The organism is Streptomyces sp. NPDC086554 (assembly GCF_040686095.1).
Lineage (GTDB): Bacteria > Actinomycetota > Actinomycetes > Streptomycetales > Streptomycetaceae > Streptomyces.
Map to the genome: position 1 here is coordinate 441,468 of NZ_JBFBJK010000003.1, position 50,467 is coordinate 491,934.

Consider the following 50,467-nt stretch of genomic DNA (forward strand, 5'->3'; position numbering starts at 1 on the left):
AAGGCCTGCGAGCCGAAACGCTGCACCGGTACGCCCGTGCTGACCATGTGCGTGACGGCCGAGAAGGTCAGACCGGCGTCGCGGCACCCGTGGCCCAGGCCCTCCAGGACGTACATCGTGGTCGGCAGGTCAAGACCGGCCCCGCCCCATGCGGCGTCGAACGGCGCCCCGAAGAGGCCGATGTCACGCAGTCGCGCCCAGCCGTCCCACGCGAAGCGGCCTGGACCGTCACGCTCCAGATGATCGGCTCCCGCGGTGTCGCCGGCCTTCTCGGCCGCGGCCCGCAGCGCCTGCTGCTCCTCGCTCCACCGAATCACTCGAGGCTCCCTCAGTACTGCGAGAACGCGTCCTCGTCCAGGGCGTGCCGCTCATCGCCCTGGAGCGGCGGGTTGAAGACGCTGACCAGCTCGAGATCAACGTCCGGGGCCGCGATCAGGAAGTGCGCGTCGTGCTCGTCGAGCGCGTAGAGCACGCCCGGGATCAGTGCGTGCGCAGTGCCTCCGTCGACCGTGGAGACCCAGCCGCGCCCGGCGATGCAGTAGCAGGCCTCCAGGTGACGCCGGTACTCAAGCAGCGACTTGGTGCCGGCCCGGACCACGGTGTGACAGACGGTGAATCCCATCCGGTCGCCCTGCAGGAGGAAGCGGTAGCTGAGGCCGTTGCCCCAGTCGACGGTCTTCACCCCTTCTTTCCTTCTGACGATCATCCCCGTAATTCCCCGTCCACTCGCGCGTAGGGCTTCTGGGCGTTCTCCACGAACTCCCGTATCGCTGCCACGGAGCGGAACGTCCGCGGAGACAGCGTCAGGTCGTCGACCGGAATGGCATACCGGCTGCGCAGCCACTCGATGAGTTCGAGCAGTTGCAGACTGCTCACCACTCCTCTGTCGAACAGGTCCAGTGACGGCTCGAGTTCGTCGACGGGAGTGCCGGGAAGATAGGTCGACACGATGTGCTCGGTGATCTCGCGTTCCAGGCTCATGCAGGAGTCTCCAAGGAATCGAGCGGCATGCGTGCAGGCATGGTGCGGAACCGGACGGCATGCAGGTGACAGGGCGTCTGCCGCCGGCCCGCGGGAGGTCAGGCGAGCGCCGGGTCTGTCCGAAACGCGTCGCGAATGCGGGTCCGGTCGGGCTTTCCGGTCGGGCCGACGGGCAGCGGGTCCTGTGTGAGGCGCACGGTGGGCACAGCCGGTCGCGCGAGCCGGGCAGAACAATGCGCGAGGAGCTTCAGGCCGCTGAGTGCGACCTCGGGGCGGGTCCGTACGAGGGCGCACAGACGCGTTCCGGCGAGGGTGTCGGGTACGGCGACGACGACGGCGTCGAGTACCTGCTCGTGGCTGAGGATCACCCGCTCCACCTCTTCCACGTTCACGCGTACGCCGGCGGCCTTGACCTGGAAGTCGGTGCGACCGACCAGGGCCAGTTCGCCGTCGGGGGTACGCCGCACCAGGTCGCCGGTGCGGAACCAGTTGCGCGCGTCGGGCTCGGGGCCCTCCAGGAAGAAGCTCTCGTCCGCCGCCTCGGAGCCGAGGTAGCCGTGAGCCTGGAACGGTGTGGAGACGACCAGCTCGCCGATACCGGGCCCGGCCAGGACCGCGTCCGACTCTCGCAGGTACATGTGTACTCCCGGGAGCGGCTGCCCCAGAGGAAGCACCTCCCGTTCGGCTGCCTCCTCGGCCGTGCACGAGTGCACCAGGCTGTCGTTGGTCTCCGTGCATCCGTAGACGTTGTGGAACAGGGCGTTCGGGAACATCCGCGCGATCGTGCCGCGCAGCGGGCGGGGGGCGTGGTCGCCGGTCAGCAGTACGTGCCTGACATCGGCGATGCGCTTCGGGTCCTTCGACGCCTGGGTGAGCAGGCGGAAGAACATGGGTACCGCCTGGACGACCTCGGGCCGGGTGTCGTGCAGGAGCTTCGCCAGATAGCGCGGGTTGGCGGCCCGTTCCGGGTCGACGAGGATCACACAGCCGCCCCGGCGCAGTGTGGCCCAGATGTCGAGCAGGGCGAGGTCGAAGTTCAGCGGTGCGTGGCTGAGGACTCTCGTGCCCGGTCCGATTCCGAAGGATTCAGCGGCCCATGCGGTGAACCGGTCCACGGCCGCGGCGCCGAGCGGCACGAGTTTGGGCAGACCGGTCGATCCCGAGGTGGAGAGCAGAAGACTCGTGTCCGGCGGCACGGCGGCCGCAGGCGGTGGACCGTCCCTCGTCGTCAGCAGGTCCGTCGGACCGTCCCCCGTCGTCAGCAGGTCCGGACAACCGGCCCGCCGTGACAGCCGGTCCAGCACGTCGTGCCCGAGTTCCGGCGATGGCAGGAACACCGTCCGGCCCGCGGCGAGACAGGCGAGGATCATCGCGATCGAGTCCGGTGATTTCCTGACGCGTAGGCCGATCGGCGCATTTCTTTGGAGGGCCGATAAACCTATTCTGTCGGCGGCCTGTTGACTGAGTTCTGCCAAGTCTGCATAGGTGACAGCGGTGCCGTTCCATAGCAGCGCGGATGCTTCCGGCGTTCGCCCGGCATGGGCGAGAACATCGCCGGCCAACGATTTTGACACTTCTCTCCCCGTATCCCCCGTAACCACTCTCTGCTGTCATACCGCTGTCGCACCTTTAACGTTGAAACGTCAATAGATGCTCGGTCTGACAAGTGTGGGAGCCGAACGCGAGTCCGGGTCCCAACTTCAACCAACGTGGCGACGATACCCCACGGCCGTGAGAAATCACCTCGTTTTTTCATGATCCCCATTACTGTCCACGCGTTGGCTCTGACCAGGTATTTTTGCAACCAATTGACGTTTGGCCGCAGATCCTCCGCCCATATCCGGCCACTGATCGAATAACTTCCTGCCGGAATTGATCATTCCACTTGGGCGCTCCGGGGCAACGTCAATAGTTCCTTTTCGGACAGCGAGAATCTGATCTTCCGTTCCAAAATCCCTGCACGGCACGGTTGTACCCCACCGACAGGCGCGTCCTATTCCATCAGTCAACTGTTGACAGGCGTCAGAACTTGTGAGAGAAAAAATCCACATCCATTGGATCATCACTTTCACTGCAATCCGATCCGCCGCACAGCACGGAACAGCGCCTTCCGCCCATTCGTAGGTGGAGTTGAAATCACCGATTATCCGCGGACCAGGTAAACATCCACTTTCTGTTTGCTTTTGGTCGGCACACGGGATGATGTCGCGCCAGTACACGGGGGCCCACGTTCGCGATCCAGGGTGCCCGCCACTTCGGTTTCCAGGGGCGGGCCATGAGCCGTGCCCGGAAGCCGTTCCGGCCGCGCGCCACTCCCCGCAGGCAGCGGGTCAGGTTAGGGAGCATCTGCGTGTTCGAGACGTCACCCTTCGACAGGCCGAAAACCATGTCGGCCGACCTCGTGGTGGACGGGGGCCGGTCGCCCCACCCGGCGGCCGCCCTCTCCGTCACGGTGCCCGGCGACAAGTCGGTGAGCCACCGCGCCCTGCTGGCGGCCATGCTTCCCGGCGCTCCGTCCCGTCTCACCGTCCGCAACGCCAACCTGGGCGGCGCGGTACGCGCGCTGCTTCCGGCCATGCGCGCCCTGGGACACCGCACGACCGTGGACGCCGACGGCCTCACCGTCGAGCGCGGCGGCCCCGTCACCCCTCAGCCGCGGCGCCCCCATCCACACATCGCACGCTGGCCGGACGGCGTGCCGTACCTCGAAACAGGAGGATCGAGCGCCGCCGCACGGCTCCTCATCGGGGTGCTCGCCGGCCTCGGTCGCACGGCCGTGGTCGACGGCGACGAAACCCTGCGGCACCGGCCCATGTCCTGGCTCGTCGAGCCGTTGAACGAGCTCGGTGCGGACATCGTCCACCTGGGGGACGCCGGCCGGCTGCCCGTCCTTGTGCGTGGCACGGTCCACCGGCCCGGCACTGTCGAGCTGACCGTCGGGAGCGCCCAGGCGAGGTCCGGAGTGCTGCTCGCCGCGGTTGCAGCCGGTCTCCCGGTGACCGTGCGCCATCCCGTTCGCTCCCGGGACCACACCGAACGCATGCTCGCCGCCTTCGGCGCGGCCCTGACCGATTCTCCCGGCGAGGTCCGCTACGACGGCGGCCCCGTCACCGTGCCGCCGGTCATCGACGTACCCGCCGACCCTTCGCTCGCCGCGTACCCCGTCGTCGCGCAGCTCCTCGCGGGCGGCGGCAGAGAGCTGAGGGTGCCGGACGTCTGTCTGAACCCGACGCGGCTCGGGCTCTTCGACGTACTGCGCCGGGCGGGCGCGGCCATCCGCTATCGCGACACGCGCCTGGGTTCCAGCGGCGAACCGGTCGGCACGATCGTGGTCCGGGGCAGCACCGAGGGCGTCACCGGCGTCCGCGTGGACGACCCGTCCACCCTGCACTCGCTGATCGACGAGGTGCCCCTCCTCGCGGCCGTCGCCACCACGCTGCCCGGCCGGTCCTGGATCGGCTGCGCCGATGAGCTGCGCTTCAAGGAGACCGACCGGCTGGCCACCACGGCGGGCATGGGAGCCGCCTTCGGGGCGCGCATCGAAGTGGCCGACGACGGGCTGCTGGTGAACGGCGGCGCACCGCTGTCCGCCGGTCACGTGCCCAGTTACGAGGACCACCGCATCGCCATGGCCGCAGCCACCCTGGCAACCAGCCTGCCCGGCCGCACCACCGTGTCCGGCGGCGCCTGCCATCGCACGTCCTTTCCCGACTTCGCCGAGGTACAGCGTGCCGTCGGCGCGAGGATCACCGAGGTCGCCCAACGATGAACAGCAACCGCGAGAAGACTGTGGCAGAGGCGCGGTCCACCGGCACCACGATGGGGCCGGAGTTCCACAGCGGACAGGGCCCCTGGTTACACACCCACGACGGCACCGCCTGGTTCGACGCGACGTCGGGCAGTGGCGCGGCGACTCTCGGGCATCAGCACCCGGCCGTCGTCGCGGCGGCCACGGCCCAGCTCGGCAGGCTGGTGCACACCGGCTGCAAGCTCGGCTCGGACGCACGGGCCGACCTGATCCGCCGACTGGGCGGACTCTCCCCGTACCGGTCGCCCGCCGTACTGCCCACGGTGACCGGTTCCGAAGCGGTCGAGAGCGCACTGAAGATCGCCCGCGCGGCCACCGGGCATCGAGCCGTCGTCGGATTCACCCACGGATACCACGGCAAGACCACCGGCGCCCTGGGACTGACCTGGCGGGCGGAGTTCCGGCAGTACAGCGCGCTGGCGTCCGACGCGGTCGTCACCGCCTCCCTGCCCGAACTGCGCCACCCCGAAGCGGTGGGCCCCGATGACACCGCCGCGTTCCTGTCCGGCCTCGAAGCGGCGCTGGACCAGGCCGACCGGCTGGGCGGGACGGCTGCCGTCGTCCTTGAACCGGTACAGGTCACCGAGGGCGTCCTGATCGTTCCGCCCGCCCTGCTTGACGAGATCGCCCGGGCCGCGCACGCGCGGGGAGCCCTGCTCGTCCTCGACGAGATCTATACCGCGCTCGGGCGCGCGGGCCGGATGTTCACCGCCGAGCTCATGTCCGAGACACCCGACCTGACCCTCGTGGGCAAGACGCTCGGCAACGGGTTCCCGATCGGTGCTGTCGTCGGCGAGCGCGAGGTGCTGGACGCGCTGCCTGCCGGCGTGCAGACCTCCACGTTCTCCGGAAGCCCGATGAGTTGCGCGGCCGCCGCAGCGGTGCTCGAGACCGTCGAGGCGGAGGACCTGCCCGCCCGGGCGCGGGCGCTGGGGGCACTGCTTGCGGACGATCTCGCCCGCCTGGCGAAGGCCTTCCCGTGGGTGGGCCGGGTGCGCGCGGCCGGGGCGCTTGCCGCCTTCGACTGCGTCCTGGACGGGCGCCCTCACCCGGGTCTTGCCCGCACGGTCAGGGAGGCCGCGCTGCGCGGCCGACTGCTGCTGTTCGGCGGCGGTCCTGAGGACGCCACCATCAAGATCGTCCCGCCTGCGCTCCTTGCCGAGAGCGACTACCGCGCCCTGATCACGGGCTTGACCGCGGCGATCGGCGAGGCCGACCGCGACCTGCCCGCCACGGTTCGCGCGGCCGACGCAGGTGCGGGGATCCGGCGATGAGCTTCGCGCAGCTGGCCAAGGACGTGTTGGAGAACGACCTGTGCACGGTGTGCGGAGCCTGCCAGCTCGCCTGCCCGCCCGGCGTCATCGGCTTCGAGGGCCTCACCCCGGTGCTGACCGAGCCCGCCTGGACCGAGCCCGACTGCGGCACCTGCGGGGACTGCCTGGACGTCTGCCCCGGTGCCGACCCGCAGACCCCGCGCTCCGAGGAGCGGCTGTTCGGCCGCACCCGAACCCCGGAGGAACGGTGGACCGGCATCTTCGCCGAGGTTCTCGCCGGGCACTCCCTCACCCCCTCGGTCTACGAGTCATCGGCGAGCGGGGGCAGCCTCACCACGTTGCTCCAGACCGCCCTGCTGGGCCTGGACGTGGACGTCGTCCTGTCGATGGGCCGGGACCCGGACGAGCCGTGGCGGGCCGCCCCGGCGATCGTCCGGGACGCGGCGGAGCTGACCGAGACCGCCCAGTCCACCTATCAACTGGCCCCGTACCTGGGCGCGTTGCGGCAAGTGATGGACGAGGAGCCCGACGCCAGGGTGGCGCTGACGGGCGTGGCCTGCCACATCCAGGCCATGCGCAAACTCCAGGCGATGGACACCGAGGCAGGCCGGTGGGCCCGTGACCATGTGGTGCTCATGCTGGAGCCGGCCTGCTCCTCAAGCACCCGCCCGGAGGGGACCCGTTCGGTGATCGAGCAGCGCGCGCTGGTCCCGGCCGAGTCGGTGATACGGCTGCGCTACCGCGAGGGCGACTACCCCGGTGACATCGCCATCCGCACCGACGACGGGGAGGGCCACGTCGTCCCGTTCTGGCAGGCGGTGCGCGACTTCGCGGCCAACAAGACACACCGCTGCCTCTCATGCGGCGACTGGATGTCGGGCCTGGCCGACGTGAGCGTCAGCGACGGCGATCCGAACATCTTCGCCGCGAGCGTGAACCGCAGCGAACAGACCAAGCACGGGCGCGTGTTCGTCCGTACCGGAGTCGGCGCCGACGCGGTCTCCGCGGCCCGCGAGCACCGGCTGCTGTCCGTGCGTCCGGTCGAACTGCGTGGCCTCAACCTCGGCCTGGAGCGCAAACGCAACCGGCGGGCCTCCTACGAGCAGGCCGACAAGGTCATACCGGCCGGGCCCATCCCGGGCCACCGGGAGGAGCTGGACGTCGTCCCCGACGAGCGCTGGATCGCGGCTCCGGAGGGCACGGACACAGAACAGGCCGCCGCGCACGGGACGGCACGGCGAGAGGAGGACGAGTGACGTCGCCACCCGGCACCGCCCACCTGGCCTCGCGCAGACTCCTGGCAGGCGGGCATCCGCTGCCCCGTGTCGAGGAAGTGCGCACCGGCCCGCCAGGCCCCGGCGAACTGCGGATCCGGGCCGCGCACAGCCTGGTCAGCCCCGGCACCGAACTGCACTACCTGGACCGCTTCGTGGGCACGGCACAGGACTTCCCACTCGGCTACTGCTCGGCCGGCGTGGTGGAAGCGGTCGGCCCGGGCGCGCCCGGGTTCGCCGTCGGGGACCGGGTGACCGCGATGGGCTGGGGCGAGGCCGTGCACGGTGACGTGGTCGTCGTGCCGTACCGCCTGTGCCGTCCCGTCCCGGACGACATGGACCTGGCGGACGCGGTGGTGGCCAACCTCGCCGCGACGGCCGTGCACGCCGTGGACCGTGCGGGTCTGCGACCCGGTGACGAGACCGCGGTCGTCGGCGCCGGGATGGTCGGCCTGCTCGTCGCGCAGATCACCGCCGCCCGGGGACACCGGACCACCGTCCTCGACCTGCGTCCGGACCGGGCGCGCACCGCGGCGGCCCTGGGCCTGGAGTCCCACACCGGGCGCGATTTCCCCGAGGACGGGGCGGCTTCACCGGCCGAGGGCGGCCGCTGTGTCTTCCTGTGTGTCACCGGCGAGGCGGGCGACACGGTCGCCGCCGCGGCCCGCTGGGCGGCCCGCGCCCCCGGCCGGCCCCGTCTGGTCGGGGTGGGCCGGTTCACGGCGCGCGTCGACTTCAGCGTCGATCTTGGCAACTTGGACATCCGCTACGCGGCCCGCTGCGGTGCCGGATACCGCGACCCGTCGTACGCCCGCGGGCTCACGGAGGTCACCGCTCCCCAGGGCGAGGGGACCGTCACCGAGAACCTGCAGCGGGCGCTCGACCTGATCGGTGCCGGAGCCATCCGGCCGGACCTCCTGCGGCTCCCCAGGCTGCCGCTGGACCGGGCCACGGAGGCATACGCCGAACTGCGTGAACGTCCGGCGTACCCCGCCGTGATCTTCGACTACGGATCGAGGTGAGTCCTCTGAAGACGAGCGCCACCGGCACCGCTGTCCCGGACGCGGCCAGCGGTCACCACCCGTTCCCGGCTCCCGCCGAGGCCCGCACGCTGTCCCACCGGTTCCTGGCCATGGCCGCCGCCCACCCCGACCGGACGGCCGTCGTCACCCCGGAGACCCGCTGGACCTACGCGGTGACCCGCGAGAGGTCCGCCCACATCGCCCATGGGCTGAGCGCCGCGGGCCTGAACCCGGGGGAGCGGGTCGGGCTGCTGTTCTCGCACGGCGCGGAGATGATCGCGGCCCTGCTCGGCGTCCTGCGGGCCGGTCTTTCGTACGTCCCGCTCGACGCTTCCTACCCGCCGGAGCGGCTCGCCTTCATGGCGGCCGACTCGGGCATCCACGCCCTGGTCACCGGTGCCCCGCAGTCCGGCCTCGCGGCGCGTCTGGCATCCGAGGCGGAGCTACCGGTGCTGTCGTACGGAGACCTGACGCGGCACACCCACCCCGGTGACGAGGTCGTCGACCGCGCGCTGCCGGACGCCGAGGCCTATGTGCTGTACACCTCCGGGTCCACCGGCCGGCCCAAGGCCGTGTCCCAGCCGCACCGCAACGTACTGCACCACACCAGGGCCTGGGCCGACGGCCTGCGCATCGGCCCGCACGACCGGCTGTCGCTGCAGTCCGCCTACAGCTGGGACTCGGCGGTCCAGGACACCTTCTCCGCCCTCCTGACCGGGGCCGCGCTGTACCCCGTCGACCTCAAGGCGCTGGGGGTGACGGGCCTGGTGGAGTGGATGCACACCGAGCGGATCACCGTGTACCACTCGACGCTCCCCGTGTTCCGGGCGCTCGTGCGGGCGATGGAGAGCCGTGGCACCCGGTTGCCCGCGATGCGGATGCTGGCCCTCGGCGGGGACACCCTCCACCTCGCCGACCTGGAGGCGTGCCGACGGTGCTTCGAGACGTCGTGCCGCGTGGCGGGGGCGTACGGATCCACTGAGTGTTCCTGCGCCCTGCTGCGGGTCGCCGACCTCGGCTACCGACCGCCGACCGGCGTGTTCCCCCTGGGCTTCCCGGTGTCCGAGACCGAGGTGCGGCTCACCGATACCGACGGCCGCACGGTCCAGGGTCCCGGCGAGGGCGAGATCGTCGTCGTCAGCGACTACCTCGCACCCGGCGCCACTCCCGAGGCGCGGACCTACCGCACCGGCGACCTCGCGCGGCGCCTGGACGACGGGACGCTGCTGCTCGTCGGCCGCCGCGACTTCCAGGTGAAGATCTCCGGCATCCGGGTGGAGACCGGCGAGGTGGAGAGCTCGCTCAAACAGTTGCCGGAGATCCGCGAGGCGGTGGTCGCACCGTTCACGGACCGGTCGGGCGAACGCCAGCTCGCCGCGTACGTGGTGCCCGCCGACGGCGTCCCGCCAGAGGGGCCCGCCCTGCGCTCCGCGCTGCGCCGGGTCCTGCCCGACCACGCCGTGCCCACGGCGTACCTCGTCCTTGACGAGCTGCCGCTGACGGCGAACCACAAGATCGACCGGGCTGCACTGCCCGACCCCCTCACCGAGCAGGACCGGCAAGGCCTGTCCGCCGACCGCCCCGAGGCTCCCGGCACCCCCGTGGAGGAGGCCGTCCTCGCCGCCTGGCGCGAGGCGCTCGGAGTGCTCCGGCCGGGCCTCGACGACAATTTCTTCGACCTGGGCGGTACGTCGTTGCGCATGGCCGGCGTGCACGAGCGCCTCACCCGCACCATCGCCCCCGACCTGCGGATGACCGACCTGTACCGAGCGCCGACGGTGCGCTCCCTGGTCCGGTTGCTCTCGGCCTCCTCGGCGTCCCCCGCCGGATCCGGCGGCGGTGGCGCCGCCCGCGGACAGAACCGTGGCGAGCGTCGTCGCGCGGCGGCCCGCGCATCCCGCCGGCCGTCGGTCCGCACACCCCGCAGCCCGTACCCGAGCCCGCTGCCCGGCGAAGCTCATGACACCGCCTCAGGAGGCACACGTGACTGAACAACCGCACCAGGACTCACTGTCCGGGCACATTGCCGTGGTGGGCCTCGACTGCCGGCTCCCGGGCGCCCGTGACCACGCCGAGTTCTGGCGCAACCTCCTCGCGGGCACGAGCCACGTCACGGAACTCGACGAGGAGGCCCTGCGCGCCGCCGGAGTGCCCGAGGAGGCGTTGGCGCACCCCCGTTACGTGCGGCGGGCTGCCGTCGTGGAGGACGCCGACAAGTTCGACGCGTCGTTCTTCTTTCTCAGCTCCCGCGAAGCCGAACGCATGGATCCGCAGTTGCGGGTCTTCCTCCAGACGGCGTGGGCCGCCCTGGAGCACAGCGGCCACGACTCGGAGGTCTACGACGGCCGTATCGGAATCTTCGCCGGATCGCTGACCAGCACCTATCTGCTGAACAACGTGCTCACCGGGGAGCGCGGGTTCAACGGTTCGCTCCAGCGCATGCAGCAGGACATGGCCACGCTGATGGGCAACGACCCCAACTACCTGACCACCCGCGCCTCTTACCACCTGAAGGTCACAGGACCGAGCATCGCGGTACAGACCGCGTGCTCCACCTCCCTGGTCGCGGTGCACCTCGCGGCGCAGAGCCTGCTGGCCCAGGAGTGCGACGTCGCGCTGGCCGGCGGTGTGGCCCTGCGCTTCCCGCAGGAGGCCGGCTACGTCCATGAGCCCGACGGCATCACCTCGCGCACTGGCGTCGTCCGCCCGTTCGACGCGAACGCGGACGGCACCGTGTTCGGCAACGGCGTCGGAGTCGTCGTACTCAAGCGCCTCGAGGACGCACTGGCCGAGGGAGACACCGTCTGGGCGGTGCTGCGCGGCTCAGCGGTGGGCAACGACGGCAACGACCGCGCCGGCTACACCGCGCCCGGCGTCTCCGGGCAGGCCGCCGTGCTCGGCGAGGCCCTCGCGGTCGCCGACGTGGACCCGGCCACGGTCAGCTACCTGGAGGCACACGGCACCGGGACCCGGATGGGCGACCCGATCGAACTGTCCGCCGCCGCCCAGGCCTACGAGGTGTCGGACGCCGGCCCGCTCACCCTGGGCTCGGTCAAGGCCAACATCGGGCATCTGAGTACGGCGGCGGGGGTCGCCGGCCTGATCAAGTGCGTCCTGATGCTGCACCACCGCACCCTGGTGCCCACCCCGCACTTCACCGAGTGGAACCCGGAGTGCCCGGTCGACGGCACCCGCTTCCAGGTCGGCACGGAGGTGCGGCCGTGGCAGGACGCGGGCGGTCCGCTGCGCTGCGCCGTCACCTCCACCGGCATGGGCGGCACCACCGCGCACGTCGTCCTGGAGGAGGCGCCGAAGACCGCGGCCGCCCCCGCCGATGCGGCGACCGTGCCCCCCGTGGTCGTCATCCCGGTCTCCGCCAAGTCACCGGCGGCGCTCGAGAAGGCGCGCCACGCACTCGCCGACCATCTGGACGAGACCGCGCCGCAGGACGCCGCGGCCACGGACGCGCCCGGCGACACCTACCTGGACGACGTCGCCTACACCCAGGCCACCACCCGGCACACCTTCGACTACCGGGCCGTCGTCACGGCGCCGGACCGGGCGACCGCCGTACAGGCGTTGCGCACCGCCGATCCCCGGTTCGTGTTCCAGGACTCCGGCCACCCCGCCGACCGCCGGATCACCTTCCTGCTGCCCGGACAGGGTGCCCAGTACCCGGCCATGGGCCAGGGCTGGTACGAGCACCTCCCCGTCTTCCGCACCACGTTCGACGAGTGCGCCGAGCTGCTCGATCCCCACATCGGACTCGACCTCAGGGACGCCCTCTTCCCGGGACCGCGCGGCTATGAGGGCGAGCGGCTGAACCTCGACCGCACCGCGCTCACCCAACCCGCCCTGTTCGCCGTCGAGTACGCGCTGGCGCAGCAGTGGATGTCCTGGGGGATCCGCCCCTCCGCCCTGATCGGCCACAGCGTGGGGGAGTACGTCGCCGCCACTCTGGCCGGGGTGTTCACCCTGCCCGACGCCCTGCGGGTGATCGCCGAGCGCGGCCGCCTCGTCGACGCGCTGCCCGGCGGTGTGATGCGGGCCGTGATGGCCACGCCCGAGGAGGTGGCCCGCCACCTCGTCGACGGAGTCGACCTGGCGGCGGTGAACGAGCCCGGGGTGTGCACGGTCGCCGGCCCGAAGGAGGCGATGGACCAGGTGACCGCCGCCCTGACGGCGGCCGGCATCACCCACCGCAAGGTCTCCACCTCGCACGCCTTCCACTCCGCCCTGATGGATCAAGCTGTGGCCCCCCTCACCGAGGTGCTGCGCGGGGTCGAACTACGGCGTCCGCAGATCCCCTTCCTGTCAAACCGCACCGGCACCTGGATCCTCGACGAGGAGGCCACCGACCCTGCCTACTGGGGGGCGCATCTGCGGGAGACGGTCCGGTTCGCGGACGATGTGGCGACCGCACTGGGCGAGGGGGACCAGGTCTTCGTCGAGGTCGGTCCCGGTCACACGCTGGCCACCTTCGTCCGCCGCCATCCCGACCGGCAGACCGGGATACCGGTCATCACCTCCACGGCCCGCGGCAAGGACCCGGCCGCCGACCTCACCGCGCTGACCGCTTCCCTGGGCCGGCTGTGGGCCATGGGCCTGACCCCCGACTGGGCGGGGTACTACGCGGGCCGCAGCCGCCACAAGGCACCCCTGCCCACGTATCCCTTCGAAGGCAGCCGCTATTGGGTCGAGCCCGGCTCGGGCGTCCTGACCGGGGCGGGCGGCACGGCGACCCGCGCGCCGGGCAAGCTGCCCCTGGACGAGTGGTTCTCGGCACCGGTGTGGCGGCCCGCCGTGGGCACGCTCGACGCCGACACGGAGCCGCTGACGGAACCCGTGCTGCTGTTCGCCGACCCCCAGGGCACCGCCGCCCGCCTCGCCGGACACGCCTGCGCGGGCACGGTGCTCACGGTCGTCGCGGGCGACGCGTACGGCCGGGACGGTGACACCTTCACCGTCCGCGCCGACTCCGAGGAGGACCACAGCCGGCTGGTCGGCGAACTCCTCTCCGAGGACCGGCTGCCCGGCCGTGTCGTGCACGCCTGGTCCACCGCGCCGCTGCCGGCCGAGCGGGGCATCGAGCGGTTCGAACAGGCCCAGCGCAACGGGCTGTACAGCCTGATCGCCCTGGTGAAGGCGTTCAGCAAGCACGATGTCACAAGCCCGCTGCAACTGGACCTGATCAGCGCCGGAGCGTACGCCGTCACCGGCGCCGAACCGGAGCCCGCCGCCGAACTGGTGTCGCTGGCGGTCGCGGCGCGAGTCATCGGCCAGGAGCACGGCAACATCGGCGCACGCCACTTCGACCTGCCGCGCGGCGTGGACGAGCGCTCGCTGCGCACCCTCGCCGCCGAACTCACCGGGCAGCGACGGCCGGAGCTGGCCGTCACCCTGCGCGGCGAAAGGCGCTGGACCGCCGACCTGGCACCGGTGCAGGCCGACTGGTCCACCGCCGCCCGGTCCCGGCTCAGGGACGGCGGCGTCTACCTCATCACGGGCGGCCTCGGCGAGATCGGCTCGCTGATCGCCCAGTGGCTGCACCAGGAGTGCGGGGCCCGTCTTGCTCTGCTGACCCGGGAGCCGCTGCCCGACCGCGCGCAGTGGGACGACTGGCTCGCCGGCCACGACGCCGACGACGAGACGGCGCTGCGCATCATCCGGCTCCGCAAGCTGGAGGCCGCAGGCGCCGAGACCTTCCTGGTCCACACGGACGTGGCCGACGTCGACGGTCTGCGCGCTGCCGTGGAACGCGTCGAGGGGCACTTCGGGGCGCTGCACGGCGTCGTCCACGCGGCCGGACTGCCCAGCGAGCAGTGGGACCGGGCGATCACCGGCGCTAGCGTCGAGCAATGCCAGTGGCACTTCGTACCCAAGGCCCACGGCCAGATCGCCCTGGAGCAGGTCCTCACCGGCCGCCAGGTCGACTTCTGCCTGATGCTCTCCTCGCTGGCCGGAGTCCTCGGCGGACTGCGGCTGCTGGCCTACGGAGCGGCCAACCACTACATGGACGCCGCCGCGGAACGGGCCAACCGGGGCCTGGACCGCACGGTGTGGATCAGCGCGGCCTGGGACGTGTGGCAGCACCACCAGGACGAGAAGCGGGCGATCTCCGCCATCGGACGGAGCATGGACGACAAGGCGATCCAGCCCGAGGAGGGTCTTGAGGCCATCCGCCGGCTGCTGACCCTGCGTGACGTCTCCCATGTGGCGGTGTCCACCTGGGACATCGGGCACCGACTCGACCAGTGGGTACGCGACGAACGGATCGCACAGCCGACCGCGCGCACCACCGCGCCCGGCCCGCACACCCAGACGGATTCGGCCGGTGACCTCAGCGAGCAGGTGACGCGGCTGGTGCGGGACGCGCTCGGCGACGAGGAGATGCCACCGTCCGGCGACATCTTCGAGTTCGGCGGCGACTCCCTGCTCATCGTCAAACTCCTGTCGGACATCCGCGAGTTCTTCTCCGTGGAGGTACCGCTGGCCGACGTGCTCGCCGATCCCACACCGGCCGCCCTGGCCGGCCTCGTCCAGCAGCGGCTGGACACCCGCCAGGAGGCCGAGAGCGCCGTACCCGGGACGGCGGCCCTCACCGACGCCGACGAGATCGAGGCACTGGCGGCGGAACTGGCCGCGCTGGACCCGGACCTCACCGAGCAACTGCTGTCCGAGGCCACTGGCACGGGCGAGGCCCCGCGAGAAGCCACCGACGAAACCCAGCGAGAGGAACACTGACCGTGGACTTCAGCCTGATCTTCTTCTCCGGCGACGAGAAGAAGAAGTACCGCTTCGTCTTCGACGCCGCCCGGTACGCCGACGAGAACGGCTTCACCGCGATCTGGACGCCGGAACGCCACTTCCACCGCTTCGGCGGTCTCTACCCGAACCCGTCCGTGCTCGGTGCCGCGCTGGCCCAGGCCACCCAGCGGCTGCAGATCCGGGCCGGCAGCGTCATCCTGCCGCTGCACAGCCCGATCCGGGTGGCCGAGGACTGGGCGGTCGTCGACAACCTCTCCCAGGGGCGCGTGGGCATTGCCCTGGCCACCGGATTCAGCCCCGTCGACTTCTCCATCAACCCGGCCGGCTGGCCGGACCGGCGGCAGCGCACCTTCGACGCGGTGAGCACGATCCGCGAGCTGTGGGAGGGCGAGCCGGTCACCGTCCAGGACGGTCTGGGCAACCATGTCGAGGTGGAGCTCCATCCGCAGCCGGTCCAGCCCGAACTGCCGGTCTGGCTCGCCTGCACCAAGAGCCCGGAGACCTTCGAGGCGGCCGGACGACTCGGCTGCAACGTGCTGACGGCCCTCATCGACATGACCAATGAGGAGCTCGAGGAGAAACTCGACCTCTACTTCAAGGCGCTCGACGCGCACGGGCACGACCGGGACGACGTGACGGTCACCCTCATGCTGCACACCTTCATCGGCACCGACCTCGACGAGGTGCGCGAGACGGTCTGGCCGCCCTTCAGCGAGTACCTGCGGTCCTTCCTCACCGTCATCGACTCGCAGAAGAAGAACCTCGCGCCCGGCGCAGGCGTCCGCGACATGTCGGAGGGCGACACCGATCAACTGGTCCGGTTCGCCTTCGACAAGTACTTCGAGAAGGGCGCGCTGCTCGGCACACCCGACTCCTGCATGGCCGTGGTCGAGCGGTTCAAGGGCATGGGGGTCACCGAGATCGCCTGTCTGATCGACTTCGGCGTCGACGAGGACCTGGTCGTCCAGAGCCTCGGCCAGCTCAACGAACTGCGGAGGCGCTACGCATGACCTCGTCACCGTCGCCCGCCCTCGCCGCCCGGCTCGCGGCCCTGACTCCGCAGCAGCGCGCGCTGCTGCGCGCCAAGGTGCTCCGGGCCCGACCGCAGGAGCGGCTGACGCCGGGCCAGCGCAGACTGTGGGAAACCCACCACGCGACCGGCGGACAGCCGTCGGACGTGGTCTGCCAGGCCGTCCGGCTCACGGGAGCGACGGCCGACCTCGATCTGCTGGCCGAGCGCGTCGAGGGATTCGTCCGGGATCACGAAATGCTGCGCACCACGTTCGAGAAGACCGACGGCGAGGTCCGGCCGGTCGTCCACGAGACGCTGCCGCCCCGGCTGACCCGGTCGCACTGCGCGACGGACCAGGAGGCAGCGGCCCTCGCACGGGAACTGGCCCATGAGCCTTTCGACCTGGCGAGGGGTCCCCTGCTGCGCGTCGTCATGGCCACGGGACCGACCGACCGAGAAGCATGGCTGCTCGTCGTCGTACACAACCTGGTCTTCGACGCCTGGTCCTTCGAGATGCTGCTTGACGCGCTGGCCCGCGATGCCGACGCATCGGCGCCCGCCACGACTCCGTACGGCCGTTGGGCCTCGGAACAGGAGGCGTGGGTGGCCGGCGACGCCGGGCGTGCCGCGGCCGAGCACTGGACGGCCGCGGTCGGCACCCCGCCGCCGCCCCTGCCGACGGACCGGCCGCGATCCGGGACGACCGCCCGGAACGGAAGCCGGGTGGAGTTCGCGCTCCCGGCCGACATCGCCGAGGGGATCACCGCGCTGGCCAAGCGCGAGGCCGCCTCCGCCTACGCCGGCTGGCTCGCCGTGACCTGGGCAGCCCTGGAGAAGTTCGGCGGATCAACCGACGTCCTGCTGGGCACCTTCACCGCCGGCCGGGACCTGCCGGGTGCCGAGACGGTGGTGGGCTACCTGCTCAATGTGCTGCCGGTGCGGCTGCGCGATCCCGGTGACGGTTCCTGGGCCGCCCGCGTGCGGGCGGCCCGCACGGTCTCCCGAGCGGGGTTGCAACACGCCGCGTACCCCGGAGAACTCATCGACGTCCCGCGTCGGATTCCCGGTACGCACCCCCTCTTTGACGCGGTGTTCGTCTTCGACAACCTCGGTGAAGCCCCCCGCACCCTTCAGGGAGCCGTGGTGTCCACGACGGACGTCGACAAGGGCACCGCACGTTACGACCTGACCCTGGCGATCTACCCGAGTGCCGACGGCGCGACGGGCTGGCTCGAGTACGACACCGAGTTGTACGAGGAGGCCACCATGCGGCGACTGGCCGGGCTGTTCACCGCTGCCGCCGAGGAAGCATGCAAGGAGGTCGGCGGGTGATCACTCCACGTCTGTGCGCCCCCGCCTACGAACTGGGCGAGTACACCGAGCCGGTGGCCGAGCTGCCCGAGCTGTCGGTGGGATCACGGGCCGCCGCCGACCTCACCTCCCCCTCGGCGGGGTTCGTCGCCTACCACTGGTCCGAGGGGCCGATGGTCGAGTTGATGACCGCCTCCGTCAGCCGGACACTGGCGAATTCCGGGGTGCCGGGCAGTGAGATCGACACGGTGCTGCTGGCCACCGACTCGCTCCCGCCGGGCCGTACGGCTCACCGGGACGTCTCGGAACTCCTGTTGGAGACCGGAATGAGCGGTGCCACGGTGATGACGCTCGGTCTGATGGACTGCGCCACGGCCATGGCCGCGGTGGGAACCGCGGCGTCGCTCGTCAGGGACGGCACCGCCCGTCACGTGATGGTCGTGAGTGGTGATCTCGCCGACATCTCGACCGGAGGTCAGCGCGTCGTGGCGGGCGGCGTGGCGATCGCCAGCGACGGGGCGGCCTCGGCGCTCGTGTCGGCGGACGCGGCCGGTCTGCCGGTGCTGACCATGGCACACCATGCCGCCCCGGAGCAGGAGTCAGGTGGCGGATCCGCTCACCGGCAGCTCACCTCGCGGATGAACGCGTACCGCGAGGTGTTCGCCCGGCTGTCGGCGCGGCATCCCTTCCCTGCGGCGAGAACACTGGTTCTACCCAGCAACTTCGCGCGCCATGTGATGCGCATGTATCTCGCGGAGGCCGGTTTCAGTGCCGGCCGGATCGCGCTGGAGGGAGTGAGCCGTATCGCCCACTGCCAGGGCAGCGACCCGCTGATCAATCTCGCCGACCGGCTGGGCGACACGAAATCGGCCGCCCCGGAACAGCTGGCCGAGCCGGAGATGTACGTCCTGCTCGGCGCAGGCATAGCCCATCTCGGTGCCGTACTCCTGGGAACGCGTCCGCTCCCGGATTCGAAGGAGGGATCGTCCTGAGCGGCCGGATCACCCCCGCACCGGCGTCGGTGACACCGGAGGAGCTGCGCACGGTCGCCCGCCGGCTGCCCACCGGGGTCACCGTGATCACCAGCGGACGGGGAGACGACATGCACGGGATGACGGTGAACTCCTTCGCCACACTGTCGCTCTCACCGCCACTGGTGACCTTCTCCTTGCGGCACGGGGCCCGGATCACCACGCTCATCGAGAGAACGGGCGGCTTCGTGGTCAATGTCCTCGGGGCGGACCAGCATGTCTTGGCACGCCGGTTCGCCGATCCGAACCGGCCCACCGGAACCGACTGTTTCGCCGCGGTCGAGACAGCGGGCGCCCCCTCGTCAGGCGGAATGCGACTCGCGGGTACCGTCGGCCACTTCGACTGCCGAGCCGTCCACCTGGTCGAGGCCGGGGACCACACGATCGTCGTCGGCTCGGTGGAGGAATGCGGGACTTCAGGTACGGCCGACCCACTGCTCTTTGTGAATGGAGAGTTCCGATCCGTCCTTGGAGGACCATGAACGTGTGGAAACGGACATGAGCCTCGGCGGAAGCGATCCGACCGGAACCTTCGACGTGGCCCCGACGGCCCGTACGGCGGTCGCGTGGATCCCACCCCTGGGCCTGTGGCCTGCGATCCAGGAGATCCGGCAGGAGCACGATCCGCAGATCGGTCGTTGGCCCCCGCACGTCAATGTGCTCTTCGGGTTTGTACCGGAGCACGACTTCGAGTGGGCGCTCCCGCTGCTCGCAGCCGCGGCGGCCGAGACGCCGGTCTTCACGGCCCGGCTGCACGATGTGCGCACCTTCCGGCATCGGGCGTACTCGACCGTGTGGCTCGACCCGGCCGCGGCAGGACACAAGCCGTGGAGGGACTTGCACGAGTCGCTGGTCGAGCGTTTCCCCCGGTGCCGTGGGCGGCACAAGGGCTTCACCCCGCACCTGTCCCTGGGCCGGACCCGCGACCCGCACCGCGTCGCCGGCGAGTGCGCTGCCCGGCTCGGAGCCATGACGTCCACGGTCGAGGAGATCGTGCTGCTCTCGCGCCGGGCCGACGGGCCGATGCGGCCACGGGCTACGGTCGCCCTCGGAACCGGCGAGGTGCGCCTGCTGCATGAGGCGGGTGCGGGCATGCGGACCGCGGAGGATGTGGCACGGGAGGCCCAAGCCCGGCAGAACACCCGGCACAGCACCGCGGACGACAACTGAGCCGGCATGGTCAGGGCGTCGACCAGGTGGAGTGGTCCGCCATGCCTAGGGGCCCGCATCCAGGGGGCCAGCCGCCATCGGCGACGGGATTCCCTCTGCGGCGTCGTCGACGAGGAACAAGGTGCCGAGGCGGCCGCCCTTGCCGGAGCTGATCACTCCGCTGTCGAGGTCGGTGGTGCCTCGCAGGTACGCTCCGCCATAGCCCTGACCGGCCAGGAAGACGCCCCAGGTGAGCACTGCGGGTTCGGCCGGACCGCCGTCCGGGGCGGGGAAGTCCTCCGCCACGGGCCGCACCCGGCGCTGGAGGATGACCGGTCTTTCCACCGCCGCGTGGACCCGGGCGGCCCACTCGTCGGCCGACACTTCCCACCCCGCCAGCACGTCCAGGCCGCTGTGCGAGCTGCTGGCCTTGAGTACCAGGTCGTTCCGGTGTGCCTCCGCGTAGCGGAGGAGATCGACGCGTTCCCCGGCGACCTCGACCTGCTCGTCCCGGACCAGCCGGGTCCACGGCAGCAGGGCGTCTATTACCTCCAACTCGGCCTGGTCGAACAGGGATCGGTTGCGCTCGTCACTGAGGAGAGCGAGGGCGGCCTTGCTGCCGTACACCTCGTTCTCCAGCGGAGTGAACAGGTGGACGAGGCCTTGGTCCGCGGCCTGGGAGAGCGGCGCGAGCAAGGCAACGTCCTCGGCGGTGGCGACGTCGTTGATGACGAACCAGCGGTGTACGACGTCGATCCGGCGCCCGGCGACGTGGACCCCGTCCGCGCGGTACTCCACCTGTCCGAGGTGGCAGGGCACGGCGTCGATGCCGTGGGCGGCGAGCAGGCCGGCCATCCGGCGCAGGTGTGTCTCCATCGCGGGGTAGCTGTCGGGCCATTCGAGCAGGGCGACGACCGGGTTCGCCGAGAGGCCGAGGCCGGGAAAGGACTCCCGCCACAGGTCGAGGAGAACCTCGATCCCGTCGGTGAAGCCGAGGTGATGCTCCTGTGCGAAGGACGCCACGTAGGGATCTCGGAGCAGGGCTTGGTTGAGCAGCGCGATGTCCCAACCGCCCAGCGGGCTACCGCCGTTGAGCTCGAGGAGGCGAAAGCCGTCCTCCTCGCGGTACAGGTCGGCGCGGCCGCTGCGGGGGAGCTCGCGAGGTCTGCCGTCGGCCCGTACCGCGGCGTCGATCTGCTCCGGTGACCAGCCGAGGGCGGCGGTGAAGGGGCGCAGATCACCGTCGTACAGCCGATGGGGCAGCGTCAGCAGGAGGTCGTACAACCGACTGAGCCGGGCCCCCACCGCACGGCTCTCGCTGTGGCCGAAGAACACCGGGCGGGTCAGGAAGGCGCTCCCGTAGATGTCTCCGGCCAGGGCGGAGTCCGCGCAGGAGCGTTCCGGTGCGCACCCGGCCGGCAGTCCCCTCAGATAGTCCTGGGTGATCCGGGCGGCGGTGGACATCAGGCGACCTCGACGGTGACGTTTGCCGTCACCTCTGCCGCGGCCGCGTTCACCTCGGCGGCGGTGTCGGCGTGCAGGATCACGTAGCCGACCCGCGAGTCGTTGTCCCCGGGGGCGCGGACCTGGCCGCCGGGCTCGACCGTGAGCTCGCTCCGGGCCACCGCACCCGATGCACCGATCCCGCTGACCGAGCGGAGGACCCCACCTCGCGGAGGGGTCAGGAAGCGGATGCCCGCCGCCGTGTCGGCGGTGGGGGTGAGGGCCGGCTCCAGGCCGAGCGCGATCTGGACGTAGATCCGGGCCTCGTCGATCCCCCGGGCCTGCCGCATGAGGGCGACCACATGGTCACCGGGCAGTCGGGCGCCGAGCTCGATGATCCGGGTGGTGCCGTCCGCAAGCAGCTTGAGCTCGGTATGGGCGACGCCGTTGGTGACGCCGAGGGCCTGCGCGGCAGCCACCGCGGCCTGCTGCAGGGTGCGTACCGAAGCTTCGTCCAGCTCCGCGGGGACGGTGTGTCCGAACTCGGCCCGCTTGGCGCCGTCAGTGGTGAACTTGTCGTAAGGGAACAAGGGGGTCGCCACACCGCGGACCACCACCGTCTCGATGCTGAACTCGACGCCGCCGACGTACTCCTGAATGACCACATGGGCGTCCAGCGGGATGCCGTGCGGATCCTGGAACAGGTGGGACTGGGCCGCCGCGAAGGCCGTCGCCAGCTCCTCGTCACTGCGGACGACCGACACACCCCAGGAGCCGGACTGCTCGGAGGGCTTCACGACGACGGGGTAGGCCAGGCCCGCCGCCTTCACCAGGCCGTACGCCTCCTCGACGGTCCGCGCGGCGACGGTCCTGGGAGCCGGGATGCCGTGCTCGGTGAAGGCGCGCGCCATGATGCGCTTGTTGCGACAGCTCAGGGCCCGCGAGGGATCGTTGCCGGGCAGCCCGAGGTCGGCGGCGAGCCGTGCGACCAGCGGGGTCAGGAACTCCCAGCAGGCGACCACGCCGTTGACGCCCTCGACCTGCGCCAGCTCCTTGAGCTGGCGCAGTGCGCCTTCGCTGTCGGAGAAGTCGGTGAAGACGAGTTTCGCGTATTCCCCGATCTTTTCCTTGAGTTCGGGGGAGTACCAGTCCTCGTAGACGTCCTCGTGGGTGACGACGATGACCTCGACATTCAGGTCCCGGGCGGCGTCGAGGACGTATTCGCCGGTGTTTCCCATGGCTTCGAGCAGTAGCAGCTTGGGCATGGTGTTGTGGCCCTCCTGGTGATTTGACGGAATTACAGGGAGAACAGGGAGAACAGCGATTACAGGGAGAACAAGGGCGCGGCGTATTGGCGGGGGCGTTCTTGTATGAGGCGGGCGCGCAGGGACCGTGCCGCGGCGCCGGTGAGACCGAGACCTTCCGCCAGGCAGCGGAAGGTGACGTACCGGGCCTGGGAGTTGGCGGCCTGCAGTTGCTCCAGCCAGGAGTCGAGCTTGCGCAGGGCCACGTCCACCGAACCGTCGGGGGAGCCCGCCTCCTCCGGCCGAAGCGACCGGTCGCGCTCGCGCTGCAGCTCGGAGAAGCCGCAGATCTCCCAGCTGACCTTCTCGGCGTCATCGAGGGTGTCGACACCGCGGGTGTGCAGCGCGTGGGCCAGCCGGTTGCGGGCCAGGACGCGGTCGACGGGGATCCGGTAGACCCGGGCACTGGCGTCGCTCAGGACCACCGGCTTGCCGGTGTCGCGCACGACGCAGCCGCCGCGTCGGCCGCGGGCGGCCGCGGCAAGGAGCGCGCTGGCCTCCGAGGGATGCCAGTCGAAGGTGTGCCCGACAGTGCGGGTGTCGGCCTCGGTGAGGGTGAAGTGGTCCGTGCCCATGTCGGGCAGCAGGTCGTGCTCGGGGATCTCGCAGTCGAGACCGGGGCCCGCGAGGTAGAGATTGGCCGGCACACCCGCGGTGGCGCAGGCGGCGATCACCAGAGCGTCCGGCAGCGGGCTGAGCAGGGTCGGCTCGTCGCCGCGGGCGAAGATGTCCCCGCCGACATCGACCACCTTGACCTCGTCCGTGGCGTACTTCTCGGCCAGCTCCGCGATCTGACGGGCCAGGTGAGTGACGCCCCTGTAGGGACTGAGCAGTCCCAGTGTGATGGGGAGGTCGCCGGCCAGCCGCGGCAGCGTGGAGCCGGCCGGCGCGATGGTGGCCGAGGCCGCGGTGATCTGGGAGACCTGCGGAGTGAGCGGCCGAAGCCCGGTGAAGTCCGGCTCGGACCGCGGACCCGGGATCGGGTCGACGACCAGTCGCTCCCACGAATAGCTGAGCACTGCTGCCGGCTCATCGCCGTGGAGCGCGTGGTGCACCAACGTCGTGCCGATCACGTCGCCACCGCCGCCCGCAGCGATAAGAAGCTGAGTCATGACGCCCTCCTGAGTTGCCGGATGTGGTGTGCGGGCGGGATCACCAACTGGTGTGCAGGGGCATGCCTTCCGCATAGCCCGCGGCGCTCTGTACGCCGACGACGGCACGCTCGTGGAACTCCTCCAAGTCGGAGGCGCCGGCGTAGGTGCAGGCGCTGCGCACTCCGGCGATGATCTCGTCGATGATGTCCTCCACACCGGGTCGCGCCGGGTCCAGGTACATGCGCGAGGTGGAGATGCCCTCCTCGAACAGCGCCTTGCGGGCCCGGTCGAAGGCGGCGTCGCCCGCGGTGCGGTGTTTGACGGCACGCGCCGAAGCCATGCCGAAGTTCTCCTTGTACCGCCGGCCGTCGACCTCCGTGTGCAGGTCGCCGGGGGATTCGTGGGTGCCGGCGAACCAGGAGCCGATCATGACGTTCGAGGCTCCGGCGGCCAACGCCAGGGCGATGTCCCGGGGATGCCGTACGCCGCCGTCGGCCCAGACGTGCTTGCCGAGTTCACGCGCTCGGGCGGCACACTCCAGGACCGCGGAGAACTGGGGGCGCCCCACACCCGTCATCATCCGGGTGGTGCACATGGCCCCCGGGCCCACCCCGACCTTGATGATGTCCGCGCCGGCCTCCGCGAGGTCGCGTACCCCCGCCGCGGTGACGACGTTCCCGGCGACGACCGGAACCTGCGGATCGCATCCGCGCACTGCCTGCAGAGCCGCGATGGTCTTCTCCTGGTGGCCATGCGCCGTGTCGACGACCAGCACGTCGACCCCTGCCTTCAGGAGTTCCTTCGCCTTGGTGGCCACGTCGCCGTTGACGCCGACGGCGGCGCCGATCCGCAGTCGCCCGCTGTCGTCGACCGCGGGACGGTAGGCGGTGGCGCGCAGGGCCCCGGCCTGGGTGAGCACACCGGTCAGGCGACCGTCCGCGTCGACGACCGGCCCGAGCCAGTGACGCTCGCCCTCCAACACGCCGAACGCAGCCCGGGGTTCGATGTCGTCCGGCAACGTGAGCAGGTCGTGGGACATGACCGCGCTCAGCTGAGTGAAGCGGTCGACGCCCTGCAGATCGGCTTCGGTCACGATGCCCACCGGGCGGTCGGCCTCCACGACGATCACGGCGCCATGGGCCCGCTTGGGCAGCAGCGACAACGCATCGGCCACCGTGGCCCGAGGGGTGAGCGCGACGGGCGTGTCATGAATCAGGTGCCGGCTCTTGACCCAGAGCGCGACCTCGGCGACCACTTCGGTCGGGATGTCCTGCGGCAGGATGCACAGTCCGCCGCGGCGGGCCACGGTCTCCGCCATGCGCCGCCCCGCCACAGCCGTCATGTTGGCGACGACCAGGGGGATGGTCGTTCCCGTTCCATCGGAGGTCGCGAGGTCGACTGACGTACGGCTTTCGACGGCGGAGCGGCTCGGCACCATGAAGAGGTCGTTGTACGTCAATTCGTGGGGAACCGAAGCTCCGGAGATGAAACGCATAAGTAGTACCTGCCTTTCGTGCACCACGACACCCGGCACGGTCACCAATATCCGCTTGGTGACCGCACCGGGAGTTCTGTGTCGATGTAAGCGATCAGGCCTGTGCGGTCTTCAGGCCCGAAATGCTGATGGGTTCGCTGCCCATGTGCTTCTGCGCACGCTTATTGCTCTTGTGCAGGCCCGCGTAGTATTCGCGATCCAGATTGATGACGTTCTCGGAGAAGAGCATCCACGACAGGGTGTCGCGGTGCTTGAAGCCGGCCGGTGTGAGCTGAATGCGGTTGGTGGGCAGCCGGCGAATGAGGCCGACCTCCTCCGCTGCTTCGAGCACCGGCTCGAAGAGATGCGCCATCTCCTGGTACCCGAAACGGTTGAGTTCGCCCAGATCCAGGTCGAAGGAGTCGAGGACCAGGCGCTTCCGGACGATCTCCTCGTCGTTGAGGACGAAGCCCGTGAGCGGGGTCAGTTCGTGGTTCTTGGCCTTGGTGATGTAATCCGCGACCTCGGTGAGGCTGGGCTTCACATTGCCGACCATGTAGTCGACCGAGCTGGTGTAGCTGCGGGCGCCGGCGCCAAGGCCGAGAAGCGGAACGCCGTGGAAGGTCAGAACTTTCTGCTGGTAGCCGCCGCGTCCGAGCTTCTTGTAGCGGACGTTCGACTCCTGAACGTATCCCGCCTCACGGAACGTGGCGTTCGCGTAGTCGTACCGCTCGTACAGGTCCGGACTCATCATGTACTGGTACGCGCCGGTCTTCGAGAACCACGCGTCCGGCCTGACGGTCAGGAAGTAGGTGCTGATCGTCTCGGGCGCGAGAGCCGCCAGTTCGTCGACGGAGTGCCGCCAGCTCTCAGGAGTCTGTCCGGCGAAGCCCATGATCAAGTCGGTGCTGAGGTTGGGCAGTTCCTTCTCGCGGGTGATCTCGATGGCCTTGCGGATGACCTGCTCGTTGGCCTGGCCGCGGCCGGCTTCCCGGATCTCCGCGGGCACCAGCGACTGAATGCCGATGTTCGCCCGGGTCAGGCCCATGGCGATGAGGCCTCCCAGGGTGTCGGGCTCCTTGACGATGGAGTCCGGGGTGGCCTCGATGGCCACCTCCTCCACTGTGCTGCGCCAGTTGGGATACACCTCGTCCAAGGTGGCGAAGAGCTTCTCGAAGTGACGCAGACTCAGCAGGCTCGGGGTTCCGCCACCGATGTAGATGGTGCGCAGACGGCGGCTTTGGATGATCTCCGTGTGGTCGCGAATCTGGGTGCACAGCGCGTCCATATACGCGTCGTACACGTCCATGTCTTCGGAGATGACGGTGTACAGGTTGCAGAACCCGCACTTGTACCGACAGAACGGCACATGCAGGTAGAGGTTGAGTTCAGGAACGGGGTGGCGTTTCAGATCCTCTGCCCAGATGTCCCGGATGTTCCAGGTGCCATTCAGGGGGCGGTAGGCGGAGCGGGACGGGTACGCGTAGTTGAAGGGCGGAATGACGCCCTGCTCGATGTGCCTGGCGAGCTCGTCACGAATAGCGCTCAACGTGCCTGATCCTTCCATACGGAGGTACGGCTTCACATGCGGACGTGCGGCTTCGAACTGCCTGCCAACGGGGAGTGGTGCCGCTGATCGTGCGGCACGGAAAGAGGCGTGAAGTGAAATAAGAGGTGTGGACCGAAGCCGCGCACGGGTAATTGGTCGAGGCGGAGCTTCGTTTCCGCAGGCCTCCCCCCGGGGCTCTGCTCTGGGCTCAACTGCTCGGCGTGGCAGGCCTGTTGGCCGATGCGCACGGCAATGCCAGATGCCAGTAGATCGTGGCTGTGCGGCGCGCGGCAGGTACAGAAACGACGATGATCGACCCTCGCGGTCGGACGATGTTTGTCTCCTCCTCCAAATTTGTCCACAGTCTGAGATCGTTGCTCTCGGGGACGGCCCGCTTGATTTGGTCCGGCTAGGTTCGCTGGACCGAACGGACCGAAACGGGGGGCCAGTTGAATGATGCGAAGCCCTTAACTCGCAGAGGAAAGTGGAAGCTGTAGCCCGCACTTCCACTTGCCCGCTTTGCCCGGCCGGCGCGCCCGACGGGCTTGCCATGCAAGGAAAATGACGAGCCGTCACCTGACCTGGGGTGTATCGGCGATCCCGTCAGCATCTGCTGAGTAACGGCACTCTGCCGCCGCCACAGGCATCGCTGTGCGCGCAGTCCCGCCGCACCGGACAGCCGTGTCCCACCGCATCGGACATGCCGTGGACGCAGCCGCAGACCTCCGTCGCGCAGACCTCCGTCGAACACCTCGTTCAGCTTGCGCCCGGTGGCGCTCACGATCGAACTGGAGTAACCCATGACCGCGTCAGACATCAAGCGCATCGCGTACATCCGCTCGATCCCGATCTCGCGGGCCGGCCCCTACATACCGCAGCTGGCCCAAGCCGTGGCCGACACCGGCCGCGACGCCCGCATCTTCTACACCGACGGTGACTGCAGCGCCGAGGACTTCCCCGGCGGTACGTGGGAGAAGCTGCCCGAGGACGCCACCCCCGACCAGATCGTCGACCGCATCCGGGCCTGGGACGCCGACGGCGTCGTCTCGCTGTCCTTCCCGGACGAGGCCGGTCTGCGCGATGCCGTGGTGAAGGAGAAGCTGGCCCGGTACGGCATACCGATGGTCTCCAACGGCCTTGAGCCCTCCCGGCTGCTCGCCGACAAGTGGGAGACGAAGAAGATCCTGGTCGACCACGGCCTGGACACCCCGCAGGGCATGCTCATCGACGGCACGCTGCTGAAGAACGGCGCGGCCGGCGTGCCGGTCTACGCGGACATCATTCGCCTCAAGGCGGAAGAGATCGGCTATCCGCTGCTGACCAAGGCGGTGTGGGGCAGCTCGGGCAGCGGCATCCGCTTCATCCGCGACCGGGCGGACCTGGAGGCGTACCTGGCGAGCCCCGACGAGGGCAACTTCGTCCTGGAGCGGTGCATCACCGGCGAGCTGTGCACGGTCGAACTCGTGGGGGCCGACGGTGAGTACGCCGTTCAGCCGCTGTGCTTCACCGGGCCGACCGGCGGCGAGCCCACCTTCGCCTTCTGGGAACTGCGCTCGTCCGCTCCCCGGGCCGCGGACGACGCCGCCTTCGCGCCGGTGGCGGAGAAGCTGAAGAAGCTCTGCGCGACGCTGGGAATCAGCGGCGTGATCAACCTGGACATCATCTACAGCGGCGGCACTTACTACGTTCTGGAGATCAACCCCCGAGTCTCCGGCGCCACCGCCCTCGGCGTGGCCGCCTCGGGCTGCAACACCTACCTGACCATGACCGACATCCTGCTCGGCCAGTGGCAGGCCCCGGCCGAGCCGGTCCTTCCCCGGCGCCGCTGGTCCTTGGAATTCCCGGTCAACAACGTGACCGCCGCCTTCATCCAAGAAGCCGAACAGGCCCTGGACATCGTCCAGATCACCCCCACGCTCGTGGTCGACGGCCGCGAGTACGGCGGCCTGCTGATCGCCTCCTGCGAGTACGGCTCCGAGGCCGACTTCCTCCAGCAGATCACGGCCTTGGACGCCACCCATGACGTCGTCTCGCCGGACATGCTCGCGCAGCTGAAGGAGCTGTTCACCAGCCCTGCCGCGCAATCCGTCCGCTGACCGCACTCGCACCGCCCCGCACGAAAGGCTTCCTTGTTTCATGTCTGAGCCGTATGAGTCGTATGAGCCGTACGTCCACCTGCCTGCCGCCGAGATCCTCGAGTCCCTCGCCGAACACACCGAGACCGAGATCAAGCAGCTGCGCGGATCCTGGGACGGTCTGCAGGTCGATCGCTACATGAAGGACGGCGCCAGCTATCGCCAGCGCCGTTACAGCGAGTTCCACCTGACCGATGCCGGTCTGGTCCGCGCCCCGCACGGAACCTTCCGCCAGTCATTGGAGGTCAACCCCCTGCACGGCGGGGTGGCCCGGGAATTCGATCCCATCGAGCAGGAGGTCGCCGACTCCCCGCTCCTCGAGACTGTCGTCCGCACGCTGCTGGAGCGGCTTCCCGGCAGGTTCGACATCAGCACCGGCGCCGTCGGCATTCACCAGATACGCATCATCGCCTCCCACGACGCCGAGGGCCTGCCGGCACCGGAGGGCGTCCACGAAGACGGCCACCACTTCGTCGCCCAGGTGCTCATGCGCCGCGAGAACGTCGAGGGCGGCGTCTCCCGGCTGTACGACCGGGAGAGGGCCCCGCTGTTCCGCACGCTGCTCACCGAGCCGTTCGAGACGGTCATCATCGATGACCGTCGGGTGTTCCACGGAGTATCGGCGGTCGAGGTGGCCGGCGACATGCCGGTGGGGGTCCGGGACATGATGCTGGTCGACTTCTTCCCCCGCGGCGCCGGGTCGGCCGAGGCGCAGGCATGAGCGGCGGGGTCTGTTCGTGCGACCGCGACCGCGACCGCCCCGAGCCACGATGAGCGGACGACAACTCCTGGCGAAGTGGGGTCTTCCCAACCTCTCGGGGAACGGCCGCTTCGTCTCGGCGAACATCATGGACAGCCTCGGCAACGGGCTCGTCCTGGCCTTCACCGTCATCTACTTCACCACCACGACCTCCCTGTCACTCGGCTCCATCGGTGCCGCGCTCTCGGTCGGGCAGTTCCTCGCCCTGCCCGTTCCCGTCGTGGCCGGCTCACTGATCGACCGCTTCGGTCCCCGCAAGGTGGTCGTTGCCGCCAACCTCGTCTCGGCCGTGGGATTCGGCGCCTTCCTGGCCGCAGACGCGGTGTGGAAGATCATCGCGGTTCAGTTCGTCGTCCAGGCAGGGTCCAGCAGCTACTGGACTTCCAGCCGCGCGCTCGTCCTCCTTGCGGCCCGCAGTAACGACCAGGCTCGCTGGTTCGGCTTCATCAGCGCCCTGCGCAATATCGGCGGGGGCTTCGGAGTCGCCGTCGCCTCCATCGCAATCGCCTTGGACAGCGGTGGGGTTCGGGTGCTGGTTCTGGTCAACGCGCTGACGTTCGTGATCGCCGCAGGTCTGCTCGCCGGCTGGCGGCCCGTGACCGAGCAAGACGCACCTCATCTCTCCCGCACGGCTGAAGACGGGGGCTACGGCGCGGTGTTGCGCGACCTGCGCTACATGCGTCTTGTCGTGGCGAACGTGCCCTTCGTGCTGGCCGCGAGCGTGCTGCCGGTGCTGCTCGCCGTCTACATCACCGAGGTCCTTGACGCCGACACGTGGCTGGTGGGGGCGTGCATGGTCGGCAACATGGTCCTCGTCGCCCTGGTCCAGACGCTGGTCGCCCGCATGATCGAACGCCGCCGCCCGACCCGTGTCCTTGCCCTGGCCGGCGTGGTCAATGCCGTTTCCTTCGCGCTCTTCGGGCTGTTGCTCGCGCTGCCCGGCTGGGTCGTGGTCGTAGGCCTGCTGCTTGCGACGGCGGTCTTCACGCTGGCCGAGATGCTCAGCCTGCCGCCGAGCAGTGAACTCAGCGCCTCCCTGGCACCGGAGCGCATTCGTGGCCGCTATCTCGGCGTCTTCCAGCTCTCCTGGACACTCGGAAACGCCATCGCCCCCGCCCTGCTCACCACGCTCCTGGGCCACGGTCCTGCCTGGCCCTGGGTGGTCCTGATCGCGCTGAACCTGCTTGCGGTGCCGCTGGTCCTGAGCCTGGGGGACTCTGCACAGCAGGACCGCGCGGGCATGGAGCCCGAGGCCTCTGTGCTGCCCGCCGAGGAAAGGACGGCCTCGTGACCCAGGTACGCACCGCACTGTCCCACTACGGGCGCAGCTCAGCGCCACCCGGCTGATGGGACATGCCGGTCAGGCCGGTACGCGAGGACGCAGGCGGCATCGCACAACAGCATCCGAAATCAGAAATGAGCGCCATCGTGAGCAATCGTCTCTTCACCTCGGAGTCCGTGACCGAGGGCCACCCCGACAAGATCGCTGACCAGATCAGCGACACCATTCTCGATGCGTTGCTGCGTGAGGACCCGACTTCCCGGGTCGCCGTCGAGACGCTGATCACCACCGGCCTGGTGCATGTGGCCGGAGAGGTCACGACCAAGGCGTACGCGCCGATCCCGCAGCTGGTGCGCGAGAAGATCCTGGAGATCGGTTACGACTCCTCACAGAAGGGCTTCGACGGAGCCTCCTGTGGCGTCTCGATCTCGATCGGTGCGCAGTCCCCGGACATTGCACAGGGCGTCGACGCCGCCTACGAGAAGCGGATCGTGGGTGCCGACGCAGCCGAAGAGGGCGACGAGCTGGACAAGCAGGGTGCTGGCGACCAGGGCCTGATGTTCGGCTACGCCGCGGACGAGACGCCCGAGCTGATGCCACTCCCGATCCACTTGGCGCACAAGTTGTCCAAGCGGCTGTCCGAGGTGCGCAAGAACGGCACCATGGCCTACCTGCGTCCCGACGGCAAGACCCAGGTCACCATCGAATACGACGGCGACAAGGCGGTACGCCTGGACACCGTGGTCGTCTCCTCACAGCACGCCCCGGACATCGACCTGGACTCGCTGCTCACTTCGGACGTGCGTGAGTTCGTGGTGGAGCACGTCCTGAAGCAGCTCGCCGAGGACGGCATCAAGCTGGAGACCGAGGGCTACCGCCTGCTGGTGAACCCGACAGGACGCTTCGAGATCGGCGGCCCCATGGGCGACGCCGGCCTCACCGGCCGCAAGATCATCATCGACACCTACGGTGGCATGGCCCGCCACGGCGGCGGCGCATTCTCCGGCAAGGACCCGTCCAAGGTGGACCGTTCGGCGGCGTACGCGATGCGCTGGGTCGCCAAGAACGTGGTCGCCGCCGGCCTTGCCTCGCGCTGCGAGGTGCAGGTGGCGTACGCGATCGGCAAGGCCGAGCCGGTCGGCCTGTTCGTGGAGACCTTCGGCACCGCGAAGATCGACGTGGACCGGATCGAGCAGGCCATCTCCGAGGTCTTCGACCTCCGCCCGGCCGCGATCATCCGGGACCTCGACCTGCTCCGGCCGATCTACGCGCAGACCGCCGAGTACGGCCACTTCGGCCGGGAGGCGGCGGACTTCACCTGGGAGCGCACCGACCGCGTCGACGCCCTCCGCCGGGCCGCGGGCCTGTGACGCAGCACTAAGCGCTCCGCGGGAAGTGCCGCGAGGTGCCGTCGCTCGTCTGCGGCTGTGTCGTGGCTGGCTGCTCCCCCAAGTTCTCGGCTTCGCTCGAACAGGGGGGACCCCCTTCGCGGCGGAGCCGCACATGTCAGAGCCCCGCGCCCCTTCGGGGCGCACCCGAACCGCACCGGACTTCGCCAAAGCCGCTCAGCAAGCGCCCGCCGCCGCCCGGTGGCCGCCGCGGCCAGGCGTCGCATGTCCCCCTACGATTGGAATTGACCACGTGTCAGCATTCGCGGGTCTTCGACCAGTTACGCAGATCGCGGGTGCCGCACTTCCCGTGATCTCGTTTGCGGCGCGCCTGCCCGCCGCGATCTGCCCCATCGCCACCCTGTTGATGCTGACCGAGCTCAACAGCATCGGCGCTGCGGGAATCGCCGCCGGAATGCTGTGGACGGGGCAGGCCCTGGGGGGACCGTTCCTCGGGCGCTATGCCGACCGGCGCGGCCATCGTCCCGTCCTCCTGGCGGCCTCACTCGCAAATGCCGCGGCCATTGCCGTCTTCGTCGTTTCGGCACTCACCGAAATGCCGCTCGTGGTGCAGGCTGCGCTCGCGGCTGTCGTCGGCCTCACCGTGCCGCAGATCGGCCCGCTCTCACGCACGCGATGGGTTGTCCTGACCGATCCCGCGGACGACAAGAACCAAGCCGGCTCCCGGGAGTTGACCCGCCGCGCCCTCTCGTTCGACACGGCCATCGACGAAGTCAGCTTCATGGCCGGACCGGCACTCGCCGGCGTGACAGTGGTCCTGATCCACCCCGCGGCCGGGCTCATCCTGGCGGGACTGGTCATCGCGGTATTCGGCACTCTCTTCGCGCTCCATCCCACCGCGCCACGAGGGACACCTGCCCAGGCATCCTCCGGTGCGAGGCTGCTGCATCCCGCACTGGTCGTGCTCTTCGCCATGGCGCTCCTGCAGGGAATGATCTGGGGAAGCGCCAACGCCGGCACGAGCGCGCTCTCCGCGCACCTCGGCGATACCGGCCTGGCCGGCCTGGTCTGGGGGGCCATGGCCGTGACCAGCTCACTCACCGGCCTTGCCATCACGATGCGGCCCATCACCCTGGACCTGACGCTCCAGCTTCGCATCGCCATCGCCGCACAGGCAGTTCTGCTGCTTCCCCTCCTCCTCGTCGACGGCTTCGTCGGTGCGACCGCCGCCATCGCCGGCATCGGATTCGCCGTCGCCCCGCACCTCATCGCGGTGTTCAACCTCGCGGAACACGTCGCCCCGCTGGAGCGCATGGGGGAGGCCATGGCTCTCCTCGGCAGCGGCCTGATCGTCGGCCAGGGAATTGCCGCGCTGGCCGCTGGGCAACTGGCACAGCACTCCGGACACCACGGCGCCTTCCTGCTGACCTGTGCCTCCGGAGCCGGAGCGCTCTTCGTCGCTCTTGCGTGTGTGCGCCCCAAGTTCATCGACCCGTACCGCGCCGAGCGCCTGCCGAAGAGCGAACTCGACGAAGCCGTCGCCCACTGATGCTCATCAGAAGAGGAATCCGATGACGTACGTAATTGCAGACCCCTGTGTCGACCTGAAGGACAAGGCCTGCATCGAGGAATGCCCGGTCGACTGCATCTACGAGGGTCGGCGGTCCTTGTACATCCACCCGGACGAATGCGTCGACTGCGGTGCCTGTGAGCCGGTCTGCCCGGTCGAGGCGATCTTTTACGAGGACGATGTTCCGGAGGTGTGGAAGGACTACTACAAGGCGAACGTCGAGTTCTTCGACGAACTCGGCTCGCCCGGTGGCGCCTCGAAAACGGGCCCGATCGAGAAGGACCACCCCTATGTCGCGGCCCGATGACGACCGGCTCCATCGGCTTCATCAGCTTCATCGGCCCTGAAGGAATCTCTGCTCCGTGATCCGCACCCTCGTACCCGACATCCTGGACGTCCCCGCCGCCTCGTGGGACGCCCTGGCCGCGCCGGTGGGCCTCTATCTCTCCCACCAGTGGCTCGCCGCCCAGCAGCAAGATCCCACCGCCCTGGTCCGCTACGCCCTGGTTCACGACGACGGCCAACTGATCGCCGCCGCACCGCTGTACGTCGTCGACAACGAACCCAACGACCTCTACCGCGTACACGAGCTCGTCCCCGGCCGCGCACCGACCAGAACCTTGTTCGCGGGAGCCCGTCGCGGCTACCTCAACGCCCCTCTCCTCCACCCCCGCCTCACCCCCGACCGACGGAGTGAGGCGCTGAGCCGGCTCGTGGCGGCCGCAGGATCCCTCGCCGCCGACCAGAAGGCACAGCCCTGGTGGCTGTACGTCACCGACGCGGCGGCCGCCGAACTGGCCGACGCCTGCGGCACCAAGCCCGTACAGCTCAACCAGGACGCCCGTATCCCGCTGGCCGGCAGTACCTTTGACGACTATCTCGCCGGCCTGCCGTCCAAGCGGCGCGTCACCATCCGCCGCGAACGCCGGGCCTTCGCCGAGGCCGGATACGAGCTCCGTACCCTACGGCTCTCCGAGTGCGCCGACGCCGCCGGAGCACTGGCCGCCCAGCTCCAGGAGCGCCACGGCCACCCCGCCGACCCCGCCTTCATGACCCGGCTGTTGCGCGAGCAGGCCGACGGCATGGCCGACAGCGGAATCGTCTGCGCCGCCTACGCCGAGGGCCGCATGGTCGCCTTCAGCCTCTTCTACCGCTACGCGGACACCGTCTGGCTCCGCTCCACCGGATACGACTACGCGCGACTGGGCGGCGCGCACGAGTACTTCAACCTCGTCTACTACCTCCCCATCGAGCACGCCTACGCCCACGGCGCCACCGCCCTCCATCTCGGCATGGAGTCCCTGCGCGCCAAGACCCTCCGGGGGGCGGTCGCTTCGCCGTTGTGGGCGATAGAAGGGACCTGAGCGGGCAGTTGATCCGTCGGCCTCGATGCCTTGTGAGGACCCGTCAAGACCCTGGGCGAACCGGCCGTCGACGGCCACCTCCTTGACCGTGCCGTTGCGCTTGAGCGGTGTCGACGGCGCTCACGGCGCCTCGTCGGCGTACATGCCGGGGTGATCGGCCAGGGGGAGAACTCCGCCGATTCAGCCGCCGATGAAACTGCGACCCGCCTTGTAGGCGTTCCAGGCAGGGCCGCTGTAGGTAGGGGACGGCTCCGCCGACGCGGCTCTGTCGCTGCTGCTGTCGTCGAGGTCGATGGCGGGGATGACGATGCACGCGGCGAGGACAGTGGCGAGGGCGGTCCAGCCGAGGCGGTGGGCTAGCTGGTCTTCTTCCAGGTCTGGCAGCCGGTGGTCTCGAACGCCTTGTCACCAGGCTGGATCGTCACCACCGCGGCGCCGTCGCCGCCGTTGTTGGCGATGACGGAGCCCAGATCGCCGGAGGTGGAGGAAAGTCGGGCCCAGTAGCAGTACTCGAAGGCGCTGCGTCCGGGTCGTTGGTCGGATCGAGATAAGTGCCCTTCTTCTTGGGGCACTTCATCAGTGGTCGGTTGATGCAGGCGTTCCAGCTGTTTCAAAGGGATTTGTAGCGCCGGGCCCGGAACCTGAAGGTTCTGGGCCCGCGGTATGGCGTAAGACGCCTTCAGCCAACGCATCTGCGGTGGCGCTAAGCCGTCTTGATGGTGTTGTCTGTCCCGCGAAGCTGACGGCGGCGCCGCCCGTGGGCTGGTAGCCGGCGGGGTAGTCGAGCACCTCTGGCACGGCCCGGTCGAGCGGCCCTGCGCAGGGGTGGTCTTGGAGCCGGTACGCGCCACCACGAACTCCGGGACGGCGTCACTTACGGCCGGGGCGGCCGGCCCGTGCGGGCCGCTACACCCCTTGTCGCACTCGTCTCCGCCACCACCGGGCTTGACCGAGGCACCGCTGACCTCCTTGGTGTATGTGCCGACGGGGCTGACGGCCGAAGCGGCAGCGGCCGACAGGACCCCGATGCTCACGGCGGCAACAGCTGCCATGGCCAAGCGGGTTGCACGCATGTCCGAGCCTGCGATACCCGGACCGGACAGTCTTGGCGCGGTGGAGGACGCCCGCGCCTTCGGTGACCGTCTTGGCGGTGCCGGTCAGGTCCACTTCGACGTCGTCGATCAGCTCGGCGCCGAAGCGTTCAGCCTGGGCTCGCATGTTCTCTATGACATCGGCCGACGGGTTATCCGCGCTGCGGACGTGCGCCCCCCGTCGCCGAGAGCGGTCAGCAGCGCGGCGACCAGTTGTGAACGAACGCGCGTCACGTGAGCAGATGAACACCACCTCAGCGACGTCCTTCACCGCCCGTGCCCGTCGTGCCGCCGCTGCCTCACCACTCGCACCGGACTGCTCACCGGGGGTACGCGGCGCACGGCGCAGGTGAGAAACAGTCCTAGGTGTGACCAGGCATAGACTTCATGTACCCGCCGGGAGGCGTCATGCGCCACACACTGCGAATCGGGCCGTTCCGTATCGGATTCGGCCGCCGTCCCGTACCCCCAAGGGAGGGACCCCTCAGCCGTGAACGTTTCGCCATCGACATCGCCGAGGGCTTGATGGGCGTCGGCGTCCCTTTCCGGAGCGGCTGCAGCGCACTCGGGTTCCGCGTGGTGGTGACCGACAGGGAAACGGGGCGGCGCCAGTATGTCTCCGAGAACTACACGCACGACCTCGCGTACGCAGACGGCGAGAAATACGTCACCAAATTGATCACCGGCCTGAAGAGCTTGAAGTAGAGCTTCGGTCGGCACAAAGGGAAACGGCCCTCGTCGAGAGGGTTGCCTGCGTCAGGCTTGCCCAGGTGGGTCGTCTTCCAGCCGCAGACGGTGTCCGAGGATGCTTGTGGCGGTGGCGAGCAGTGGTTGGCCGTGCGCATAGGCGTGGGCCTTGATGCGAAGGAGGGCATCCGCCGCACTGGTGCCAGCCCATTGCTCTGAGGTTGGATTGCCCGGGCTGCATCTGTGCCCTGTGAGCACACCGAGTTGTGCGCCCCGGATCTGCATCGGAAGCGCGAACACCGCTTGAATGCCCAGCTGTTGAAGATCAGGAATCAAGCCGGGCCAAGGAGTATCCGGCTCTGATGCGAGATCGGGAAGCATGACGCGCGAGCCTCGTCGCGCCACGTCGGGTGTGGGACCGCGGCCCTGTGTGTACTGCACATCGTCGGCCAACGCGGCCGGCTCATCGCTGTGCTGTACGAGCTCCACGCAGCCGTCACCGGCTCTCAGCGAGATCGCCGGCCCGTCCATGCCCAACATGTGGGCACATTCAGCGAGAGGAATCACCATCTCCCGACTGGCCACAGCGAAACTCCCCTGAGCAATGTGGTGAGTCGGACGATCGCCGCTTCGTCGTCGTGACCACCGTCGATGCGCCGAGGCCCCTGCGGCGGCTCCTCGCTCGACTGGGGGGGCCGCGGACTGGCGAACCGGCCCAGACGTCCCGCGGAACCTGCACCATGACGCTGCGAGGTTCCAGCCCGGCCGCATAAGCCTGACCTGATCTGCAGCGATCGGCACGCCATGGAGAGCACCATGAATTCAGAAGCTGCGGCATGGTTGGACCGCCCCAGTAAGGCACGGATGCGTACGAGAAAGCTGATTCGTGAGCAGATCGCCCCGGGCGTCGTCGCTCGTGACATCACGGGCCTGCGGGAGCTGAAGGCACAGCGCACGAGCACTCTCAGGACTACGCCCTGGTCATGGCGGCATCGATTCCCGCCCCCGAGGCAGAGCGCTGAGCATGCGCGAGCCGGGTTCGGGTAGCAAGCCGTCAGAACATCCGGCATACGGCGCGTGACGTGCGCCGCGTACAAGGCAGGACACACGATGGACGAGGCGGATCCGCCGGCGACGATGCTTCTGGACTCACTCCAGACGTACGCCGGCGCTGCATACGAGGCCCGGACAGACACAGCCGCGAGGGCCCGGTCCCTGGCCACCGACTTTCTCAGGCGCGCAGCCGTGACGGGCGCTGTCCGTATCACTGCGGAGACCTTGGGAGCGGTCCAGTTGGTCGTGTCCGAGCTGGTCACCAACGTGATCAAGTACACCGTCGGCCCCTGCGTCTTCGAACTCGAGCTGGCTGAGGACGCCCTGGAGATCAGCGTCTGGGACACCGACCCCGCCCATCTCCCCATGCCGGCAAGCCCAGATGCCCTGCGCCCCGCACAGCACGGCCTGGAAGTCGTTCACGCACTGTGCCGCAACGTCACCTCGGAGCGGCGCGCGGGAGGCAAACGCGTCCGCGCCAGCCTGGCCCTCGCCTGACACCAGATCTGCCCGAGCGGCCTACCCTGCCCACGAGGGGACTGTTCTTGAGATACCTCAGGTGCAGTTCACGAGATCCCGTCCGATCGAGCCGATCAGGCGGGATCTTCTGGTTTCGGAGGCCGCGCACTTCCGCGCTTGGAACGGAGCCGGAAAGTGGTTGCCCATATGCCTGAGAGCCGCTGATGCCGTCCTCGGCCAGAAGCTACTCGACGGACATCCAGCCCTCGCCAGGCACGCTGACCCGGGACCGTTGGCGGCCTCAGTCATCCATGTGCTGGACCTGCCAGGCGGTCCCTCCGCGAGGGCTATGTCGACCGCTGACTCTGCGGCAACCCGCGTGGCGAACGCAGGCCGCATGCGATGACGACGCCCGCTCGGCCGTGGTTGGCAGCTGACGATGCATCGCCGCGGGCCCTGCCGGCGCTCCACAAACATCAAGGGTGTGCCGGGCGCAGGTCAGAGCTCCGCGCCATTCCCTCAGCCGAACAACAGCCTGCCAAGGAGGCCTGCGCCTGCGTCTTGCTCAGGGCTCTCTGCGGCCGGAGTCTCGCGTTGGTCGGAAATGCCCCCGACTCGATTCACGCCGTGCTCAGGCAACGAGCTCGGCCTTTCATGTCCGACATGCTCTGGCTGGTCATTCCCGGAAGCGGATTGAACGATGGTGCCGCTATTCCCTTCGTCCTCGGCGGTGGCTGGGCCAATGCTGCCGAGGACTGCTGCGGCAGCCATGGCGGTTACGGTCAGGAGCTTGCGGATGCGCATGTGGGGCGTTCTCCGTTCGAGCGCGGAACATTGGACAGGCCCATATCATCATCAATTGTGAAATTGATGCCCAATGCGCCCATCCGTGGGCGAGGCATCCCATAGAGCCAGTGGACCGTGGCGGGGAGTGCCGGCCGCTGTGCTCGTGCGTCGATGCGCCACCCGACGAACACGGCCTCCGTCAGCACGCGCACCTCGTTCTCGCTGCGCCCGGTGCGGTTCCCGCTCGTTGGCCACGGTCGGCAGCGGCAGGCCCTCCGCCACGGAGGCGGACGGAGGCGGGAGGGTTCGCCGCGAACGGCGCGCGCCCGGCCTGATGCGCGGGTGCCATGCCGCCCGTGGTGCCGTTCGCGCGAGCCTGACGCCAGCCAGCGACAGCCGTAGCAGCAGGTGCCCTGGATCAGTCGGCCCGCCGGCCTTCGACACAGAACCGGTTACCCTCCGGGTCGGCCAGTACGACGTACGGTCGAGCCGGGTTCTCCGGGTAGTGCTGCCCATCGACACGCTGGGCGCCAAGCGCCACCAGACGGCCGACTTCCTCGTCGAGATCGCGCTCACCGGCGTCGAGATCGAAGTGAATACGGGGAAATTCCTCCGCAGGGCTCTCGCTCACATCCATCGCGATCGCGACACCAGGCACACCCTGGGGAGGCTCCAGGACGATCCAGTCATCGCCTTCCCAGCGCGGAGGCCGCCGCACATACCCCAGGGCCTGACGCCAGAACTCGCCCGCCCTCACGTACGCCCGAGTCGACCGAACACGCTTGAACCGCTGAAGCCAGGCAACGATCACCATCCGGCCGGGAAACGACCTTCACGAGTGCGGAGTAATGGCTTGCCAACCGCCTCCCGCACGCCCCTGGCCGCCTGCGAGGGCGACTGGTGCGGGGAGGTGTGGTGGGGAGCTGCACCGCCTCGCATCCGCCGTCGCAGCATTCGCCTTGGTCGAGATCGCATGTCGGCGGTCGCGAGCCCGCGGAAGGTGTGCGGATATCGGTCAGAGTCTGATGTCGCCCCCGCTGCCCGTCTGAACGCCCAGCGATCCATGGTCCAGGCGGTCCGAATCCGCCCTGCCCTGGGGGAAGTGCGAAGGATCGCGGCCACGTCGTCGAGGGCGGTGAGGCATCGACGATGCCGCACACCTGGCCCAGGAGCCGGGCGGCGAGGTGTGCGCCGGTCGCCTACGCCTTCTTGACCACGCTGGACTTGAGCTGCATGGGGCCGAATCCATCGATCTTGCAGTCGATGTCGTGGGCGTCCACGCCGTCCTCCACGAGACGGATGTTGCGGACCTTGGTGCCCGCCTTGATCCCGCTGGGGCTGCCCTTGACCTTCAGGCTGACACATCACCGGGACTGCTGCCGATCAGCGGGTGGTCGTGTCACGGTGATCCATCCGTCGAGGTCCCTACGGAAGGTCCTTCAACTTCTGGGTGTGGAGCGGCTGCTGATGGATACGTGCAGCGGTGAGGGGAGTCGCGACCGATGGGGCCATCCCCCGGGAACACTCTGGGGATGACGACACGACCGCTCCCGCCCATGGCTTGAATTCACCAGGAAGGAAGGGGTGTTCGCATTCGGTCGGGGACCGGCAGCGAAGGGGGGAGCTGCGCGCGGCCGGGGCCTGCTCGTGATGCACGGGTCTTCCCGGAGCGGCGGAAAGCGTGCGCCGCTACGCTCGCCTCGTGAGCGAGATCGTGGTGGTACGTGATGGCTCTGGGCCGGAGGTCCTGCTGGTGCATGGCGGTGCAGGCCCGCGGACGACGTGGGGCCCTGTCGCTCCACTGGCCGACCGGTGGACGCTGGCATACGTCCATCGCCGTGGCTATCCGCCGAGCCCACCACCGCAGGAGCGTCAGGACTTCGAGGTGGACGCCCTGGACCTGGCGCCGCTGCTCGTCGGCCGCCCGCACGTTGTCGCCCACTCCTACGGCGTCCTGGGGACGTTGATCGCGGCCGCTGCCGCGCCGGGCAGCGTGCGCTCACTGACCCTGATCGAGCCGCCGCTCAACTACCTTGTCCCTGACGATCCCGAGGTGGCACGGCTCGAGCGCCTCGGCGATACGGTCCTCGCCCACGGTATGGATACGGCCCCGACCCAACTGCGCGAGTTCCTCCGACTCGCGGGTGCGCCCATCGGCGACGGCCCGCTCCCCGAGGACGTGGTCGCCGGCGTTCGACGGGCGCACGGTGGCCGACCGACCAGCGAGGCGCGCCCACAGCTCGACGCGATCCGTCATGCCGGCATCCCCGTGCTCGTCGCGTCCGGAGACCACGCGGCCGCGCACGAGCGGATCTGCGACGCCCTCGCGGATGCGCTCGGCGGCGAGCGCAGCGTGCATCCGGGCGCCGGTCACTTCGTCGCCGCAGCACCGGGCTTCGCCGAACGGCTTGAGACCTTCCTGTGCAAGAACGTCACGTGACGAGCTTCTTCCACGAGGTGAGCGTGGCGGCGAGGGGGAGGAACGCGGCGAACCAGTTGGCCGTGCGCCCGTAGCGGACGGCCAGGCAGGCGGTAGTGCGTTCGATCCCCACCTAGAGCCCGATCGCGTCGGCCACGCCGGGCGAGAAGGCTGCGGCGGTCAGGTCGCTGTTCACGCCGTATCTGAGAGAGGCGGTGCCCGCTGCCGCCTTCCTTCTTGGGTCAGTGAGGCGGTTCAGTCAGTGCCGTCAGTGCGGCGTCCTGGTCGGCGTACACGGTGAGGGGCTCGATGTGTTCGTCGTCGATGCCGTGGCGGGGCGAACGCCGATCGCGGATCCGCTCAGCCACCGCTTGCCGCGCCTCGGCCACAGCTCGCGGCCCCAAGGGCACGGACACGATGTGCCTCTGAACCCGCGGCAGCGCGTGCTCGACTGCGGCGGCAGACGGCTGGCCTTTCCGCCACGGACGGGAACGGCCTGTACCCGTCACGACGCCACCTTCGGCGCCTTCTCCCGATCGGCCTTGCGCAACTCCTCTAGGAGTTCGCTCTGCCCCGTAAGGAGCGCGGACAGGATCCGCCGTGCCGCAGCCAGCAGCTCCGCCACGTCCCCGCCCGCCAACTCGTACACCACCGTCGAGCCGCTGCGGGTGGCGGTCACGATCCCGGAACGGCGCAGGACGGCCAGCTGCTGCGAGAGATTCGACGGCTCGATCTCGATCGCGGCAAGCAGCTCCCGCACGGGCATCGGACCGTCCTGCAGCAGCTCCAGCACCCGGATCCGCACCGGGTGCCCCAGCATCCGGAAGAACTCCGCCTTCGCCTCATACAGCGGAACCGGCACGCCGATCACTCCCCGACCGTCCTCTTGTCGTCAGCCTCGGACTGGCTTGTCACGACCCCGTGCATTTGGGCGAGCCTCAGCGCATCGTCCAGCTCGTCCTGCGCCACCGCCACGTCATAGGCGTCCTCGGCGGTCAGAGCCTCCTGGAGTGATTCCTGCGCCTCGCGCACCCGCTCTCGCAGCGCCTCGACGAACGGAACTACACGCGCCTGGGCCGATGCGTCCAGTGGCGGTCCGCTTTCACTAGCGACACGATGAACATCACGTTTGGAGGTAATTGTCTTGTCTGTACAACAACCACCCACTGTCGAGGCTGCGGCTTCCGTTCTGCCGGAACGCGGCCCCGACCCGGTGAAGGTCACGCTCAAGGTCAACGGGGTCGAGCGGTCCGTGGAGATCGAGCCGCGGGTCAGTCTTCTGGACGCGCTGCGTGAGCACCTGCACCTCACGGGTGCGAAGAAGGGGTGTGACCAGGGAACCTGCGGTGCGTGCACGCTCTGGGTCGACGAGCGGCGCGTCCTGGGATGCCTGACTCTCGCGATCGCCTGCGAGGGCCGCGAGGTGACGACGATCGAGGGCCTGGCCAAGCACGAGGAACTCGATGCCATGCAGACCGCGTTCATCGCCGAGGACGCGTTCCAGTGCGGCTACTGCACACCTGGCCAGATCATGTCGGCAGCCGCGCTCCTCAAGGAGGGGCATGCAGGCGGCGACGCCGAGATCCGGGAGTGGATGAGCGGCAACATCTGCCGCTGTGCCGCGTACCCGCACATTCGCGCCGCCATCCGCGCGGTCCGCGACGGATCCTAGGGAGACCAGAGTTGCGGCCCATCAGCTATTCGCGTGCCAGTGACGTCACCGGTGCCATCGCCACCGTGACGGCGGACCCCACCAGCGACTTCCTGGCCGGCGGGACGACCGAGATCGATCTGCTCCGTCAGAACGTTCTGCAGCCACGTCGGCTCGTCGACATCAACGATCTGCCGCTCACCCAGATCGAGGACCGCCCGGACGGCGGCGTGTACATCGGCGCCGTGGCGCGTATGAGCGATGTCGCAGAGGCCCCAGGTGTGCGCGAGCGGTTCCCCATGCTGGCCGAAGCACTCGTCCTCGGTGCGTCGGCACAGCTGCGGCACATGGCCACCATGGGCGGCAACATGATGCAGCGAGTCCGTTGCGGATACTTTCGCGACGCCGTCTCCCCATGCAACAAGCGCGATCCGGGGAGCGGCTGCAGCGCCATCGACGGCTTCAACCGCGGCCACGCCGTCCTGGGCGCCGGCGACTCATGCATCGCCACCCATCCCTCCGACGTCGCCGTGGCGCTGATGGCCCTAGAAGCCCGCATCCACACCGAGGGAGCCTCGGGCAGGCGCGTCTACGCCATCGACGACTTCTTCCTACTGCCCGGTGACACGCCCCACCTCGAGCACCCCCTGGAACACGGCGAACTCATCGTCGGCATCGAGGTGCCGTACACGCCCGTCGCTGGCAATGCGCTGTATCTGAAGGTGCGCGACCGTGAGTCGTACGAGTTCGCGCTGGCCTCCGTGGCGGTCGGCGTGACCATCTCGGACGGTGTCATCAGGGATGCGCGGCTGGCACTGGGCGGCGTGGCCACCAAGCCGTGGCGGGCACGGCGAGCGGAGGAGATTCTGCGCGGAGCAACCGCGGACCGAGAGACGTTCGTACGCGCCGCCCGCGAGGAACTCGCCGCTGCGCGGACCACACCGCTCAACGAATTCAAGGTCGAGCTGGCCCAGCGGACGATGGTCCGCGCACTGGAGACCCTCACGAGCCCGGAGCGTCCCTCATGACCACGGCAACTCCGCCGGCCATCGGACAGCCCACCGACCGGGTCGACGGCCGCCACAAGGTCTCCGGCACCGCGCGCTACTCGGCGGACTACGCACTCGACAACATGTCCTACGCCTTCCTGGTCGGAGCACGTGTGCCGAGCGGCCGGATCACCTCCATCGATGCCTCCGAGGCGCTGGCCTCCGAAGGGGTACTGGCCGTCCTCACACACGAGAACCTGCCCAGGACCGCCACTCAGCCGCCACTGATCCCCTCGCTGGCCGGCATGCCGGCCCCAGGCCAGACCTTCTTCCCCATGCAGGACGACGTCGTCCACTACACGGGCCAGCCCGTCGCCGTCGTCGTGGCCGACACACTGGAGCGCGCACAGCACGCGGCCGCGCTCGTACGCGTTGCCTATGAAGAGACGCCGTCGGTCACGACGCTCGACCAGGGCCGCGATCAGGTGTACGAGCCCGAGGCGATCTTCGCGGGCTTCATCCCCGGCCGTAATCAACGCGGCGACATCGACGCGGGACTCGCCCGGGCCGATGTGCGGATCGATGCCGTGTACGCCTTCGCGGCCAACAATCACAACCCGATCGAGCCGTCGGCCACCACCGCGGTATGGGACGGGGACGAGCTCACCCTTCACGACGCGACACAAGGGGTGGCGGCCACCCAGCTGACCGTCGCCGCGCTTCTGGGGCTCACCCCGTCCAAGGTGCGGGTCATCTCCCACTTCGTCGGCGGCAGCTTCGGCTGCAAGGCCATGATCTGGGCGCACCCCGCGCTCAGCGCGCTCGCCGCGCGCCACGTCGGGCGACCGGTCAAACTCGCCCTGACACGCGAGCAGATGTTCACTTCGGTCGGCCACCGTGAAGAACAGGAGCAGCGCATCACCCTCGGCGCGACCAAGGAGGGCCGCCTCACCGCACTGCGCCACCACAAGCTGTCGCCCACCTCTCACTTCGACGACTGGGCCGAACCATCCCTCGGAGCCGCATCGCAGATCTACGCCTGCCCGAACTACGAAGGCGTCTACCAGCTGATTCGCGCCAACACCATGACGCCCACCTTCATGCGGGCCCCGGGTGAGGCGTCAGGCATGTTCGCCCTCGAAAGCGCGATGGACGAACTCGCCCACCGACTGGGCCTCGACCCCGTCGAATTGCGGCTGCGCAATCACACCGACGTCGATCCCAACACCGGCAATCCCTGGTCGAGCGACGGGCTCCCCGAGTGCCTGCGGCGCGGTGCCGAGCGCTTCGGCTGGCAGCGCCGCAACCCCGAACCCCGTTCGCACCGCGACGGGAACTGGCTCATCGGCTATGGCATGGCCACCGCCGGCTATCCCGTCTACGGGCCGAACAACCCGCAACGGGCCCGCGCCCGGATCTACGCCGACGGAAGCGCCGTAGTCCAAGCCGCAACGCCCGACTTCGGCACTGGCGTTGCCACGGTGATGACTCAGGTCGCGGCCGACGCGCTCGGTATCCCGATCGAGCACTGCCGTTTCGAGGGCGGCGACACCATGCTGCCCAGCATCGCCGCCGCTGTCGGCTCGTCCGGCTCCGGCATGATCAGCGCCGCCGTCCACACCGCGGCCACCAACCTGCGCGACCAGCTCATCGCCCAGGCCATCGCCGACACCCAATCGCCGCTGCACGGCGCCGCCCCCGACTCGATCACCGTGCGGGGCGGCCGCATGATGCTGCGCAGCCGGGCCGACACCGGGGAAAGCTACGGCGAGTTGCTGCAGCGCAACTTCCTGCCCGACCTCGAGGCGATGGGCGCGTGGTCTCCCACACCCCAGACCGCCAACTACGGACTGATGACCTTCGGCGCCCAGTTCGCCGAGGTCGCCGTCGATGCCGACCTCGGTGTGGTCCGAGTACGTCGAATGGTCGGCGCCTTCGCCCCCGGACGGGTCCTCAACCCCAAGACGGCCCGCAGCCAACTGATGGGCGGCATGATCTGGGGTCTTGGCCAGGCCCTCCTCGAAGCCAACTACATGGACCCGCGCCGCGGCCGCTGGGTCGCCTCCAGCCTGGGCGACTACCTGATCCCGGTCAACGCCGACGCCCCCGATATCGACGTGGAACTCATCGAGGTCGAGGACAAGATCGTCAACCCGCTCGGGGTCAAGGGCGTCGGAGAAGTGGGCCAGGTCGGCGCGGCCGCAGCCATCGCCAATGCGATCCACCACGCCACCGGTCGACGCGTACGCAAAATGCCCATCACCCTTGAAGACATGCTCTGAACAGAGGCTTGGCGCAAGGTGGTGGATAGTCGCTCTTGAAGAGGACATCACCACCGCGGCGTTGGGCGAGGCCGAAGGGACTTGAGTGATGTCAGCACGAGGCGGCGCGCTCGCCCGAGCCGGCGCACGCTGATCCCGCGCTCCTCGGCCAGGCTCTGCATGGCCTCACCGTGCAACCGGGTACGAGCGATCAGCTGCGCCTCTGCGAGATCCACCACCCGGGCCCTCACGTACGTCAGGCGGTCGGCGCGGCGAGCGGCGACCGGCCAGGACGGGGGCAGGGAACGGCGCGGCGGTGGTGCATGTCGGCTCCCGAGGATCGAGCGACGGACAGAACACCGCCATGGATCCAGGCGCCCGCGCCACCAGCGCGCCATCCGCTGCGCGGAGCGCCGGAATCTCCCTGACCTGGGAACCGCTCTTGGCTCGCACCCGGCCCGGTGATGGCTCGACTGGCTAGCAGGCCGCACTCACGGGCGATACCGCGGCCGGACCCGGAGCACGTCGTTGACAGTGGTTAGGGCAAGGCCTTCCAGCCGCTTGCAAGGCGCTCGTGGACGGCTACGGTGACCGACCCTGCGGGGGTACAAGTTCGTGCCGCACCGTGAACGCCCACTTCGGCCAGTGGATGGACGCGCTCGACAAGGTGAGTTACGTCAACCGGAGCCACTTCGCGTGCGCAGTGTGCGAGGGCCGTTCCGGTCTGACGGGCATTCTGGCGCCGCGCCCGCCGGTGGCGCCTCACCCGTCCGCGAGCCGCGCTTCCTCCAGGTCGAGAGAACGCTGCAGTTTGCGCCGTGTGGCGTCGCTGATGTGGTGCTCGTCGTAGAGGCGCCGGAGCTCGGCCGATGCGACCGTGATCAGGTCGCGGCGCAGCTGCCGATAGACCCGCTCGGCCGACTCCGGTGCCGTCGCGTCGTCCTCGCCGACGCTGACGGCGAGCCGGTCGCGGGCGGACTCCAGGCGGGCCGAGAAGCTGTGCCGCAGCCGCGGCGCATGCCCGCGGTCGCCAGGCCGCAGCGTGCCGCGGCCTCCTCGCGCTCGGTGTGTGCCGGTTTGAGTGCGATGCCGGAGCGGCGGACGACGGGAGTGAGCGTGAAGCCCTGTACGACGAGGGTGGCGACCACCACCGAGGTGGCCAGGACGAGCACCAGTGGGCGTTCCGTGAGCGGCGAACCGTCGTCCGCCGTCACCGGAATGGACAGGGCGGCCGCCAGTGGAACGACGCCTCGGGGGCCCGCCCAGGTCAGCACTGCCGGCACCCGCCAGTTGTGGGCCCGTCTCCGCCCTTGCGCTGCAGCACGGCCGACAGCGGCGCCAGCCACAACAGCCGTACGGCGATGAGCGTCGCGGCGACCGCGAGTGCGTACAGCGGCCAGGCCCGGTCGTCGTCGGACAGGGCCCGTACCTGCGCGGGCAGCGCGAGCCCGATCAGGCTGAACACGACGCTCTCCGGCAGGAACACCACCGTGCCGTAGACGGCATGCAGTTGGAGCCTTATCGGCGCGCTGGTCAGACGGTCGCCGCGGCCGCCGAGGACGACACCGGCCACCACGACGGACGTCACGCCGGAGGTGTGGACGGCCTCGGCGAGGACGTACGCCGCGTACGGGGTGACCAGCGCTATGACCGTCTCAAGGACGGGATCCTCGGTCCGGCGCCGGATCAGTGCCACCACCGCGGCAAGTCGCCCCCACCACCGTGCCGCCGCCCGCGAGGAGCGCGAACTCCCCGCCCGCCGCCTGCCAGTCGGTCGTGGCCGATGCCACGGCGACGCTGATCGCCACGCGGAAGAGGACCAGGGAGGTGGCGTCGTTGAAGAGGCTCTCGGCCTGGACGAGGACCTGCACCTTGGGTGGGAGCGCGAGGCGTCGGCCGAGTGCGGTGACGGCTACCGGGTCCGTACTGGCAAGGACAGCTCCCAGGACGAGCGCCATCTGCCATGACAGGGGCGTCACCAGGGATGCCACCGCCCCGACCGCCGCCGCCGAGGCGAGGACCAGGGCCACCGCGAGCACGCTCACGGGCTTCCACACCAGCCGCAGCTCGCGCCAGGACAGGTCCTCGGCGCTCGCGTAGAGCAGCGGCGGAAGGACGACGAGACCGATGATCTCCGGGCTGATCTCGATCTGCGGAGTACCCGGCAGCAGCGCCACGGCGAGGCCCGCGACCACCAGCAGCGAGGGTGCGGGGATGCGCCACCGGCGGGCGAACGTGGCCATCATCGTCGCGAGCACCACGAGAGCCAGAACCGTACCTACGCCGCGCATTTCGTGCCACGCCGACTGTAGGGGGCAGCGCATGAGCCCAGGAGGCGGCGAGGCATGACCGGCTACCCCTTGCGGGACAAGCTGCGGGCTACCTGGCCCGCATCCACGACACGGCCTCCCTCGCCCAGGCGGCGAACGGGGGACGTACACGAAACCTTGACGCCTCATCAGTGCGTGCCTCGGAACCGATGGCGGCCGCCCGCGCATTCTTGCTTGATGTGACATCAACTCTGCACATGCGCACGCGACTTGGCCAGCGGTCCCAGCACATGGTGATCTGCGGCGACGGCGGGCTCGCGCACCGCATCGCCGTCGAGCTCGACGCCGTGTGCGGTGAGGCCGTCACCGTCGTGCTGCCGTCACGGCGTGACGAGCGCGGCGCCGATGTCGCCGCACTGCACCGTGACCCGCACTCACCCATCGAGCGCCTGGTGTCCGCGCGCCCCGACGAACAGACCCTGCGCGCCGCCCCGACGACCCGCTCCTGGACATGTCCACCACGGTCCTGTCCGACGCAGACACCGCCGTGCCCGAACTGGTGGCCGCCGCCGCGGTCGGGCACGGCCACACACTCCAGGTCGAGGGCAGGGTGTTCCGCGGGGTCGTCCGCCCGGCAGGAGCTTCTCCCCAGCCCACCGACCTGGCCACGCTCGCCGTCCTGTCCGGGGCGTACCAGGACGACCCCGCGAGCCAGGACGGCACGCAACTGCTGCCGGACACGCACACCGCGTACCACCGGCAGTTCACGCTCGAACGGCGCACCTGCGCCATCGCGACCTGGCAGTTCACGGACGAGCACCCGTGGTGGAAGAACATCTATCTGCCGCTGCTCGACATCTTCACCATGGGGGATCCGGCCACGGACGACGGTGCGGTGCGCCGCTGGCTGCAGCTCATCGCTGGTTTCACCGGGCTCGCCGTCCTGCCGATCGTCGTGGCCGCCGCGATGCATGCCACCGAGGCGTTCCGCACGGCGCCCGCCGGGCACCCGCCCGCGCAGGATCTCAGCGACCACATCGTCCTGGTCGGCCTCGGCAAGATCGGGACCCGTGTCCTCGCCCGGCTGCGCACCACCGATCACCAGGTCGTGGTGGTCGAACGCGATCCGCACGCCCGTGGCGTCGGCCTGGCTCGTGAACTCGGTGTGCCGCTGCTCCTGGAGGACGCGGCGGCACCGGGAATCCTGGAGCGGGCCCGGGTCCAGGTAAGCAAGTCGCTGCTCGTCCTCACCCGGGACGACGGGGAGAACCTGGACATCGCGATGGCCGCCCGTGAGGCCAATCCGGACATCCGGGTGGTGATGCGGCTCTACGACGGCGACTTCGCCGCCACCGTCCAGCGCACCCTCCGTGCCTCCTACCCCGTTCACGGCCGTGGACGTCGCCGGACACCCCGAGCTGGAGGGCCATTCCGTCCACGAGGCGTTCCGGGAACACCAGTGGCGGGTCCTGGCCCTCGGCGAGTCCGGCGACGGGTCCTGCGGGCGGGGGGCCGTGTGGTCCTCGCCACGACCCGGCGTGGCCTCGATGTCCTCATGTCGGGGGTGCAGCCGCATCCGGCGGGCTGAGCGGGCAAGAACCAGGAATTCCCCGAAGGCGAGAAGGAACGCGTAAGAGACGTGTCAAGGAGGTGCAGAGGGACGTAAGGGAGGCGTCAACGACGGTCGAATCCGGCCAGGCGTGCAGTTTCCTCTAGGCGTCCGTTCACATTCCGAACCTCATCCCAGGAGCTCACGATGGCCGACGTGGCCTTCGTCGTCACCACGATCGCGGTGTTCGCGTTGGTGGCTTTTGTCGCCAAGGGGGTGGCGAAGCTGTGACTGCCGA

At 69.4% G+C, this 50,467-nt stretch carries 42 protein-coding genes and 3 pseudogenes (1 of these 45 running past the window's edge); 26 read left to right on the forward strand and 19 right to left on the reverse strand.

What is annotated here, in order from left to right; genetic code table 11:
* The 5 genes from AB0O76_RS07010 to AB0O76_RS07030 all read right to left on the reverse strand — a co-directional run.
* Positions 1–317: the beginning of an acyl-CoA dehydrogenase family protein gene (locus AB0O76_RS07010; RefSeq protein WP_365486250.1), read on the reverse strand. It extends 850 nt beyond the left edge of the window; only the first 317 of its 1,167 coding nucleotides appear in the window; it begins with the start codon at positions 315–317; the stop codon falls past the left edge of the window.
* An 11-nt stretch (positions 318–328) separates the two neighbouring features.
* The gene (locus AB0O76_RS07015) at positions 329–706 is read right to left on the reverse strand and encodes an ectoine synthase (RefSeq protein WP_365486252.1); all 378 of its coding nucleotides are present in this window, start codon (positions 704–706) and stop codon (positions 329–331) included.
* Positions 703–981, reverse strand: a complete 279-nt coding sequence (locus AB0O76_RS07020; RefSeq protein WP_365486253.1) for an acyl carrier protein — start codon at positions 979–981, stop codon at positions 703–705. Before AB0O76_RS07020 ends, AB0O76_RS07015 begins: the two co-directional genes overlap by 4 nt.
* A gap of 98 nt (positions 982–1,079) precedes the next feature.
* Positions 1,080–2,582, reverse strand: coding sequence for an AMP-binding protein (locus AB0O76_RS07025; protein WP_365486255.1), 1,503 nt, complete (start codon positions 2,580–2,582; stop codon positions 1,080–1,082).
* Positions 2,583–2,720: 138 nt separating this feature from the next.
* A complete protein-coding gene (locus AB0O76_RS07030; RefSeq protein WP_365486257.1) occupies positions 2,721–3,200 on the reverse strand; it encodes a hypothetical protein in 480 nt (159 codons plus the stop codon).
* 131 nt (positions 3,201–3,331) lie between these two features.
* On the opposite strand from AB0O76_RS07030, the gene AB0O76_RS07035 reads away from it, so the two are divergent.
* From AB0O76_RS07035 to AB0O76_RS07085, 11 genes are read left to right on the forward strand one after another with little or no spacing between them, the layout of a single operon-like run.
* Positions 3,332–4,750, forward strand: a complete 1,419-nt coding sequence (locus AB0O76_RS07035) for a 3-phosphoshikimate 1-carboxyvinyltransferase (protein ID WP_365486259.1) — start codon at positions 3,332–3,334, stop codon at positions 4,748–4,750.
* Positions 4,747–6,063 carry an aspartate aminotransferase family protein gene (locus AB0O76_RS07040; protein ID WP_365486261.1) on the forward strand — a complete coding sequence of 439 codons (1,317 nt, stop codon included), beginning with the start codon at positions 4,747–4,749 and terminating at the stop codon, positions 6,061–6,063. The genes AB0O76_RS07035 and AB0O76_RS07040 overlap by 4 nt, the downstream gene beginning before the upstream one ends.
* Entirely contained in the window at positions 6,060–7,319 is a 1,260-nt protein-coding gene (locus AB0O76_RS07045; protein WP_365486263.1) for a Coenzyme F420 hydrogenase/dehydrogenase, beta subunit C-terminal domain, read from the forward strand. The genes AB0O76_RS07040 and AB0O76_RS07045 overlap by 4 nt, the downstream gene beginning before the upstream one ends.
* Positions 7,316–8,359, forward strand: coding sequence for a hypothetical protein (locus AB0O76_RS07050; protein ID WP_365486265.1), 1,044 nt, complete (start codon positions 7,316–7,318; stop codon positions 8,357–8,359). The genes AB0O76_RS07045 and AB0O76_RS07050 overlap by 4 nt, the downstream gene beginning before the upstream one ends.
* Complete coding sequence (locus tag AB0O76_RS07055; protein WP_365486267.1) at positions 8,356–10,350, forward strand: non-ribosomal peptide synthetase; 1,995 nt, start codon at positions 8,356–8,358, stop codon at positions 10,348–10,350. Before AB0O76_RS07050 ends, AB0O76_RS07055 begins: the two co-directional genes overlap by 4 nt.
* Positions 10,343–15,103, forward strand: a complete 4,761-nt coding sequence (locus AB0O76_RS07060) for a beta-ketoacyl synthase N-terminal-like domain-containing protein (RefSeq protein ID WP_365486269.1) — start codon at positions 10,343–10,345, stop codon at positions 15,101–15,103. The genes AB0O76_RS07055 and AB0O76_RS07060 overlap by 8 nt, the downstream gene beginning before the upstream one ends.
* Before the next feature lie 2 nt (positions 15,104–15,105).
* On the forward strand, positions 15,106–16,137 hold the full coding sequence (locus AB0O76_RS07065; protein WP_365486270.1) for a MupA/Atu3671 family FMN-dependent luciferase-like monooxygenase: 1,032 nt from the start codon (positions 15,106–15,108) through the stop codon (positions 16,135–16,137).
* On the forward strand, positions 16,134–17,471 hold the full coding sequence (locus AB0O76_RS07070) for a condensation domain-containing protein (RefSeq protein ID WP_365486272.1): 1,338 nt from the start codon (positions 16,134–16,136) through the stop codon (positions 17,469–17,471). The genes AB0O76_RS07065 and AB0O76_RS07070 overlap by 4 nt, the downstream gene beginning before the upstream one ends.
* Complete coding sequence (locus AB0O76_RS07075; protein ID WP_365486274.1) at positions 17,468–18,442, forward strand: acyl carrier protein; 975 nt, start codon at positions 17,468–17,470, stop codon at positions 18,440–18,442. The genes AB0O76_RS07070 and AB0O76_RS07075 overlap by 4 nt, the downstream gene beginning before the upstream one ends.
* Before the next feature lie 29 nt (positions 18,443–18,471).
* The gene (locus tag AB0O76_RS07080) at positions 18,472–18,963 is read left to right on the forward strand and encodes a flavin reductase family protein (protein ID WP_365486276.1); all 492 of its coding nucleotides are present in this window, start codon (positions 18,472–18,474) and stop codon (positions 18,961–18,963) included.
* A gap of 16 nt (positions 18,964–18,979) precedes the next feature.
* Positions 18,980–19,651, forward strand: coding sequence for a 2'-5' RNA ligase family protein (locus AB0O76_RS07085; RefSeq protein WP_365486278.1), 672 nt, complete (start codon positions 18,980–18,982; stop codon positions 19,649–19,651).
* Positions 19,652–19,696: 45 nt separating this feature from the next.
* Here AB0O76_RS07085 and AB0O76_RS07090 read toward each other — a convergent pair whose 3' ends face one another.
* From AB0O76_RS07090 to AB0O76_RS07110, 5 genes are all read right to left on the reverse strand, one after another.
* Positions 19,697–21,094 carry a hypothetical protein gene (locus AB0O76_RS07090; RefSeq protein ID WP_365486279.1) on the reverse strand — a complete coding sequence of 466 codons (1,398 nt, stop codon included), beginning with the start codon at positions 21,092–21,094 and terminating at the stop codon, positions 19,697–19,699.
* A complete protein-coding gene (locus AB0O76_RS07095; RefSeq protein WP_365486281.1) occupies positions 21,094–22,338 on the reverse strand; it encodes an ATP-grasp domain-containing protein in 1,245 nt (414 codons plus the stop codon). The genes AB0O76_RS07090 and AB0O76_RS07095 overlap by 1 nt, the downstream gene beginning before the upstream one ends.
* A gap of 59 nt (positions 22,339–22,397) precedes the next feature.
* A complete protein-coding gene (locus AB0O76_RS07100; protein WP_365486283.1) occupies positions 22,398–23,489 on the reverse strand; it encodes a DUF1152 domain-containing protein in 1,092 nt (363 codons plus the stop codon).
* A 40-nt stretch (positions 23,490–23,529) separates the two neighbouring features.
* Positions 23,530–24,966: a GuaB1 family IMP dehydrogenase-related protein gene (locus tag AB0O76_RS07105; protein ID WP_365486285.1), complete on the reverse strand. Its 1,437-nt coding sequence runs from the start codon at positions 24,964–24,966 to the stop codon at positions 23,530–23,532.
* Between the two features lie 94 nt (positions 24,967–25,060).
* Positions 25,061–26,494 (reverse strand): radical SAM protein, encoded by a 1,434-nt coding sequence (locus tag AB0O76_RS07110; protein ID WP_365486287.1) that lies wholly within the window; start codon positions 26,492–26,494, stop codon positions 25,061–25,063.
* 800 nt (positions 26,495–27,294) lie between these two features.
* Here AB0O76_RS07110 and AB0O76_RS07115 point away from each other — a divergent pair.
* The 7 genes from AB0O76_RS07115 to AB0O76_RS07145 all read left to right on the forward strand — a co-directional run bounded on the left by AB0O76_RS07115 (position 27,295) and on the right by AB0O76_RS07145 (position 34,954).
* Positions 27,295–28,590 carry an ATP-grasp domain-containing protein gene (locus AB0O76_RS07115; protein WP_365486288.1) on the forward strand — a complete coding sequence of 432 codons (1,296 nt, stop codon included), beginning with the start codon at positions 27,295–27,297 and terminating at the stop codon, positions 28,588–28,590.
* 40 nt (positions 28,591–28,630) lie between these two features.
* Positions 28,631–29,350, forward strand: a complete 720-nt coding sequence (locus tag AB0O76_RS07120; RefSeq protein WP_365486290.1) for a 2OG-Fe dioxygenase family protein — start codon at positions 28,631–28,633, stop codon at positions 29,348–29,350.
* Positions 29,351–29,399: 49 nt separating this feature from the next.
* Positions 29,400–30,680: an MFS transporter gene (locus tag AB0O76_RS07125; RefSeq protein ID WP_365486292.1), complete on the forward strand. Its 1,281-nt coding sequence runs from the start codon at positions 29,400–29,402 to the stop codon at positions 30,678–30,680.
* A 137-nt stretch (positions 30,681–30,817) separates the two neighbouring features.
* Positions 30,818–32,041, forward strand: a complete 1,224-nt coding sequence (gene metK / locus AB0O76_RS07130; RefSeq protein WP_365486294.1) for a methionine adenosyltransferase — start codon at positions 30,818–30,820, stop codon at positions 32,039–32,041.
* Positions 32,042–32,369: 328 nt separating this feature from the next.
* Positions 32,370–33,569 carry an MFS transporter gene (locus AB0O76_RS07135; protein WP_365486296.1) on the forward strand — a complete coding sequence of 400 codons (1,200 nt, stop codon included), beginning with the start codon at positions 32,370–32,372 and terminating at the stop codon, positions 33,567–33,569.
* Positions 33,570–33,591: 22 nt separating this feature from the next.
* On the forward strand, positions 33,592–33,897 hold the full coding sequence (gene fdxA / locus AB0O76_RS07140; protein WP_365486298.1) for a ferredoxin: 306 nt from the start codon (positions 33,592–33,594) through the stop codon (positions 33,895–33,897).
* A gap of 55 nt (positions 33,898–33,952) precedes the next feature.
* Positions 33,953–34,954 (forward strand): GNAT family N-acetyltransferase, encoded by a 1,002-nt coding sequence (locus AB0O76_RS07145; RefSeq protein ID WP_365486299.1) that lies wholly within the window; start codon positions 33,953–33,955, stop codon positions 34,952–34,954.
* Positions 34,955–35,310: 356 nt separating this feature from the next.
* Here AB0O76_RS07145 and AB0O76_RS07150 read toward each other — a convergent pair whose 3' ends face one another.
* Positions 35,311–35,526, reverse strand: coding sequence for a hypothetical protein (locus AB0O76_RS07150; RefSeq protein ID WP_365486301.1), 216 nt, complete (start codon positions 35,524–35,526; stop codon positions 35,311–35,313).
* Positions 35,527–36,028: 502 nt separating this feature from the next.
* Positions 36,029–36,187: pseudogene (locus tag AB0O76_RS07155) on the reverse strand (thioredoxin-disulfide reductase); the annotation flags it as partial.
* 266 nt (positions 36,188–36,453) lie between these two features.
* Here AB0O76_RS07155 and AB0O76_RS07160 point away from each other — a divergent pair.
* On the forward strand, positions 36,454–36,750 hold the full coding sequence (locus tag AB0O76_RS07160) for a hypothetical protein (protein ID WP_365486303.1): 297 nt from the start codon (positions 36,454–36,456) through the stop codon (positions 36,748–36,750).
* Positions 36,751–36,801: 51 nt separating this feature from the next.
* On the opposite strand, the gene AB0O76_RS07165 is transcribed toward AB0O76_RS07160, so the two are convergent.
* Positions 36,802–37,503 carry a GAF domain-containing protein gene (locus AB0O76_RS07165; protein WP_365486360.1) on the reverse strand — a complete coding sequence of 234 codons (702 nt, stop codon included), beginning with the start codon at positions 37,501–37,503 and terminating at the stop codon, positions 36,802–36,804.
* 366 nt (positions 37,504–37,869) lie between these two features.
* Here AB0O76_RS07165 and AB0O76_RS07170 point away from each other — a divergent pair, with 366 nt between their 5' ends.
* Positions 37,870–38,283, forward strand: a complete 414-nt coding sequence (locus tag AB0O76_RS07170; protein ID WP_365486361.1) for an ATP-binding protein — start codon at positions 37,870–37,872, stop codon at positions 38,281–38,283.
* A 615-nt stretch (positions 38,284–38,898) separates the two neighbouring features.
* Positions 38,899–39,153 (forward strand): hypothetical protein, encoded by a 255-nt coding sequence (locus AB0O76_RS07175; protein WP_365486305.1) that lies wholly within the window; start codon positions 38,899–38,901, stop codon positions 39,151–39,153.
* A gap of 295 nt (positions 39,154–39,448) precedes the next feature.
* Here the strand turns inward: AB0O76_RS07175 and AB0O76_RS07180 are convergent, their stop codons facing one another.
* Positions 39,449–39,844: a VOC family protein gene (locus AB0O76_RS07180; protein WP_365486307.1), complete on the reverse strand. Its 396-nt coding sequence runs from the start codon at positions 39,842–39,844 to the stop codon at positions 39,449–39,451.
* A 385-nt stretch (positions 39,845–40,229) separates the two neighbouring features.
* Positions 40,230–40,388, reverse strand: a pseudogene (locus AB0O76_RS07185) (alkylphosphonate utilization protein); the annotation flags it as partial.
* 344 nt (positions 40,389–40,732) lie between these two features.
* On the opposite strand from AB0O76_RS07185, the gene AB0O76_RS07190 reads away from it, so the two are divergent.
* Positions 40,733–41,470 carry an alpha/beta fold hydrolase gene (locus AB0O76_RS07190; RefSeq protein ID WP_365486309.1) on the forward strand — a complete coding sequence of 246 codons (738 nt, stop codon included), beginning with the start codon at positions 40,733–40,735 and terminating at the stop codon, positions 41,468–41,470.
* A gap of 221 nt (positions 41,471–41,691) precedes the next feature.
* Here AB0O76_RS07190 and AB0O76_RS07195 read toward each other — a convergent pair whose 3' ends face one another.
* The 3 genes from AB0O76_RS07195 to AB0O76_RS07205 form a co-directional block, all read right to left on the reverse strand.
* Positions 41,692–41,817 carry a hypothetical protein gene (locus AB0O76_RS07195; RefSeq protein ID WP_365486311.1) on the reverse strand — a complete coding sequence of 42 codons (126 nt, stop codon included), beginning with the start codon at positions 41,815–41,817 and terminating at the stop codon, positions 41,692–41,694.
* Positions 41,818–41,954: 137 nt separating this feature from the next.
* On the reverse strand, positions 41,955–42,311 hold the full coding sequence (locus tag AB0O76_RS07200) for a metalloregulator ArsR/SmtB family transcription factor (RefSeq protein WP_365486313.1): 357 nt from the start codon (positions 42,309–42,311) through the stop codon (positions 41,955–41,957).
* A gap of 5 nt (positions 42,312–42,316) precedes the next feature.
* Positions 42,317–42,481, reverse strand: coding sequence for a hypothetical protein (locus AB0O76_RS07205; RefSeq protein ID WP_365486314.1), 165 nt, complete (start codon positions 42,479–42,481; stop codon positions 42,317–42,319).
* Between the two features lie 112 nt (positions 42,482–42,593).
* Here AB0O76_RS07205 and AB0O76_RS07210 point away from each other — a divergent pair, with 112 nt between their 5' ends.
* The 3 genes from AB0O76_RS07210 to AB0O76_RS07220 are packed head-to-tail and all read left to right on the forward strand — an operon-like array spanning position 42,594 to position 46,371.
* Positions 42,594–43,121, forward strand: coding sequence for a (2Fe-2S)-binding protein (locus AB0O76_RS07210; RefSeq protein ID WP_365486316.1), 528 nt, complete (start codon positions 42,594–42,596; stop codon positions 43,119–43,121).
* An 11-nt stretch (positions 43,122–43,132) separates the two neighbouring features.
* Entirely contained in the window at positions 43,133–44,128 is a 996-nt protein-coding gene (locus tag AB0O76_RS07215) for a xanthine dehydrogenase family protein subunit M (protein WP_365486318.1), read from the forward strand.
* Entirely contained in the window at positions 44,125–46,371 is a 2,247-nt protein-coding gene (locus AB0O76_RS07220) for a xanthine dehydrogenase family protein molybdopterin-binding subunit (RefSeq protein WP_365486320.1), read from the forward strand. The genes AB0O76_RS07215 and AB0O76_RS07220 overlap by 4 nt, the downstream gene beginning before the upstream one ends.
* A gap of 741 nt (positions 46,372–47,112) precedes the next feature.
* Here AB0O76_RS07220 and AB0O76_RS07225 read toward each other — a convergent pair.
* Positions 47,113–48,641 (reverse strand): annotated as a pseudogene (locus tag AB0O76_RS07225) (Na+/H+ antiporter).
* Between the two features lie 490 nt (positions 48,642–49,131).
* Between AB0O76_RS07225 and AB0O76_RS07230 the strand changes: the two are divergent.
* On the forward strand, positions 49,132–50,208 hold the full coding sequence (locus tag AB0O76_RS07230) for an NAD(P)-binding protein (protein WP_365486322.1): 1,077 nt from the start codon (positions 49,132–49,134) through the stop codon (positions 50,206–50,208).
* Positions 50,209–50,467 lie beyond the last annotated feature (259 nt).

Bases quoted from the DNA above. Each gene is read 5' to 3' on its own strand.
- fdxA (WP_365486298.1), top strand. From the start codon at position 33,592: ATGACGTACGTAATTGCAGACCCCTGTGTCGACCTGAAGGACAAGGCC.
- AB0O76_RS07105 (WP_365486285.1), bottom strand. From the start codon at position 24,966: ATGCGTTTCATCTCCGGAGCTTCGGTTCCCCACGAATTGACGTACAAC.
- AB0O76_RS07095 (WP_365486281.1), bottom strand. From the start codon at position 22,338: ATGCCCAAGCTGCTACTGCTCGAAGCCATGGGAAACACCGGCGAATAC.
- AB0O76_RS07165 (WP_365486360.1), bottom strand. From the start codon at position 37,503: ATGCGGCCGGGCTGGAACCTCGCAGCGTCATGGTGCAGGTTCCGCGGG.
- AB0O76_RS07230 (WP_365486322.1), top strand. From the start codon at position 49,132: ATGTCCACCACGGTCCTGTCCGACGCAGACACCGCCGTGCCCGAACTG.
- AB0O76_RS07015 (WP_365486252.1), bottom strand. From the start codon at position 706: ATGATCGTCAGAAGGAAAGAAGGGGTGAAGACCGTCGACTGGGGCAAC.
- AB0O76_RS07175 (WP_365486305.1), top strand. From the start codon at position 38,899: ATGTCCGACATGCTCTGGCTGGTCATTCCCGGAAGCGGATTGAACGAT.
- AB0O76_RS07070 (WP_365486272.1), top strand. From the start codon at position 16,134: ATGACCTCGTCACCGTCGCCCGCCCTCGCCGCCCGGCTCGCGGCCCTG.
- AB0O76_RS07120 (WP_365486290.1), top strand. From the start codon at position 28,631: ATGTCTGAGCCGTATGAGTCGTATGAGCCGTACGTCCACCTGCCTGCC.
- AB0O76_RS07115 (WP_365486288.1), top strand. From the start codon at position 27,295: ATGACCGCGTCAGACATCAAGCGCATCGCGTACATCCGCTCGATCCCG.
- AB0O76_RS07045 (WP_365486263.1), top strand. From the start codon at position 6,060: ATGAGCTTCGCGCAGCTGGCCAAGGACGTGTTGGAGAACGACCTGTGC.
- AB0O76_RS07090 (WP_365486279.1), bottom strand. From the start codon at position 21,094: ATGTCCACCGCCGCCCGGATCACCCAGGACTATCTGAGGGGACTGCCG.
- AB0O76_RS07160 (WP_365486303.1), top strand. From the start codon at position 36,454: ATGCGCCACACACTGCGAATCGGGCCGTTCCGTATCGGATTCGGCCGC.
- AB0O76_RS07125 (WP_365486292.1), top strand. From the start codon at position 29,400: ATGAGCGGACGACAACTCCTGGCGAAGTGGGGTCTTCCCAACCTCTCG.
- AB0O76_RS07085 (WP_365486278.1), top strand. From the start codon at position 18,980: ATGAGCCTCGGCGGAAGCGATCCGACCGGAACCTTCGACGTGGCCCCG.
- AB0O76_RS07170 (WP_365486361.1), top strand. From the start codon at position 37,870: ATGCTTCTGGACTCACTCCAGACGTACGCCGGCGCTGCATACGAGGCC.
- AB0O76_RS07220 (WP_365486320.1), top strand. From the start codon at position 44,125: ATGACCACGGCAACTCCGCCGGCCATCGGACAGCCCACCGACCGGGTC.
- AB0O76_RS07040 (WP_365486261.1), top strand. From the start codon at position 4,747: ATGAACAGCAACCGCGAGAAGACTGTGGCAGAGGCGCGGTCCACCGGC.
- AB0O76_RS07020 (WP_365486253.1), bottom strand. From the start codon at position 981: ATGAGCCTGGAACGCGAGATCACCGAGCACATCGTGTCGACCTATCTT.
- AB0O76_RS07180 (WP_365486307.1), bottom strand. From the start codon at position 39,844: ATGGTGATCGTTGCCTGGCTTCAGCGGTTCAAGCGTGTTCGGTCGACT.
- AB0O76_RS07100 (WP_365486283.1), bottom strand. From the start codon at position 23,489: ATGACTCAGCTTCTTATCGCTGCGGGCGGCGGTGGCGACGTGATCGGC.